This is a genomic window from Faecalicatena sp. (genome assembly GCF_058819085.1).
Window position 1 is genome coordinate 57,672 of the sequence record NZ_JBZUUL010000002.1, and the last position, 57,671, is coordinate 115,342.

A 57,671-nucleotide genomic window follows, 5' to 3' on the forward strand; every position below is an offset into this window, starting at 1 on the left:
TGTTTCCTTAAGATTGAGCGCATGGAGATGAATGATTCGGTTCACCCCCTGAATTCCTGTCATACGCGCAAGATCCTGCAGCTCATCCACGTCGGGCGGATTCACCACCATTGCTCTGGCCCCATATTTATCTGCAAATTCGTGTGCCAGCTGAGAGCCTAAGGCTGCCGGATGGATCACGCCATTCGCACAGGTCCTTGCATGCTCAAGCATCAGATCTGTCACCTCGTAGGTACCGCCCTCCATGGAGACCAGCCCGCCGCCGCGGCCGACGAATACATCTACATCATCCAGCGTGATCCCCGCCTCGTTTAAAAGTCCTAAGATCATATCCCTGCGGTAGGGCAGCTGCTCAGACAGAGTCTCATACTGATCCAGTTCTTTGGCATCATGAGATACATTTTGGGAATACAGACATTCCCCGCCTTGAAACAACGCGATCTTGGTCGAGGTAGAGCCTGGATTTAGAGTCAATATTTTATATGCTTTCATACTGTTCTTCCTACTTTCTATTTCCTGCCGCACGGACTGCACTTATGACGATATTTCCTTTGATCTCAGATACCGGGGCTCCTCTGGAACAGTCACATATAACCTCGTTGAATCCCTGAAGCATCGGCCCGTATGCATCTGCATGCCCAAACTGCTGGATCAGCTTCACACCTACATTGCCCACATTCAGGTCCGGCCAGATGATCACATTTGCCTTTCCGGCGACCCGGCTTTCCCTGTGTACCTTCTTTGCCGCCACCGCCGGGGAGATTGCGGAATCAAACTGGAACTCGCCGTCGATCGCGAGGTCCGGACGTTTCTCATTTGCGATCCGGACTGCTTCTGTCACTTTATCGACCAGCTCCCCCTGTCCGCTCCCAAGCGTAGAGTAGCTTACCATCGCACATCTTGGCTCCCAGTCAAGGAGCGCCTTGACTGTCTCACATGCAGAAACAGCGATCTCCGCCAGCTGACTGGCATCCGGATTCGTGCACACGGCACTGTCGCCCACTGCCAGCAGGCTGCCTTCACTGCCCTCATATCCCGGAATATCACAAAGCCCAATACTGGAAATCGTGGAGATTCCAGGCTTCAATCCGATGATCATCTGCCCAGCCAGCAGAACATCCCCTGTAGTATTGTCGATTCCGGCAAATGTCACATCTGCCTCCTTTACCGCCTGCATCACCATGGCATAATACAGCGGATCTTCCATCCTGCGCCCCAGCGCCCTCTCCTTAAGCCTTGTATCCGGCAGCTGCACATATTCGTCTATCAGTTTTTTCTTATATTCCCCGTCGTTAATATCCACGAACCGAAAGACAGAACTATCATATCCCCGTTCTTCACACAGCTGTCTTAAACCTGTTTCATCCCCCACAAGAACAGGAATGATATATCCATCCTTCCCCGTCTCGTAGGCAGCCTGCATCATTTTTTCATTCTCCGCTTCCGGGAATACAACCCTTTGTGGATCCTGCTTTGCCTTCGCATAAATCTGATCTAATACGTTCATATTTCGATCCTTCCCTTACATCAGTTCTTCTACTTTATCCACCAATTCTCCAATCGTCTGACATGCCGCTGCCACTGGCAGCTGTACCAGAACATCCAGTTCGTTCTCGATCTCTGAGACAAGGCCAACCATAAGAAGGGAGGCTCCTCCCAGCTCTTCCTTAATCTTTGTATCAACACTCAGAGCACTCTCGTCCGTGTTATATGCCATTGCTACCAGCTCGATTACCTTTGCTTCTAATTCTTTTCTATCCATTTTTCCTTCTCCTTATCATCCATAAATCTTTTTTCTATTTCTTACTCTTCATCTAGTGCAAAAACGACCGTCTTGTATCCGTCTCTCTGGAAAATCTCGGCATGAACCGGCACGGGCAGCTGTTCCATCAGCACTTTTCTTTTTTTCTTATTGATCCCTTTTACTACGGCATTGAAGGTGGCACCCTCCTCGATCTCCACTTCGCCGTAAGCGATCGGGCCCAGGGCATTGTATTCCGGCTTGGAAGATAACGCTGCCGGCATTACGATCGACTTCATCACGCCCTTTCCGCTGATCTCGGTCCATTCCAGGTCCATGCATCCGCAGGAATTGCAGGCATATACCGGAGGAAATTCAACCGCGCCGCATTCTGTACATTTACGCCCGAGAAATTTTCCTTCCTCCAGGCCTTCATAAAATCTTTCCACTACTTTTTCTAATTTCACACCCATGTCTTTTCCCTCCTACTCTTTTGTCCTAAGAAGAACAGCCGCAACATTCTGGGCACCGCCATATCCTCTGAGCATGGCTGTCTTTGGCAGCTTCTTCACCTGTCTTTCACCGCATTCCCCACGCATCTGCATGCATGCTTCATATACATCTGCCAGACCGGATGCCGCATGTGCATGACCGAAAGAGGTTCTTCCGCCATTTGTGTTGATCGGCTTGTCCCCGTCATATGCGGTCCGTCCCTCACAGATATACTTCCAGCCTTCTCCATAAGGAAGATATCCTGCGATCTCAGCGGAGATCAGATGAGAAGTAATGATAAAATCATTGGCATAGAACAGATCCAGCTCCTTTGGCTCTACTCCTGTCACTTCATAGACCTGGCGTACTGCTTCTTCGGTTGCCCGGATCTCAAAATGTGGTGTCGTGGACTCACACGCCGCGCTTCCCACACCCAGTACTTCGATAGGCTTGTGACTTAAGTTTTTAGCAATCTCCGGGATCTTGTCTGTGGCACATACAATCACTGCCGCAGCGCCGTCACATTTGCGTTCCACCCCTTCCATACGGAGGAAATCGCCCATTTTCGGATTGTAAGGGGATCTCATATAGGACATGACATCCGGGAATCCTTTTTCTCTTGCGATCTCTGCAAATTCCTTACGCTCAAGCGCCAGCGGATTCTTCGCAGCATTGCGGCGGTTGTTGATGGCCATCCAGTTCAGGGTGTCATCCATCTGCTCACTCGTAATCCCGCGGGTGCGCACGTAATCCTCTGCCGCATCATCGTAGATCAGCTCGATCGGCGCCATCAGACTGCGGGCATAGGTACGGTCATAGAGCCAGGATGTCGTCGCCAGGAATTTATCCATGGTCATCTTTTCCCTTTTATAAGGGTGCTTCGGTGTCTCCACATTGTCCCCGGGATAAGGAACGCTGTCGCCGAATTCCACACAGCCGGACAGCACGCAGTTATACTTGCCGGAAGCGACTGCGTTGACTGCCTGCTCGATGGCAAGATAGCCGGTACAGCAGGCCTCTGAGTGGTGGATGGAGCCTTTTCCCTTCATGCCGAACCAGTTGCCGATCTGAATATTTGGAGTCAGATAATTGGATCCGTTTAACGGACTTGCCTGTCCGTGGAAATAAAAATCCACATCCTGAGGGTTGACCCCTGCATCCTCCATCGCCTTCAATGCCGCGTATCCGAACAGCTCACCTTCTGTCAGTCCATTCGTCTTTGGATGATCCACTGTATACATAAACGGGGTACATCCGACGCCAATAATCGAAACACTTCTGTTGTATTTACCTAACGTATTCATTCTTTTTCTTCCTTTCTTCGTTTTCCCTTTACCTTTGTATATTTAGTATATATAATGTAAACAGCGTATTCATCGTATTTGGGCATGATGTTATCGGTTATAATGCCCACACTTTTGTGCGTCTGCACAATACATATCGGAGGAATTATGGAGTATCATATTTTATTGTCAAAATTAAAAAAGAGAGGCTATTATCCACGGATCTTCGGAAATCAAGAACCAGACTGCGACATGCTCAATATTCGTATTTTTATGGAACATCAGAAGCTTTTTGAGCCGTCCACCCTTTATCTGACCTCCACGGATCATATGCCGGACGAGAATGTCCCGGAATCCTTTATCCTGTTTTGTTATGGGAAGGTCATTGATTTTTCCAGGTATGTAAACAGTGCCTTTACCATCGCTTACTTTGGGGAGAGTATCCTGCAGGCAGAGTTGTTTAACTTTGCCATGGAGAATTTAACAGAGGTCCATCAGATCACTGCCGGCATGCACATCCTGGTCAACGCGCTTTTTTCCGGGAATGGTCTTCAATATCTGGTTGATACCGCCACACGCCTGTTCTCAAACCCCATTTATGTTGTGGATCTTCAGAATAAATACCTTGCCATCTCTGACGGAATCATCCCGGAAGACGATTTTTTCCGCGAAGAGAGTGAATCCGGCTACATCAGCGAGACAGGCATCCGCTCTATCCGGTCCAATAAGCTGGACGAGAAGGTGCGTAAAAGTAAGACAGCCTACTATTATGTCAACGAGCTGGTTCAAAAAGGAATGCTCGTGGATGCGGTACATATCCAGGATATTGAGGTCGGACATGTCATGATGATGGAATCCGAGCAGCCCTTCCGTGAATTTGATGCAGACTTTTTCCACCGTTTCTGCAAGCTGGTATCTATGGAACTTCAAAAGGATTCCGCCTATGTCCGTAATAAAGGGGTCATGTATTCCTACTTCTTAGCAGACCTGATCAAGAATCCGGACCGCAGCATACAGGATATCAAAAACCGTCTCCGGGTGCTTGGGTATAAGTTAAAAGAAACCTTTTACATAGTTGCCATTCCTTCTGCCGGACATAGTACCTCCGACTTAAAACTGGAAGTGATCCTGGAACAGATGCGGCATATTTTTCCGGAAAGCATCTATGTGATCTATGAGGACACCATCGTCTTTCTGATCAGTAAAGATATGGATCAGAATCTAAGTGAATTTGAAATGACAAAACTCTCGGATTACCTGTCGGCAAACCATCTGAAAGCAGGGGTCAGCAATTTTTACCAGGATCTGGAGGACACTGCCCGTTTTTACCAGCAGGCTGTAGATTCGGTATTCTTAGGACTAAAGCTTGGGGATCCTTCCCCAATCTATTCTTTCAGTGACTACTATCTGTACAAAATGCTGGAATGCTTTGAAAAAGAGGATGCCCAGATACGCTTTCTGATCCATCCGGGACTGATGAAGCTCCACCTGTATGATCAGTCAAAAGGGACTGATTTTATGATTACCCTAAAGGAGTACTTAAAGCAGCCCGGGCAGCCTTCTAAAATCGCTGAAAAACTGCATATACATAAAAACACACTGTTATATCGGATGGGAAAAATCAAAGAGATCACAAACTGTGATTTTTGTTATGGAGAGGATTTTATGAATTTTAATCTTTCCATGATGATCATGAAATATCTGGGGATGTTAAGTTAAAATATCAATGATGGAATCTCATTGTCCGCTTATGAGTACTCGTTTCGGGTGCCGGATTATCTGAGAAGTTCTGAATCGTTATGATTTTCCCTCTTTATGACAGCGTAAAAAGAGGGCAGATTTTCCTATCTGCCCTCTGGTCAAATAAACAGGAATCACTCCTATCCCCACACTGCTTACAACCCCAGCTTCTCCATCAGTTCTTTCGTAATCCGGTAAGCGCTGTATTCCATCGGGATCACATAATCATCCCCCGGATCGTGGATCGGCTGCCATACCTGTGCATAGAACGGATTCTTCTTCGCGATCTGTCCGTAAGCCCAGGCATCCTTTAAGCACTCAGGACACCAGTGTCCGCCCTGGAGCACTGCATTGACAGAAAGCATGAACTCATGTCCGTCTGCACATCTCCACTTGACCGGTGTATAGATATCCGGCACCTCTTCTGCCAGACATTCGCCGCCGCGGAATTTTGCAGCCGCTTTCAGCTCATCCAGCGTCAGGTCTTCCAGCTTCTTCGTTTCGTCATATCCATGATCCAGATAGGTGGGTTCCTCGCTTGGATGGTGCAGGTCATATCCTTCCTCAAAGGACGGGATCGCTGCCTGCTGCTCTCTGGAACCGAAGAATGCCTTGATCCAGTCTTCCTCATTATTCTCAAACATCCAGTAAGTCCCCATTCTCTTGTGTCCGACTTCCTCGATATGTTTCCGCATGCCTTCGGCTGTCGGGAAAGCGGCACGGATCATCGGATTTGCAGCCATGCGTCTCATCTCATCCTGCACGCCGCCCCAGTAAGCCTCAGCCGGAATGCAGCGGAAATGGAGAATGTTGTCCAGATCATCGGCGTCTGTATAGTAGTGCCCGTGGAAGTTATATTTTGCCATCATTCTGGAATCCTGTGTATCCTTAAGGGAAATGCCAAATGCACCCAGACTGATATCCATCAGCTCCCATGTAGCCAGACGGTAGCCTGCCCCGCTTGATAAATTATAGGCTTTTCTCCAGAAGCTTTCCGGAACCCAGTCCTCGCAGATATTCGCCATGCAGATGCCGGATTCGATGGAAGTGCTCCATTCCAGTACATTGTTCGGCGGCTGATGTGTCTGGATCGGCAGGTCTCCTGCCGCCTCGTTGCTTGGATGCTGTCCGGTCTGGCGGATGGATACCCAGTGCTTTAAGCCGCTGTCATACAATGCCATCTCTGAAAATACTTTTGAGATTCCATAGTAATCAAAGATGGAAGGATTGATCGGATCTCCCACGCGTCCGAAGTGGATGGGCTCTGAACGCTGTCCGGTCATCGCAACTGTTGCAACATATGCAAAATGTACGGCATCCGGGTCCGGCTGCTCTTTGATCGCCTTGATGATATTTAAGGTGGAACCGATATTGGTATATAAAGTCTTCTCCGGGAAATCATCTGCCATCGGAGATACCATTGCTCCGACATGGAGTACATAGTCTGCTCCGGTCACACACTTCAGGATGGTCTCATAGTCTGCCATATCTCCCCATACAATTTCAAGAGCCGGACACATATACTTTTTCAGCAGTGCCTTATTCTTTTCAGACGGACGTACTAAGATCCTGGTCTTAAATCTGCTGCTCCTGGAAAGCAGCTGCTTCATCGTCTCCTGCCCCATGGTTCCGGTGGCTCCTGTCAAAAATACGACCTTCTTGGGTCTGGAAGCCTCTGCATGAACCTTGGGATCATCAAAAGTCAGCGCCACATCAAATGCCTCCCGCACTGCATCCAGGGCACGTCTTGCCATCCCTGCATCTCCTGCTGTAAAATAAGCGATACCAAGTTCACGGCATGCTGCCTCCAGTGCACTTCCGTCTCTGGAACGGGAACCGATGGCGAGAACGGCATAATCACAAGGATAGGATACGCTCTGTCCGTCTTTTGTTCCGATGACTTCTCCCTCTTTGATCTCGGTTACAGTCACTTCCGTTACCGGGTTGATGCCAAGCTGATAGATACTCTCTGTCACACAGGTCTTACGGGCATCTCCCATATCTGCACAGAATTCCTTGAGCATCTCAAGGTCGGTCACCTTACAGCCCTTTTCCGCCAGATATTCTGCAGCTTCCATGCCGACCATTCCTCCGCCGATCACGACGACATTTCCTTTTGCCTCCGCTTTTCCATCCAGTACATCATGTGAACTTAAGACAAACGGAAGATCTGCACCCGGAATATTCGGGATGATCGGTGCAGAGCCAATGGCATTTATGAAAGTATGCGGCCTGATCTCACCGATCAGCTCCGGTGTCACAGGGGTATTCATACGGATCTCCACACCCAGATCATGGGCACGTTTTGCCATACTCAAAACCGCCTGTTTCATCTCTTCTTTTCTCGGCGCCTCTCCTGCTGTCAGGAACTGGCCGCCCAATCTATCTGTGGCTTCGCAGAGGATCGGCTGATGTCCTCTTTCTTTTAAAATAATGGCTGCTTCGAGTCCGGCAATACCACCTCCGGCGATCAATACTGTCTCCGGCTTTTCTGTTTTGACGATCTGGCATTCCTTTTCTCTTCCCACTGCCGGATTCCTCAGACAGGTGATCTGCGGGCAGTCCAGGTTTGCAAATCCGTCCAGACATCCCTGGTCACATCCGACACAGTAATTAATCTCATCTAAACGCCCCTCTTTTGACTTTTTCACAAAATCAGGATCTGCCAGCTGTGCACGCCCCATGACAACCATGTCCACCTGATCTTCCTCCAGGAACTTCTCTGCCAGCTCAGCCGTGTTGATACGGCCTACACCAACAGTCAGCATTCCTGTTTCCTTGCGGATTCTTGCCGCATTTTCAATATTGAAGCCTCTTGGAAGGTCGATCGGAGGTACTTCAAACTTATTCCCTGCGGAAATGACATTTCCGCGGGAAACGTCCAGTACATCTACACCTTCTGCCTTCGCAAGCTTACAGAATTCGATCACTTCCTCGATCGTCAGACCATTTTCCAGATAATCATCATGCGCATCAATCCTCATAAATACAGGCATCGTCTCCGGAATGCTGGCTCTTACGGCACGGATGATCTCCAGCGGAAATCTCGCACGGTTCTCAAAGCTTCCGCCATACTCGTCCGTTCTGTGGTTGATCCCCCCGGAAAGGAAGGAGTGCGGAAGATAGTTGTGCGCCATATGAATCTCTACACAGTCAAATCCTGCCTGCACGGCACGTGCAGCTGCTTTTCCGTAACACTCTACTACCTCTGCAATCGTCTCTTTGGATATGCCCGGAATCGTCATCTGCGCACTCACCGGCATGTCGCTTGCAACCAGGATCAGGGCCGTTGGATCCATTCCTACACAGATACTTCCCTGCCAGAGCTGCAGCCCTGCTTTTCCGCCATTCTCGTGAATCGCGTCTGTTAATCTTCTCATGCCCGGTATATATGAGTCTTCAGAAATAGAAAGAAATCCTCTCGGTGCACTCGGTGTATGTACGCTGCAGACTTCCACGATGCTAAGCCCTGTACCGCCCTTGACACGTGCAACATGATAATCGATCAGCTTATCTGTGACCTCGCTGCCCTTTCCGGAAAATTTCGTTCCCATTGCCGGAAGGATGATGCGGTTTTTAAGCTCCATGTCCCTGATCTTGATCGGTGTAAATAGTTTCTGATACATAACTTTACCTCCTCGTCTTTCTGATGCAACTAAGGCTTTACTCAAACTTTCATTCAGCCTCAGGGGCGTAGATGTCGCCCTTGCTGTCTTTATTGTATAACGTCTGGTTTCTGTAGAGTCCATTCGCATAACCACCAAAAAACTCTCCCTATTTTTGTGAAGCATTTCCCTGAAAATGAGGATTCATGTTATACTATTTATAAATTGGGGGGCTGCTCATGTCCATTACGGTATCATTTTTCAAAAAAACACCCGTTTACCAGAATAAAAAGTGTTACGCAACGTTCCACTTATGTTCTGGTCAGTATTATTTATCTTGAACTTTAAACTATACCCAAGGGGCATCCCGTAATACATGCCCTTCGGGCAGGTCTGCTGCAAAAGCTGCAGAATAATGTATACGAAAGGGGAAGTCAGCCATGAGACTTGGAGATGTCGTAAAGTTGACAGGATTAACAAAAAGAACGATTTATTTTTATATTGAGGAACATTTTTTATCTCCTGATGTGAATCCTTCCAACGGATACTATGACTTTTCCGTGGAGGACGTGGAGCGTCTGAAAGTGTTGAAACAGCTTAGAAAGGCTGATTTTTCTATTAAGGATATCCATGCCATGCTCAAACACCCTGCAACCGCATACCTCTACGTCCAGAAACAGATCGAGACGCTGAAAAAGGAACGGGAGCTGCTGAACCAGAAAATCATCAGCCTGCAGAATCTTCATGAACGTATGCCGCTGCTAGTCTCAGATGAGACATTTTCCGATGCGGTTTTCCATACAGATTTCCCGGATAATACTGTAACGATCATTCAGGACGGTGAAAGCGATGCACGTTTGATCAGTCTGTATCTGTGGGGCCCTTTTTTAAAGGACATCCCAATGACAGAGTACCGCCAGTTTCTGTGGAGCAAACTGGTGGCTGCAGCATGCAGATCCGACAGCGCGGATCTGAAATTATTGAAGTCCTACCTGTATTCTCTGACTGCCGAAGAACTGGATGAGGAATTCAACCAGCGCACCCGCCATATTCAGCAGATTGCAGGCTTATCAGAGCTCACGATCTCAGAATATATTGAGCGGGCAAAGCGGTTCATAAAGAAGATTTCCTGCGACACCGCTTTTGCATCTGCGTGGAAAAAGAATTATCACAATCTTACTCTGCCCACCACTACCTTATATGATTCTGACTTTAATACACTCGCCGCGGAAATCAGCCCCTGCTTCTCTGTCTATTATGAGAATATCCATAAATGCTGTGACCAGATCTATCATTGGCTGAACTCTGCGGAAGGAGCACAGGTAAAGAAGGATCTGCTGAAAAATCTGGATGGGTATCTTGATCTGTGCAAAGATCACCATGCACAGATCGGGGCATTGTTCGGAGCAGGGGTGATGGAATAAGATGAGGGGGTAACGGTTATCTGTATGAATTCAGATAACTGTTCACGATTCTGAACAGTTATGAATTCAGTATATCTGTCAGCTCTGTACTAATGATTGCTTCTATTTCTCCTGCAATCCTTTTTGCCTTATTTTCTGATATTCCAGCCATTTTCCCCACTTCCAGTAAATCTTTCATATCCCTTGGTATAATATGCCGCAAGCATATTCGCATTAATCGTTTTTCCAAATCTTCTTGGCCTTGTCAGGCACAAATAGCTGCCTTCCGTACCGATATATTCTGAAACCTTCTTTATGAGCAGACTTTTATCAACATACGTCTTATTATTTAATATCTCTTGAAATATCCTGATAGACATGACACTCCTTGATATGATCATTCACCATCCCGACAGCCTGCATGAATGAATAAATGATCGTGGTCCCCAGGAATTGAAATCCCATCTTCTTTAGATCCTTACTGATCTGATCTGAGAGAGGCGTGCTTGCAGGCATCTCATCTACACTTTCCCAATGTCCCACAATAGGAGTATTGTCCACATAACTCCAGATAAACTTATCAAAGCTTCCGTATTCTTCCTCCACCTTCAAAAAATGCTTTGCATTGTTAATAGCCGCTGTTATCTTCCGGCGGTTTCTGATGATCTTCGCGTTATTCATAAGCTCTTCTATCTTATCATCACCGTAAAGAGCCACTTTATTGGGATCAAATCCATCGAAGGCTTCTCTGAATGCCTCCCTCTTTTTCAAAACAGTAAGCCAGGAAAGCCCCGCCTGCATACTTTCTAAGACCAGCATCTCATATAACCGGACTTCATCATGTGTGGGGCGCCCCCATTCATTGTCATGATAATCTATATAGATAGGTGTATCCCCTGCCCAGGGACACCTTGTTTTATGATCCATATTCTCTTGTCTTCTCCTTTTTTCTCTTTATTTTATAAAATCGTTCCTCTTTTACTATAAAGCTGTTCCTCTCTTCGGCATATGATACATCTTTGTATCCACTCCTTCCAATTGCAGAAGAGCTTCCTTTCTCTTGATCCCTCCCGCATATCCGGTGAAGCTCCCATTGCTTCCAACTACACGGTGGCATGGTATGATTACAGAGATCGGATTATGACCAACTGCACCTCCAACTGCCTGGGCAGACATAGTATCAAGTCCTTTTTCCTCTGCGATCTTCTTTGCAATCTCTCCATAAGTCATAACACTACCGTAAGGAATCTCACAAAGAATCTTCCAGACAGCCTGTCTGAATTCACTGCCTGACGGGGCAAGGGGCAGTTCCTCTATGGCCGGCTTCTTCCCCGCAAAATATCGGTCAAGCCACGCCCTGGCAGCTGTAAGAACCGGAATATCATCCTTTTCCACCGGCTCTTCCGACAGACTCCCGCAAAAATACTTCTGTCCTTCAAAATATACCCCTAACAGACTTGTCCCATCGCTGGCTATTGTGATCTCCCCCCAATGGGGAATCGTAGCGTGCTGAATAAATCATAAAAGATCCCCTTTCTCATCTGTGTTCACTCTGCAGCTTTGTCTTACATTCTTCGTCAATCCCATCTTTTAAAACCGCTTTACGGTACTTTGTGCACCATACGAACTGATATTGCAGCGAATACACATATCCGCGTCCATATGGAAGTTTTGATATATCATGTATTTTATCCATACATTATTTTACAGCGAAGCTGTAAACCCGCCCGTAGGGCATGTATTACGGGATGCCCTTTGGGTATATATAAATATTACTATAGGAATCCTTGTATGTCAACGCAGAATCGAATATATGTTCTGTTTTTTTATTGATTAATCGGTTTTAAATAAAAAATTTATTTTTCCATTTTTCAACCATAATATTAATATTTTTAATTTTTATATTAAAATATTTAATTTAATACTTGATTTTTTCAATATTTGTGTTATATTAGTCTCAAGAACACTAATAAAGGATGTGATGATATGAACAAAGTGATCAGCCGCTGCCCCATCTGCAATAATGAGCTGACCGTGGTCAGACTCAAATGTGATTCCTGCGATACGGTGATCGAGAACAACTTCCGGCTCAGCAAATTCGATTATCTCTCTGACGAGGAGCTCTATTTCACCGAGACCTTTATCCGCTGCAGAGGGAATATCAAGGAAGTAGAGAAAGAATTAGGGATTTCCTACCCCACCGTCCGTTCCAAGTTAGATGCCGTGATCAAAAAGCTTGGTTATGAGACAGAGTCCGAGGACCAGAAGTCCAAGAAAAAGGAAGAGATACTAAAAGCCCTGGAAAATGGCGAGATTACAGCCGAACAGGCAATTGCCCAGTTAAAGTAAGTTCAGAAAAGGAGAATGAAAATGGATGAAACATTAAGAATTTTAAAAATGATCGAGGACGGAACTATTACAGCAGAGCAGGGAGCGGAACTCATGTCGGCTTTGAATGCAGACCTCCCGGCCCAGCAGACTGCGATTGTCAAGACTAATTACGATAAGAAGATGTTCCGTATTATTGTGGACAGTACGAACGGCGACAAAGTAAACGTCCAGTTCCCTGTCGGTGCAATCAAGAAGATATTAAAAGTGACCGGGAAACTGCCTATCCCGGAACAAGATTTACAAGGAGTAGACCTGCCTGCAATGATGGATGCGATTTCCGAATGTCTTGATGAAGAGATCGATGGAGACTTCGTGAATGTAAACGCTGCTGATGGCACAACTGTCCGTGTATTTGTTGACAAATAAAAGGAGCATGCTATGAAAGTAAAGATCCGGACAAAAGATTTTCGGTTTTCCATGCCCCTCCCCGTCCATCTGGCCGGATTCGTCCTCCGCTTCATTCCGGAAAAGGCATTTTCTGATATGAGAGCGAATACCCCCGAACCTTATGCAGACCTGATCACAAAGGAAAACCTGAATCTGCTCCTTTGGGAATGTATGGATATTATAAAGGAGAATAAGGGCCTGGAAATTGTACATGTGGAAACTACTGACGGGACATATGTGTCGATCCGGCTGTAGATATAATAAGAAAGGGAGATCTGCTGTTTATCGCATCATCTCCCTTGTTTGTATTTATTTCATCACCTTACAACTCTTTCCACACTGCCTCCACACATTTTCCGCGGTGTCCCAGCCCGATGCCAAGGACACTGCCATACAGTCCAGACATATACTGTTTATCCTCTATTTGATCCAAAGCTTCTTTTGCCAGCTGTCCAAGATCATAAGATGTGTCTTTTGTATATTTAAATTCCATGACCACGTGAGGATATGCTTCATTTCTAGAACGCAGCAGAATATCACTCCGTCCCTTCCCCCATTCCCGATTACTGCTTATTTCATAATCTCCTGAAAGAGAAACACAAATACCGAGCATCATCATATGGTAACTATTTTCATCTTTTAAATCGTAATAGGAAGGCAGTGTCTCTAACAGAACACGGTATTGCACAATAAAATTCTCTATATCTTTAAAAAACAATGCATTATCTATGCCCGATAAACTCCCGGTATTATAATCTAGCAACTCCGCAAGGGTTTGTTCATAGATTGTCTTATCAATATGGGAAAGCTGTACAAAAACATCTGAAAATCTCTGGTATTCTGCCAGCAATGCAAGCTTAATCTGCTTAAGCAGCAAACTTCTGCTGCCTTTTGCATCTTTAAACGACAAGAAAATAAGTATTTGGGTATATGTCTTACTAATGTGCGCAAATACCGCACTAAGTGCGAGCATTATACCACAAATACTAAGCCCACGAAAGTCCCCGCTGTTCATTTGTCCCACAGTAGAAAAATCCCTGCAAAGCTTTCTAAGCCCTGCAGGGATCTTTCTACATACCTTCTTTTCGTATTTCTACATGCCTTCTTTCAATACGTCATGGTCTCTCAGCAATTTTTCTATTACCGTCCCCTTCACCAGCCCGATCAAGGGCTTTTTCAATACATTGAGTGGTCCCGGCAGTTCAATCTCCAGCGGGGATTTTCCATCCATCAGTTTGACGGAGCTGTCAAGCAGTTCACGGACATCATACACGCTGCCCCATACTTCCGGAACTCCCCTGTCTACGCCAAGCAGCCCGTATACAGCCTCCATCGCGGTCCTGACGGAGTATTCTGTTGTAAAAACGGTATCTCTCGGTGTCTCGGCAAACTGTCCGAGGAACGCAAAGTTCACACATCCGTCCGGGATGACATCCGGGCGGTCACCCTTTGTCCTTGGCATGAAAAATGCGGTAATATACGGCATCATGGTCGGCACGCAGACGGCACTGTGTTCTGCCAGTTCCGGAATCAATTCCGTCGGAACACCAATGTGGAACAGCCATTCTTCTGTGATCTCTTTTCCGGTACAGTCTTTCATCGGCTTCTTCACATAATCGCCTTCCACATCCGTAAACAATCCATATACCCAGACGCAGACCTTTTCCGGGTCCTGTCCCTTAAACTGCGGCTGTCTGTTGATCGTCCAGCTCATCAGCCATCTGGAATCCTTACAGCTTACGATACCTCCTGTAACCACCCTGCCGCTTCTTGGGTCGCGTTTGCAGATGTTGGTAATATAAGGAATGATCTTATCATCCAGCATGGTAATCGTTGCAGATTCCCAGTTTGTCTTCGGAATGTCGGAACAGAATTTCTCCGGGTGTCCAAAGGAAGGATCCTGTTTCGCGATATTTTTCCAGAGAGTCCAGCAGCCGCTGGTCCGTACTTCTGCATCCCCGTTCGGTGCATGATCCTGGTCGCCGTAAATGGTACCTTCCGTGCAGCTTCCGTTTGTGACAAATACGAGATCGTTTTCTGTAAGCAGAATGCCTTTTTCCACACCCTTTACCTTGCATTCGATGGCCTTTGCCACTTTTTTGCTGCCCTTGCAGTCAAAGATCACGTTGGTCACTTCCGTGTTGAACTGGAAGTCAACGCCTGCTGCCTCCAGATATTTCTGCATCGGCAGGATCAAGGATTCATACTGGTTGTATTTCGTGAATTTCAGGGCGCTGAAATCCGGCAGTCCTGCGATATGATGAATGAATCGCTGGAAATATAGCTTCATTTCCAATGCGCTGTGCCAGTTTTCGAAGGCAAACATGGTGCGCCAGTACAGCCAGAAGGTAGAATCAAATACTTCCTCATCAAATACATCTTCGATTTTTTTATCATACAGATCCTCATCCTTTGTCATGAAAAGCTTCATGATCTCCATACAGCCTTTCTGGCTCAGATTGAATTTCCCGTCCGTATGCGCGTCTTCTCCCCGGTTCACGGTTGCACGGCACAAAGAATAATTCGGATCATGCTTATTCAGCCAGTAGTATTCATCCAATACAGAGACATCCGGCGTCTCAATGGACGGGATACTGCGGAACAGATCCCATAAGCATTCAAAATGGTTCTCCATCTCACGGCCGCCGCGCATGATATAACCGCGGGTGGAATCGTAAATACCATCACAGGCTCCTCCTGCAATATCCATGGCTTCTAAAATATGGATATGGGAACCTTCCATCTGTCCGTCGCGCACCAGGAAACATGCTGCTGCCAATGATGCCAGACCACTCCCCACGATATAGGCATTCTTATCCTCCACACCCTCCGGCTTTTCCGGACGTGCAAATGCCTCATAATTTCCATTAGTATAATAGATTCCCTTACTGTTCTTCTCATGTTTTCCCAGCTCTGTGTTCCGGTATTCACTTTTCACAGATCCGGTCTCTTTTCCTTTATTTTCTACTTCCTTATTTTCTTTTGCCTTCTTGGCATATAATGCAGCCGCGCCTGCACCTACTGCGATTGCAGAAGCAACACCTAATTTCGTTCCTTTTTTTGACATAACCATGACCGCCTTTCAAAAAATATATTCTTTTAAGTTTGCTACGATCACATCATAGTCTTTTTCGGGCCGCTGCACAATTTACAAAACAGGGAGTTTGATAAAAAACTTATCAAACTCCCTGTTTTGTAAAGTTATGGATAGAATTCGTGATATTCCCCTTCAACGTAGTGCTTAATCTATCCGTAATCTCCTGATAATCTTCCTTCATTCCCTGCCTGATCCAATCCAGCATGATCCCCACGAATCCATACTTGTAGAAATCCGCAATGAATGCCTTTTCTTCTTCTAAAATCCCCAGCCCGGCTGACTTTTCCTCCACAACACCCATAAGCAGGTCATGAGTAAGCTTAAACAGATAATTCTCGATCTGTTCCCTGCTGAGTGCGTGATACACATTCATGATAAAAGGCTTATTCTCGATCACAGCCTCGAAAATCTGTTCCAGCCCCTCCTGCCAGGTGTCATAAGTCTTCTTGCCCTGAAGCGCTTTTGCGGCATCCTCCAGACAGACCCACTCCACCAGATCATAGATATCCTTGAAATGGTAGTAAAATGCCATACGGCTGATGCCGCAGTCATTAGTTAAGTCGCTGATTGTAATCTTATCGATAGGCTTCTTTAAAAGCAGCTTCTTTAATGATGTCTCCAGTGCGTATTTTGTAGTGTTGGACATATGTTCCTCTCCATTTACTCTGCATCTCGTAAAACTTCCATCAATTCTTGATTTGGAATACTGACCTTCCCATTTTCATAGCTCAAAAATCCATAAACAACCATGGCAGAAAAGATTTCATCCTTTGTCTGCAGATTCATAGAAGTGGCTGCATACTCCTGTATTTTTGCAGAAACAGAAGCACCGGAAACCATTAACGCCAGATCATCCCTGACATCATCAACATTATGTTCAATATAGTAAAAGATTTCATCATAAGGACCTGAACTGGTCCAATAGTTTTCCAAATGATTGTACTGCAAAGCCAATACAACGGAACGCGGATTATATACCCGCTCTCCCGCCGCCGTGTGATATCCGTTATACCAAACGCGAAGCCCTTCCTGTGTGATCCCCGGATCTTTACATATTTTCATATATCGTTTAAAAAGACCTGAAACCTCTGCCTCTGTAAAACCAAAATAATCAGAAAACGCTGGTGCTTTTGCCATGGTAAACTCAACGAACATGTTTAACTCCGAACCGCTTGAATACTTTGCAATGGGAAGGATGCCTGTCATATATGCAAATACAACATAAGGCATGTCCTTCAATAGGTCCCGCAGGAAAGACAGGTACTCCTTCTTATCCTCATTTGTCACAAAATCCTGATGGAAAATAAAATCCCACTCATCGAGAATAAAAATAAACTGTGCCGTATCATTTATTGCATAAATCGACATAAGTACATCCCATACAGCCTCTGTCTCATCCACCTCAACTTCTGGGTACGCCTCTTTTAAATCCTTTATCAAAATTCGCTCAATCCGGTTAATATACTCTCTGTATGAATCACATTGTCTCGGCAGTTTATTAAAGGATATATGGATCACTGAATATTGATTTTGATATTGTTCATATTCGTCAATCTTAGATATTTGCAGCTTTCGGAAAATATCACCTGCATCACATCCCTTGGAGAAAAATGAGGAGATCATATTAGCCATGACCGTTTTACCAAGCCGCCTTGGCCTGGTAATACATATTTGGTTGTTTCCCTGCTTTACCAGAGGAAACAATTCCTGTAACATCTGTGTTTTATCCACAAAATAAGGCTGTTCTGTTTCCTTTTTGTACAGAGTATATGCCGTCCTGCTGTTTAAATAAACACCCATCGCTTTCCCCTTTCTTCCTGTCTTATGTCTTATTATAGCAGAAGTCTGTTTCGAATCCTACCATATCTTTTCGACATGGAAAACCACCCTTAAAGCCCTCCCTTTATTGGCCTAAACGGCATTTAGACCACGCCGTGCACTTCACTGCACAGCATGGTCTAAACAATCACGCTTTCAAGAAACACAAGATAAATATTTAATTTTTCCCAGCTTTCTTTCTCTTTTCTATCTCTTCCTTAATTCCAGGCAGCTTTGCCTCCAGATCAAACTTGCATACCATAATGAACATCACTGCAAACATGACAAGCGGTGCATAGATAGCAAAGGTAAAAATCGCATATTTCGTTGCCGTTGTAGCAACTGCCAGAGATGCATCATAATGTGCGATTGCAAGGCACCAGCCGACCAGTGACGCACCGATACCGCTTCCGATCTTGCACCCGAACCCGGATGCGCTGTTTGAGCAGGCTACCATTTTCACTCCGTACTTATACTCATTGAAATCAATCGCCATCGCAGTCATAACGCCAAGCAGGCACATCATCGGGATCGTTGCAAAGGTGTTGACGCAGCTAAGCACTGTATTATAAACAAAATTATATGGATTAAAGATACGAAGTACATTTGCAGCGATTCCCATGATAAATGTAACCTTCAACGTCTTTACAACTCCAAGCTTCTTGATCATCGGACCTACCAGAATAAATCCAAGCAGCGTAGGAATCATTCCCACTGCACCCAGGATTCCCACCAGGTTGTCATTTCCATATATCCATTTACAGTAATAGGTACCAGAAGCACCTGACAATCCATAAATCACCTGGGATAAAAAGTTAACGACCAGGATGATAACCCAGTATTTATTATGGAACAGCTTAACAACAGCTTCCTTGAAAGGCACAGTTGCCTCTTCCTGTACCACATCTTCTGGTTTTACAACAGTTCCTGACTCTGTAGCCGTTTCTCTGCTTGTTACATAGCAGATGAGAAATGCCAAAACCGAAAGTATCCCAAAGACAGCGCCGACCTTGATCCATGCACTCTGTGTGCCGCCCAGCATGTTACTGATTGGTACCACGCCGATTGCAATGACCATACCTGACACATAACCCGCTGCCGCACGCCATGTTCCCATGATACCGCGTTCTTCCTGGCTGTTCGTACGGACAACCAGCAGAGATCCATAAGGAATGCAGACTGCAGTATACAGTACGGCTGTAAGAAGCAGATTTGTGATCAATACATAGGCTAGCTGCAATCCGCTGCCCGTCCTGGGTACTGTAAAGAGAAGGACGATCACTACTCCGGCCGGGATGCCTGCCTTTAGGATCCATGGGCGGTATTTCTCTTTGCCCGGTTTCGTGTGGTCTACGATATTTCCCATAATCAGGTCTGTAAATGCATCGATGATCTTGCAGATCATAAATACTGTCGCCACAGCACCTGCCGCCATCCCGACTTTATCTGTATAAAAATAGGTTAACTGCCCTACGAGCCCTGATATCGCATTCAATGCGAACTGCCCCATCGAATCTCCGAAATAGTCCTTCAGCCTCATCACCTTCTGGACTCCAAATTTGTCTTTTCCTAATGCTTTCCTGCTCATTGCTTTACTCCTTTTTCCTATTGTAAACTTCCTGATACTTATAGACTACCTGCTGCCGGCTGACTGCTTTCCTCTTTTTCCCCGCTGTTTTTAAGCGTGCTGCGCCTGTTCTGGTTCAGGGCATCTATCACAGCCTGATACAAAGGCTTTGCCTCCGGTGCCTGGACAAGCAGCTCTGAAATTGTCATATCATAGGCAAACTGGATCATCGGATTATCCAGCATTCCCGGTACCATCTGCTCAAACATCTGCCGTCCCAGTTTTTCTCCTACAAGTTCGCCTAACGTAGATTCCATCGTATAAAAATCCTGCTCCAGGGAGGTATTTGTCTCATATTCATAACGATAATGCCCCGAGCCAGTTTCGATCTCTTCTGTTTTTTCCGGCAGTCTGACCACTGCGGTGGTATTTGGCGGTATGGTGATATCTACAGTGATTTTCCCATTTCTGCAGGACCATGCGCTTTCAATCGTTCCATAAACAGACTCATACCGCCCTTTCGCCTCTGTCATTCCATGTGTCAGCTGTGGCTGGATCAGTATTTTCTTATACCCTGGCTCCAGCGGCCGGATTCCTGCAATCTTTTCATACATCCAGCTTCCGATTGCACCGTATGCATAATGATTCAGGGAGTTCATCCCCGACTGGTCGAAGCTTCCGTCCGGAAGAATCGAATTCCACCGCTCCCAGATCGTTGTCGCGCCTTTCTTCACTGCATAAAACCATCCCGGGAAATCCTCTTTCAGAAAAACAGCCTCCGCCAGATCATGTTTTCCATTCTCCGTCAGACAATGGCATAAATACGGTGTTCCCACAAATCCGGTGGTCAAATGGTTGTGATGTGCACCGATATTCAACTCCAAGGTTGATAAAATCCTCTGTCTGAATTCCGGTTTTACCAGATCAAAATGCAGCATCAGGACACATGCTGTCTGTGTCTCAGACACCAGACGCCCGGACGCCGTTACAAACTCCCGGTTCACAGCCTCCAAGATCTCTTCATAAAGCCGGGTATATTCCAGCTCCTCATTTCGAAGACCTAAGACATGTGCCGCATCCCTCACGATCCGGGCAGACAGGGCATAATACGCATTTGCCACCAGATGTTTGTCTGTCCCGCCTGTCCGCTCAGTACTGCCGGATTCAATGTCAAGGGCCAGCCAGTCTCCATACTGGAACCCGGTCTGCCACAAACCATTCTCCAAACAGTTTCTTCGTATGTATTCCACCCAGGTCTTCATGCACTCAAACTGTTCCTCTAAAATCCGCTGATCTCCATAGATCTGATACAATGTCCATGGGATGATCACCGCCGCATCGCTCCACGCCGCTGCCCCTGCCTGGTCTCCCAGGATATTGGGGATCACATGTGGTACGCCCCATTCTAATGTTGTCTCAACAGCCATGTCATGCAGCCATTTGCGAAAGAAGAGAAACGTATGGAAATTGTAGGATGCAGTACCGCTAAATACCTGGGCATCTCCTGTCCATCCAAGCCGCTCATTTCTCTGCGGGCAGTCTGTCGGGATATCCAGGAAATTACTTCTCTGTCCCCACTTAATATTGCTCTGGAGCTGATTGATCAAGGCATTATCCGTCTGGAAATCTCCTGTCTCTTCCATATCTGTGTGCAGGGCACATGCGGTAAACCGGCTTATTTCCACATCCGGATCCACACCTTCCAGGCAGATATAACGGAAACCGTGAAATGTAAAACGAGGAAACACGGTCATGCCTTCCTGTTCTTTTCCATAGAGATACGTGTCCGTACATTTTGCCGAACGGAGATTTTCTGTGTAAAAGTTTCCATCCCTGTCCAGGGTCTCCGCATGTCTTACCACCAGCTTATCCCCTTTAAGCGGCGGAAGGACGATTTCCACGATCCCGGCCATATTCTGACCGAAATCCAGGACCAACTCTCCCTTCGGGGTGATGATTTTCTCCTTGGCCGGAAACCGTCTTGTCACCCTGACAGGTTCAGATTCCTGGGCCGTGATCTCTAACGCGGTGTGCGCCGCTTCCTCTGCGCCTTCCTCATTTTTGACCGCTGTCTCATCCCCGAACGCCGTATCAGCTGAAAATAAGAGTGCATTCCCGATGGTTTCTACCGGCTTTGTAAAGTCCTGTGTCTCCCCATGATAGATCTCGGAATACCGGATCTGCCCTGTCTGCACCATCCAGTCAGTGTCTGTGCCAATGTATTCTACTGAACCATCCTCGTATTCCATACGGATCATGGCTAAAAGCGCTGTCTGGCTGCCATAATGATCCGGCTTTTCATCAAATCCAAGGTATCCCTTGTACCATCCATTTCCCAGGGTGATGGCAATCTCGTTTTGATCTTCCAGTATCATCTCCGTGATATCATAGGTCTGATACTGTATCCGGTGGTGATAGGAAGTCCAGCCAGGAGCCAGAAATGCATCTCCCACCCTCTTTCCGTTCAATGCTGCCTCATAAACTCCTCTTGCAGCAGCATAAAGCCTTGCATTTTTTATGGTTCCACGCAGCCCAAACTGCTTTGTAAAAACAGGGGATACCGTTTCATCCTTTGGAAGACTGTGGGTGATCCACTGTGCCCTCCAGTTTTCCTTTGTGAGAAGCCCGGTTTCAAAGTACCCCTCCGCTTTACTTTCCTCTCCGTAATTATCCGATACCATGGCACATACCTGATACTGCGTGAAAGGTGTTAATGTTTCCCCTGTATAAGGAATCAGGATAGACTGACTGCTCTCTACAAATCCAGTATCCCAAATGCACGTGTCCTTACTTTTCACCTGAATGCGGTATTCTTTCTGGACAACGTTCTTTTTATCACTCATAAGTTTCCACGAAAAACGTGGGATACAGTCGATCCCAATCGGATCTTTCCTGTATTCGATCCTTAAATCCTGAATCATATCTGACCTCCTTTGGGTAACCCATTTTGTTCGTCCTAAATTAAAATACCACAGCATGTATGATCAGTATTGTAATTTAGTTATAAATATTATAAAATTGTAACATAGTTCTAAAATTGCTGTTATTTACTGAGCCATTATACATTGAGTTGTTCTCTTAACTGACATTTTAAAGGAAGGTACCGATATGATCAAAGATCTGAAAGAATTCTGCCATTTATTTTATACATCCACCTTCGTCCCAATCTCTGTGTACGAAGTTCCCGCGAAAGAATTATTCGCCTTTCCTACGATTTTCGGCCGTGAAGAAGATGTTACCTCTGCACTTTCTTCAATGATCCGTTTTCACAGGAACCCGGATTATTACACCATGCAGTCCCTCTGCTATTTTGGCATTGTCTCCCTCCTGGATACAGATCAATATGTCATCATCGGTCCTGTATTCAGCGTGCCTGTCACGGAATCTGCCGTCCGGCTGTTCATGAAGGAATGTGCGATTCCTATGAAACATAAAAATGCCATTACAGGCTTTTTGCTGAATACACCGCAGGTATCATTTAACCAGTTTCTACAGATAATTGCCTATATCCACCTCTGTCTGAATGATGAAAAACTGGATATCCCACGCCATTTTGATCTTGCTGACCGTACAGTGCCCAAAGAGATTTCCGTTCTTCATTCAAACAATATTTACGAAGCCAAAGAGGAGCAGAAGTTTCATAATACCTATTTATTCGAGCAGCAGTATTTAGAATGTGTAAGTGACGGCAATATGGACAAATTAACGAAGCTTATGAAAGCGGCGGAGTTCAGCCTGAATGCCGGAATTATCGGCGATACGCCTCTTCGTAATGCGAAAAATCTGCTGGTCACCACTGTGACTCTGACCACAAGGGCCGCAATTTCCGGGGGAATGGATATCGAGCAGGCTTATCAGCTCAGCGATGTCTATATCCAGGAGGGGGAGAAGATGCAGAGCATCGATGCATTGAATCATCTGCAGTATACCATGATCACAGATTTTACAGAACGCGTTGCACAAAGCAAGATCCCCCGGGGAATGTCACGGGAGATCTTCAAATGTGTCCGGTTCATCTCCCAGCATACAAACGAACTGATCCGGGCCGATGATGTTGCAGACTTTATCGGATGGAGCCGGCCATACTTAAGCCGGAAGTTTAAAGAAGAACTGGGATTTGATATCAGCAGCTTTATCATGAGATGTAAATTAGAAGAGGCAAAGAGCCTGCTCACCTATACGGATAAATCCTTGAGTGAGATCAGCAATTATCTATGCTTTTCAAGCCAGGCCTACTTTCAGAATGTATTTAAGAAAAAATATGGCCTGACTCCGACACAATATCGGAATCAGACCACAAAAGCGTGATTTAATAGGGGGAGCTGCGGCTGTTTCTCTTTTTGAAAAAGCAAAGGGGTCTGACCCCTTCGCTCTCCGTATTCAGAATATTCTGATTATTCGATATAAGCCAGCGGACAGATACTCACGCATTCCCCACATGTATCTGCGTTTGGTATTCCTTTTTCCACCAGCTTTTTCTCATTCTCCCGTGTCACTGCCTGACATGCGAACCTGTTGATCTCTCCTGGTTTCAATGCTCCTACCGGACATCGCTTAAAGCACAAGCCGCAGGAACCGTTTTTCAAATACAAACATTTCTCCTCTGGCATCTTTTGTCTGGCTTCCAATGGTGCAGAAGTCAGAACTGTACAGAAACGGCCGCCCGAACCTTTTTCCGTGATCAGCATCCGGTTTGCTCCAAATGTCCCCAGCCCTGCAATCGCTGCTGCACTCCTGTGTGACCACATGGACTTCATATCCGCTTCGTTGTATGTATGAGTAGCCTGTATCATGAATGCCGAATATCCGGCCTTCTCCAGATAATCGCAGATCACCTGGTTAATATGTGTAAAATAATCATTCATAACGATGTAGGATTCTCCCCATCTCGGTGATTCTGCCTCCGTAGTCTTCGGCTCTGCGACCACCTCTTTTGTAAAAGGCACGAAATAACTGATTACACTTTTCGCATCCTCCATCAGTTCCTTTGGGGTCAAATGCCACTCACCAACGATTTCCTTTAACTCCATATACCTGGGATCCTCCGCCGATGAAAATGAAACAAGCGGTTCCCTGAATAGGTCAGGACGGTTCAATGTCCGAACCTCCTGTTTGATGATTCTTTCAATATCCTGTTCTATAGCTCCCAATGCTCTGCTCCTCCTTTAAGCGTTCCATTCTCTGCTCATTATTATAAAGCAATCTTTCCCAAAATGAAACCACCTTGACGATTCTGTCGACAAGATTATCCTACAATTCGCCACATTTTTTCAAAAGGGTCAGACCCCTCTGCGGATAAATCGCAGAGGGGTCTGACCCTTTTGCTCTCCATATTCAGAATATTCTGAATTTATTTAATCAGCTCAACTTCTACCGGGATGGATTTTTCCACGCTTTCTCCCTGGATCATCTTGAGTGCAGTCAGCACTGCAGTCTCTCCCATCAGTTCCGGCTTCTGTGCTACGGTTGCAGCCATCTTGCCTGCTTTCACCGCTGCAACAGCATCATCTGTCGCATCGAATCCGACTACCTTGATGTCTTTTCCTGACGCAGAGATTGCCTCTACAGCACCCAGTGCCATCTCGTCATTGTGGGCGAAAACACCTTTGATCGCACCATCGGACTGAAGGATATTCTCCATAACATTCATGCCCTCTGCACGGTTGAAGTTTGCAGTCTGGCTTGCCACAACATCGAAGTCCTTGTCTGCTACCAGATGGAATCCTTCTCCGCGGTCGATGGTTGCGGATGCCCCCGGAACGCCCTGGATCTCGGCAACCTTAGCACCGTCACCAACCAGCTCTTTCAGGTATTCGGTAGCCATTCTTGCACCTTCCACGTTATCGGATGCGATCTGGCAGTCCACATCTGCACCATTTACCACACGGTCTACGGAAATAACTTTGATTCCCTTGGACAGCGCATCTTTGACAACCGGACCGACTGCATCGGAATCCACCGGGTTCACGATCAGAACGCTTACGTTTCTGGAAATCAGATCCTCGATGTCACTTGTCTGTTTTGCCGCATCGTCTCCCGCGTCAACCACAATCAGATCCGCACCTTCCTCTGAGGCAGCCGCCTTTGCACCGTCTGAGAGGGATACAAAGAATGGGTTATTCAGGGTAGAAACGGAAAATCCGATCGCTCCGCTTCCTTCATTGGAAGCTCCTGTGTTGTCTTCGCCGTCAATCGTGATCGCGTTGCATCCAGTCGCTGTAAAAAGCACTGCACATGCCAATACTGATACTACTAATTTTTTTAATCTCATTGTTTTCACCTTATTCCTTTCCTATCGTTTGCGGTCTGACAATACTGCAACAAGGATTACTAAACCTTTAATAACGTCCTGATAATAGGAGGAAACTCCCAGGATATTCAATCCATTATTTAATACGGCAATGATCAGCACACCAACCAGCGTTCCATATATTTTCCCGCGCCCGCCGCTCATACTTGTGCCACCCAGCGCAACTGCTGCGATGGCATCCAGCTCATAACCGTCACCTAAAGTCGGCTGTGCGGAGCCAAGTCTGGATAAAAGGATCAGACCGGAAAGTGCTGCCATAAAGCCGGAGATCGCATACGCAATAATCTTCGTCTTATGAATGTTGATTCCGGCAAGCTTTGCACATTTTGCATTGCTTCCTGTCGCATAGATCGCGCGTCCGAAGGTTGTCTTCTGTAACAAAATATAGAATCCGATGAAAATGAGCAGAAGCAGGATCACCGGAATCGGAATATGATAAAAGTTTCCTTTTCCTACTACCTTCAAAGTAAAGCTGTCTCCAAGGTTAGAGATCGGCTTTCCGTTTGTGAAGATCATGGTCAGTCCACGGTAAACCGTCATCGTAATCAAAGTTGCGATAAATGGCTGAAGTCTTCCTTTTGTAACAAGCACGCCGCTGACACATCCAAGTAAAACGCCGATCACCAGCGCAAGGATCATTGCCAGGCCCACCGGCACACCATTTGCGATCATGCCAGCGCACAGAGCCGTTGACAGGGCCAGTACAGAACCAACTGACAGATCGATCGCATCGGTCAGGATCACGCAGGTCATACCAAATGCGATCAGCCCGTTAATGGAAGACTGGCGCAGCAGGGATAAAAAGTTGTTCCAGGTTCTAAACTCAGGACTTACGCAGCTGATTCCAATTACAAGCAGAATCAATGCAATCAACGCACCCAGATCCTGGGCATAGTTTAAAATTTTATTTTTCTCTTTCATTAGATCGTTCCTCCCGTTGCTAACGTCATAACATTTTCCTGATTTGCTTCCTCTTTGCTGATAATACCGCGGATCAGTCCCTCACGGACTACCATGATCCGGTCACTCATTCCCAGAACCTCCGGCAGCTCAGAGGAAACCATGATGATCGCCACACCATTAGCTGCCAGTTTATTAATAATGGTATAGATCTCCTTCTTCGCTCCGATATCCACACCTCTGGTCGGCTCATCCAGGATCAGAATTTTCGGATCCGTGTAGATCCACTTTGCAAATACCACCTTCTGCTGGTTACCGCCGCTTAAATTGTTACATTCATGATCCGGTCCAAAACATTTGATATGAAGCTCTTCAATCGATTTCTTTACCAGATCCTCTTCTTTTTTCTTCTTTAAGAAAACATTCTTATCGGAAACCTTATCCAGATTAGCAAGTGCAATATTCTTCTGGATACTCTCCTCCAGCATCAGCCCTTCGGTCTTTCTGTCCTCTGTAATAAATCCGATTCCCTGTTTCATCGCCTGCATCGGAGACTTGATCTGTACTTCCCGGCCCTCGATCTTGATTTTCCCGCTGTCGTAAGGCAGATTTCCAAAAATAGCCTGCATGATCTCCGTACGCCCGGCCCCCATCAGGCCTGACACGCCGAGCACTTCACCTGCCCTGACGGAAAAACTCACGTTTTCAAATACGCCTTTTTTAGTCAGGCCTTCCACACTCAGCATTTCTTCCTTGATCTCACAGTCTCTGGAAGGGTAACGCTCTCCGATCTCACGTCCGATCATCATCTTAACGATCTCGTTCATGTTTGTCTCTGGAATTTTTTTCGTTCCCACATAGGTCCCGTCTCTCAATACAGAAATACGGTCGCATAACTCAAAAATCTCTTCCATACGGTGTGATATGTATACAATAGACACACCGGATTTGCGGAGCCCTTCAATCACTTCAAAAAGAACTGCGGTCTCGCTCTGTGTCAGCGCTGCGGTCGGCTCATCCATGATGATGACCTTGGCATCCACCATCAGGGCCTTGCAGATTTCGATCATCTGCTGCTGGCCTACGGACAGATTGGACATGGTCTCTGACGGAGAAATAGAGACTCCCAGTCTGTTCAACGCCTCTTCTGCCTTTTTCTTCATTGCCCTGGAATCACAGAGTCCGAACTTTCCTTTGATTTCTTTTCCCATGAACAGGTTTTCCTCCACCGTCAAATCGAAAAGCACATTCAGCTCCTGATGGATAAACACGATCCCGTCCTTTTCTGCCTCCTGCGGATTTTTGTAATGCACTTCTTTCCCATCCACAAACACACTTCCGGCATCCTTGGTATATACGCCGGTCAGAATCTTCATCAGCGTGGATTTTCCGGCACCATTTTCACCCATCAGTGCGTGAACCTCTCCGTCACCAAGGACAAATCCTGCGTCTTTCAGAACCTGGTTGGTCCCGAAGGCTTTGTCAATTCCTCTCATTTCTATCTGCATATTACTTCCTCCTGATCTGCAATACAGATTACTTCCTTACTCTTCCTGCTTCCTCCTGCCCGGCATGGTATTTTTAGACTATGTATCATGCCCGGCCTTTTACGGATTCTGTGTTAAAACAGGCAGGCTGACTGCAGGATGATGTTCGCATACGGTGTCGTCTCACCGGATCTGATCACGGCTTTACACGACTTTGTTCTCTGTTTCAATTCTTCATGCGGAACATACTCAATTTTGAAACCGGTTTCAAATCCGGCAGATAAATCCATGATCTCATTCAGGACCGCCGGATTCTTTTCCCTGATCTCCTCCGCAAGTACGATTTTTTCGATCTTCATGTCCGCCGCCACTGCTTTTAGCACTTCCATGAATGAGGGAGTCCCCTTCACAAGTGCCAGATCGATGCGCTCCGTCTCCTCAGGGATCGGCAGACCGCAGTCCCCGACTGCGATCGTATCCGTGTGCCCCATGTAGGAAAGCACCCTGGAAATGTCTGCGTTTAAGATTCCTGATTTTTTCATAACTATCTCCTCCTTCCTTTATTTCTGTATTTTGCTAAGCTCTGCCGTTACTTCTTCAAATGTCGGCATACCGCCCTGTGCTCCGAATTTCTCTGTGGAAAGGCTCGCTGCAACATTGCCGAATCTCAATGCATCTCTTACGCTTTCCCCTTTTGCGATCTGTACCGTGAATGCACCGTTTAATGTATCTCCGGCCCCCGTTGTATCTACCACAGCCGCCTTACGTGCCGGAACTAAAAGAACCTCGCCTCCTGCCAGGCACATGCTCACGCCCTTGGAGCCCTGTGTGATCAGAAGCTTCTCCGGATATTGTTTCAGAAGCTCTTCTGTCCCGGTCTCATCACCAAATATGATCTTTGCCTCGTGCTCGTTTGGTGTCAGGTAAGTCACCAGCTCCACGATCTCCTGCTTTACAGGTCTTGCCGGGCCTGGATTGAGTACCACCTTCACCCCGTTTTCATGGCAGAGACGGATCACATACTCATTCGTCTCCTGCGGGATCTCATGCTGCAGAACAACCACCTCTGATTTGAGCAGCTCCTCTTTGATACTGTCCACATAAGCCTTGTCTACACAATCATTTGCTCCTGCCACCACAATGATCGTATTGTCATTCTCCCCGACAGTGATCAATGCGATCCCTGTCGGAACGCCTTTGACAACCCTGATATTCCCGGTTTTCACACCCATGTCATCCAGATTTTTCAGCAGTTCCTTCCCTGCACTGTCATCCCCGACACATCCGAACATCTCCACATCTGCGCCAAGCTTCGCCATCGCCACCGCCTGGTTTGCCCCCTTGCCGCCAGGTATGTACTTCAGATCTTCCCCCTTAAGCGTCTCCCCCTTAAGCGGAATCCTCTCCGCTTTTACCGTCATATCCATATTGATACTGCCTACCACTGAAATCTTCATCGCTTTCCCTCCTGCTTGCTTATGTTACTTAGGCTTGGTCTTTTCAAGCCTTAGTTACAAAGCACATCCCGTGGACTTGGGCTTGGTCCTTTCAAGCCTTAGTCACGTGGATGTTACCTTGTAGTCTCCCGGTTAATAAGTTTCACTTCGAATATATTTTTCTGAGGTACTTCTTTTCCCTCAATATGATCGATCAATATCTGTGCTGCCTTTGCTCCCATCTCTGCAATCGGCTGTGCCACTGTTGTCAGTTCAGGGGTCATCAGTCTGCTCATAATGATATTGTCAAAGCCAATAAGCTGCACATCCTGGGGCACTCTTTTTCCATGCCTTTTGAGTACCTTATACGCGGAGATCGCTGCCATATCATTTGCAGCAATGATCCCATCCACATCAGGAAAGGTCTCCAAAATCTCTTCTGTCCTTGCTAATCCATCCTCATAATCGTAGGAGCAGTCCACATACTGTATTTTGACATCCCGTTCCCTGCATACATCCAGGTATCCTTTAAACCGTTCCCTGCCGCTGGAAACATTCTGAGGTCCGCGCATAGCTACAATATTCCTGCACCCGCTGTCCAGCATGTGTTCCATACTGATGCGGCCTCCCTCATAATTATCAGAGGTAATGCTTGCCACCTCATTTTTATGCTTCACCGTCCGGTCCAGAACTACGACCGGGATCGAGGCATCCTTTGTCTTTTCTAAAATCTCATCTTCATTTGTCAAAAGGATCATTCCATCCGCGTTCATCCTACCCAGAAGTTCGATACTATTCTTTTCTTTTTCTATATCATCGTTCGAACTGCATAGGGTCAGTCTGTATCCCCTCTCATATGCTTCGCTCTCGATCGACTTTGCCATCTCATTAAAAAATGGGTTCTCAATATTTGGCACGATCACACCGATCAAATGTGCTGACTTTTTGTACAGGGTCCTTGCCGCTTCGTTTGGTTTGAAACCGGTTTCACTAATTACCTGCTGAACTCTCTGTTTCTTGATCTCATCCACCTTTGCTGTGCCATTCATTACTCTGGATACTGTTGCCGGAGATACACCGGCCAGTCTTGCCACTTCTCTGATACTGATCATTTCTGCCACCCCAATCGTTGTCTGCCATACTCTCCACGTTTTCATGTAACCCCATGCTTTTATGTGTATTTTAACTTTTGAAACCCGTTTCAAGCTTGACTTCATTATATGTTTTGTACATATAATTGTCAATTCATTTTATAGTAATTAATTTTTTTTAGGAATTCTGTATATTATTCAAGGAGTTTTCGGGGCAGATCTGCCCGGATATTTAGTTAAAACTGACAAGATAATCTGCCTTCGCTTCTTACTATCAGTGTTCTTCCTCAGAAACCACAAAAGTCAAATAAGCTTATCCGTCTACCACAGTTTCCAGATACTTATCTGACTTTTATTCTTATGACTTTTATACGGCTTATAAAATATTGAATGCATATTACATCAAAACAAATGTAAATCTATTGTCTTTGGCTAACATGATCACCTTAGATCCAGATACCGAACCTCATCTTCGCTCAACTCAATATGCAGCGCATCGATATTCTCCTGCATCCGTTCAGCCCTGGATGTACTGACAACGGCAAAGGTATTCAGCTTCTGCCGATAAATCCACGCCATCGCGATCTGCGGAACACTGACGCCCTTTTTCCCTGCCAATTCTTCACAACGTCTGAGCCGTTCAAAATTCTCAGGGTATGCATATCCTTTCATGGCAGGCCCATCCAGAACCTCCTTGATATGTTCAATGTCACTGCTCTTTACCTGCCCTGAAAACAGCCCATGTGCCAGGCTGGAATAAGCAATCACAGGCATTTGGTTCTCCTGATACCATTTTCTTGCCCCTTTGCCGGCCGGTCCTGAGATAGTCACGCAGCCTCCGCCCCAGGGATCTTCCATCTGATCCGCCAGCCCGAAATGAGGACTTGATACACTAAATGGAATCAGGTTATGTTTGTATGCATACTCATTGGCTTGCTCTATCCGCTCATGGGTCCAGTTCGAACCTCCGAAAGCACCGATCTTCCCCTCCTCATGCATAGCATTAAATACCTCAACTACTGTCCCCGCATCTACCGCCGGATCATCCCTGTGTAAAAGATAGATGTCAATATAATCTGTGCGCAGCTCCTCGGTGGTTTTTTTGAAATCTTTTCGCATCTCTGCTTCATTGACACGCTTCTCTCCGGTCGCAGAAGGATGTCCACACTTAGAGAGAAGAACCAGATCCTCTCTTATCCCACGGGCATCGATCCATCGTCCCACGGATGTTTCCGCCAGCTGGTAGACCCTTGCCAGGTCAAAGGTGTTGACCCCCATGGAATAGACTGCATCCAACAGGTCATCCCCTCCTTCTCCTGTCATGAACGGCGGGATTGCCGTACCATATATGATTCTGGAAACTTTCTTTTTTACATATGGTATTTCCACATATTCAATCTTGCTGCTCATACTTTTCCCCCTTAAGACTTTATTATAGGGAAATTATACTCCTATTTCTATGCTTCCACAACAACGGATACATTAAATGCAGATCATAAATCCTGCCTTTAATTACCGCAGCATATTACTTCGGTTTATCATCCGTCCTGCGCAGAAATTCCACGAAGGCAAACAGAATTGAGATCACGGTTAAGACGGATACGATCAGCTCTGCCATATTATTCGCATACTCCGCCTTTCCTGGCTCTACAACACCTAAAATGAGAAAATAGCTGCACCACAATAAGCCCATGGCAAGCAGTAAAAAGGTGATATACTTAAGAACACCTGCTGCCCTTGAAATTAGTTTTTGAGTGTAAATGATCTCTTCTTCCGTATAGGATGCTTTTCTCATCACACCTTTAACTGTGCCGGCTATAAAGCCAACTATGATTCCGAGCGATATTGCTCTGCAGATCTGAAAAAGTATTCCCATAATCATTCATCTTTCTCGAAGATCAAGTCCATCTTCCTGACACATCCGTTTACACTAATTTCCGTTGGTATCATTCCCGCATACCGATAACCTTCCCCGGCATATTTTTCGATAATTTCCCGGTGTTCCAAAACCGTTGCCATTACGACGTCTTTCATCTGGTAAGTCACATTTACATACTCGTATTTTTTCATTTTGGCACTCTCCCTTCGGATCTTTATAAGAAGATTATACGCCCCTTTTCTCCCTCGTACAAGCAAAATACCAGATAATATATAATACCGCCAGCTTACATCTGTTCCCTATGCCTGTCTCCATAATTTTGCACTATTTTCGCCTTCTTCTGTTTCAATCCGCCTGTCTATCTCCGCCAGAAGTTCCAGTTCACTTAGAAACGGAATCGTCTCCTGATTTGTAATCAATACCCCCTGCCATGTATGATTTTCACGAGATGTGATCTTTATCTTAAAATTCTTCTCCATTCGTGCTTTCCTCCCTATGCTTCCCCGATCGTTTTTTATATTACAGACATTTATACACTTTCACTCTATCGGCAGGAACCTTCGTTTACAATAAACTGGCGTGAAACTGCATCTTTTGGCGCCAAACTTCTTTGTCGGAACTATTTTTATCCGGTAAAATAGTAATAAAGAAATTTTTTAGATGTAACAAGGAGGATTCTTTATGAAAGCCGCGATCATAGATGACATGGCCGCATGCAGAGAGAATATCAAAAATAATCTGTGCCGCTATTTTCAAGAGAATTATGCAGGGGAGGTTCCCCTGATGAAAGAATTTATAAGCGGGGAAGACTTTTTAACTGCTTTCTCCCCGGAGGCTTATGACATAATCTTTATTGATCAGTATATGCCCGGGCTTTCCGGGATAGACACTGCCCGTAAAATTCGCAGAAAGGATCGTCTGGTTCCACTGGTATTTGTCACCACCAGCAGGGAGCATGCCATCGACAGCTATGGCGTACGAGCCGCCGGATATCTGGTCAAACCCTTTGAATACACAGATTTTGAACGGACAATGGCTCTTTGCGGGATAGAAAAGATACGCAATGCAAGATTTATACAGCTTGGAGAGGAAAAGATCCTGCTAAAGGATATTCTCTGGTGTGATCAGGATGACCATTATGTACAGATCCACACGCAGGATCGTGATGTTCTCCGGTTCCGAACCTCTTTTAAGAAATTTATCAGGATACTGGAACCCTATCCTCAGTTTTTGCTTTGCTACAAAGGTTGTATCGTCAATCTGGATAGAGTGGAGCAGATAGACACCTCGGATTTTATTATGGACAATGGGGTGAAGGTCCCGTATTCCCAGCGGAACAAACGTAAAATAAAGACACTGTTCCACACTTATTTATTCCAGCGGGAAAGAGAGGATGAGCTTTTATGAAGACAATAGATACTTTAATGGTGCTTTTATTTCCATTTCTGGATTCCCTGCCCTTTACCCTGCCCCGATACTGGCTCTTTAAAGACAAGCTGCGGCTTCCTTTCCGATATATTGTGGGACTACAGCTTGTGCTGGCATCGGTGTACAGCGCAGCCTTTTTTTATATTAACCTGGGAGGCTACGCAAAAGCAGCACAATGGACCACGATCATGCGCTACTGTTTCCTCCTCATCTATCTGAGCCTTGCATTTCTGCTTATAAGAGACAGTATTCCCAAGCTTTTGTTTACCTGGCTTTTGATCCTGGCATGGCAGTTCTTTGTGCTGGGCAATGCAAACTATATTGAAAGTAAGTTCTTTTGGGACTTTTCTGATATGCACCCTTACCTGATCTACAATATCGCGCGCATCGCGATCTACCTGGCCACCTGCCCGTTTCTGCTCCACTTTTTCTTTCACACGGTGTCCGATGCATTGGAGATCAATGACCGGATGATGTGGCGGTATTTATGGATCATCCCATTGTTTTCGATGTTATTCGGTCTGCTTTACTGTACCACCGATGACGTCTATGCATATGCTTCCTGGCAGTTCCTCATCTCGCGCTATCTCATGCTGTTTGGGACCTGTTATGTTTCCTATGTAGCCCTTAAGATACTTAAGATCTCCCGCCGGCGTACACAGCTGGAGGAAGCACTGCGGTACGCAGACAAAAGCCTGCTGGCTCAGAAGAAACAGTATGACGGTCTCGCCGCCCACATGGATGAAATGAAGAAAGCCCGTCATGACCTGCGCCAGCATCTCGCCGTGGTACAATCCTATCTGGACCGGGATGATAAGACCGGCCTCCGGGAATACATCGACATATATAAAAAGGAACTTCCCCCGGACACCCTGGAGATTTACTGCCGCAATAATGTGGTAAATGCAGTCGTGTGCTATTACGCGTCACAGGCACGTGACCAGAAAATCCGGTTTGACGCAAAAGTGGATTATCCAAAAGACTGTTCTGTATCGGCTACAGATATCACAGTGCTGCTCGGCAACCTTCTGGAAAATGCAGTCGAGGCATGCATCCGTGAAACCAATGGGCAACCGTATGTCCGCCTCCGGGTAACACAGCGGGGGAATGCTGCACTGCTAATCCTGGCAGACAATCCCTGTACCCTGCCGGTCTGCTTCGAAGGCGGGCTTCCACTCTCTTCTAAACGAAAAGGCATTGGAATCGGAGCCTCCTCCATTCAGGAGATCGCAGACCGTTACGATGGAGAGGCGAAATTCGAGCAGAAAGACGGCATATTCTATGCCTCCGTATTTTTAAAAATCACAGGAGAGTGCTGACGTGTAAAGCCAAAAAGGATGGTGGAAAAAATCCACCATCCTTATTCTACGCCTCTTCCGCCAAAGAGACATTTTTTTCCACTCTTCTGTTTTCAGACAGGAACAGCCCAGCCAGTGTCAGGACAATCCCTGCCGCCATGGTCCACGTCAATGTCTCATGCAGGATCAAGGCTGAGGTGACTGCAGTAATAACCGGAACCATATAGATATAGACACTTGTTTTCACAGACCCAAGCACCTTTACGGCAAGATTCCAGGTTACAAAGCACAGAGCCGAAGCTCCAAAGCCCAGGAATAAAAGATTCAGGATATTCTTCATGTCTGCGAACTCAGAAAGCCGCACCTGGAAATCCATCAGCCCAAGTGCCGGGATCATAAAGATCAGCCCGTAGAAAAAGGTACGCCTGGTCGTCTGTATGGTATTGTACCCCAGTCCGCTTATCTTCTTTGTAATGGTAGAGTAAGCTGCCCAGATCACCGCCGCTGCCACTGCCAGAAGATCTCCCAGCGGGTTTAACCTAAGCACACTCTCGCTGCCAAAGCTGATCAGGAAGATTCCCGCCAGTGCGATCAGAAACCCTACAAAAAACCTTGCACCAGGCCGCTCTCCTTTTAGAAACAGACAGGAAAAAATCACTGTAAAAAATGGAGCGATAGAAATAATGACGCCGACATTCGAGGCCAATGTGTAAGTAAGGGCAATATTTTCAAACAGATAATACAATGTCACCCCACAGAGTCCGGCTGCGGCAAAGAGCCATTCCTGCCGTTTTTCCTTAAGTGTAAGCCCGCGCGGACAGACACACCAGAGTGCAAAATATCCGATCATAAAACGGATAAACAGGATTTCAATCGGAGTAAAGGTTTTTAAAAGCACCTTTGTCGATATGAAGGTGGTCCCCCAGATCAGAATTGTGATAAAAGCGGCAATATGCCCGTTCAATGTTTTATTTGTCATCTTTGTGCCGGTCGTTCCCATGCTCGTCATGTCCATACTCCTTTGTAAATATTTTCTGATACTGCTTTGGTGTCAGGCCGATAAACTCCTTGAAAAAATTCGTAAAGTGGCTCTGATCCGAGAACCCGGCTATGCTTGCCGCCTCGATCGGGGCAATGCCCTCCTCCAGGAACTTTTTCGCCTGTTTCAGACGTACATTCTGAAGATATCGGTATGGCGAGACACCGACCTGCTTTGTAAAGGAGCGCAGCAGATAAGACTTGCCGAAATTGGTCATGGAGAGCAGTTCATCCAATGTGATGTTTTGCGAAAAATGCTGTTCCATATAGTCACAGAGCGTTTTGATCTGCTGATTCGGCTTGGACACGTCTGCCTCATCGAAAGGCTCTGCGTACTCCTGCAGCACCTGCTCCAAAAGGAAGAAAAAGGCCTCCTCCTTTTTCAGCTTTGGTGCCTGCGTCAGGATGGCCCCATACAGCTCGCCGATAGACTGCGTAATGTCACTTTGGTAAACCACGTTCTGTGTAAAATGGGGGATAAAATCTTTCCCTGTGATCTCCTGGACCGCCTTCTGCATCACATCCACCTCAATATTAACAGCACGGTAATCCAGGATCTCTCCGTTTATGGGTGCACAATAATGGTTGTCGCGTGGATTAAATAAGATCAAGTCTCCAGAGGCCAGATCATATTCCTTCCCTCTGCACCAGAGATGCCGCTTTCCCCCTTCCACAAAACCAATGACATAGTAGTCATGGAAATGATTCGGAAATTTCTGTACGATCCCGCTTAGATTGTATGCTTCTATTTTCAGATCCCGGTCATAATAAACATGACGCTGCTCCTGTATGCCCTGCATTCGCTGTCTCCTCCTTTAGGTTCATAAATAGTATTCTACCATATCGTAATAGAAAAATCTTGAACGATATGACACTATTTATTTGGGCCGGACCCGGGAGACTGTATCCCCTAAGTAACCGATTCAATTATACCATAAGGCAGTGTATCTGTGCCTTTTAAATTGTTTGTTTTTATTGAGTTTTCAAGGTTCAACACACCACTTTGGTGTAGGAAGTTTTAGTAATTTATTTGTCATCTTCAAATTCATCAAGCGACCACTCATCACGCCATTCGATTTTTACATTTTCACCTTCAAAAACTAACGGAAGCCAAACATAATCTGCAATTGATGTGTTCTGAACCGGCTCCTCACCCATCAAAGAAAAATCAAATGGTTCATTATTGTAAATAGAGACAAACATTTTTTCATAGATTTCATATTTCTTATCCATTGCTTCAGGAAGCCATCTGTCCGCACAAGCAATGTATAAATCTTTTTTCCCTTCTACTTTAAACACAGAAGAAATCTGACTATGGAAAGAAGTATTACTTGGATCATTTACATGTGGATTACCAAGCACCGTAAAAGGTCCATGCCAAGAATCAGCAATTGCTATTTCCGATGGGTTTGGAAGATAGCCTGTTGTTCCTGATGTCAGGAGATAATGTCTGTAATCCTTGACAAAGTGCGCCGTTGCTTCTCTTACATATGGCGGATGCTTTCTCGGAAAGTGCGTACTATAATATCCGGTCACATCCGTATAATCAGCTGTCAAATCCGCACAGATTGTTTCTGAATGCACTCTTTCAAAATAAAAGTAAGCCTTTCCATCTGGTGCAACTGCAAGATCAAAATCTCCTGCATTCATATTCAGCGGATGTAAACCTTCCCGGACTATCGTATAAGGTCCAAGAATGTCATCTGCTGTCAATACCGTCATCGTCTGCACATCAAATGTATTCATGATTTTTAACCAGCAGACGAATTTTTTTGTCTGTTTATTGTAAATAATATGTGGTCGATCCATAGATGCTGTTGGATGCAGTGATGAATGTATATTTTCTGTATCAGGTGGAATAATAAGACCACAATCTTCCCAATTATAGAGATCTTTACTCTTATAGCATCGTACTCCCCAGTGCCAGATATCACTGACACCATCGGTTTTCTCTTTGTTCTCACCATACCAATAATATGTATCATCCACACAGATAACAGAACCACCATGTGCCTGAATCCTGTTTCCAGAAGTGTCTAGCCACACTTTTCCCGGATAAAATGCATCAAGTGTCATGATTGATTTCCTCCTTCTGATGTTCTTCTCTCTTTTAAATCTTCCAGAATTGTTGGATAAGTTTTCTCAAGATTATAGAATCTAAGAATAATTGCCGAGAATACATTTAAAATAATTGGAAGGAATACATAAACCATTGTAATTCCACCTAATGCGGAAGCACTCTGAGCCTGTGCAGCTCCATTATAGCCAGTCCAAGCAAGAATCCATCCGCACAGTGCAGTGCCTAAAGCAGTACCACATTTTGAACCGAAACTATTTGCAGACATAATCATCCCTTCCTGACGATGTCCATTTTTCCATTCTCCATATTCAACCGTATTACATAATAATGGATACTGGCACCACTGCGTACAACATCCTAAAGCGAAAATGAATGATCCCACATAAATAGCTGCAAACGACGAACTTCCACCAAACCCGACAATAACTCTTCCAACTGCCATTACAAGTACACCAAGAATCAAACTATTACGCATTCCAATCTTTGAAACAAGTGGTTTTGACAAAGGAATCAAAACTAACATCGGCATTGATAAAATCATACCTACAGTTGCAACGGCCTGTGGTTTTCCGCATACATATGCTAAATAATAATACATGGAACCCATATTTAATGATATAACTGCACATGAAACAATACCATTAACCGTCAGAATTAACCAATATTTATTCTTTGATACTAATTTAAGACCTTCAAAGAATCCTAATTTCTCTTTTTCAGGTTCATCTTCTAATTTTGAAGCAGTAACTCTCTCTTCTGTATTAAAATAACATATTGAATAAACCACAACAGCAATCAATGCATAGATACCAATTACGATTGTCCAGCTTGTTTTTGTATTTCCTGCAATATTAATGAATGTCATTGTAAAAGAGTTTACGATCGTCGACGCCACAGTTGAGAAAATAGAACGTAATACGCCTGTCATCCCTCTGTCTTTCTCATCTTGTGTTATTAATGCCTGTAATGAATTATAAGGAATTACAATCATCGTGTAGATTGTGCAGAATAAATTATAAGTAATAAACACATAAATTCCCTGTGCAACGGTACTTGTAAAGTTCGGAACTGAAAACATTACAATTGCAGCTAAAGCATAAGGAATGACCATTCTCTTAATCCAAGGTCTTGCCTTTGCTCCTGGTTTTGCTAACTTCTCTTCAACATATCCCATTACCACATCTGAGACTGCATCAATAATTTTCGAAATAAACATAATTGTTCCGACTAAGGCTGCATTGATTTCTGCGTAATTTGTATAGTATACAAGTAAGTACGCACTCATTGCAGCAAATAGTAAATTGGTTCCCATTTCTCCGCCAGAATAAGATAATTTTTCTCTCCAGCTTAACTTGTTATTTGATTGATTATTCATCTTTTCCTCCTCATCTTTCGATTACCTGTTTCGAAAAGAGTATAGCATGTAATTTGAAAATATAACCGTATCATACATAATCCATTCAATAACAAAACCGACATTTTTTAACATTGTAGTTGTCAACATTTCCTCTTTATTGTATACTTTGCAGCAGAAACATAGCTATTTTAATTTTAAAGGGAGCTTCTTATGTATTTATATATATCAATCGGAGAAATTTGGAGTGCAATCAAAGATTACAACGAAACAACCGGACACCGTGCAGAATTCATTGACATATTAAAGACAATCAGTAAAGAAAAGACTGTGTATTCTGAATTACCTTTGCAGCCATCTACAACCGAGCTTATGAAGTTAAATGATCAAACCTTCATACATCAAGTAAAAAATCTATATCATCGTTTTCCTGATTATATGTTGTATGATGTAGAACGATACGATGTTGTACCTACAACAAGATGCCTTTCCGTAATCAACAGTTTCTGGGGCGTGAGAACATTTATACACCGTCATGACTGCTTCGAAATCAATTACATTTTTTCTGGGAGTGCAAAATTACATTTTTTAGATGAAGAAAGAGATTTACGAAGTGGTGATTTATGTATGTTATCGCCATTCACTGAACATGACATTGTTCCCGATACCTCGGATACTTTAATTTTCACCATTCTTGTGAAAGAGAAATATTTTCAAAAAACATTTATGCGTCTATTTGATCATGATGATATTATCTCTCTATTTTTTAAAAAGATATTCTTGAACCCAGAACAACCGAACTATCTGCTTTTTAATACAGAAGCTTCGACCGAAACCAAAGACTATGCCAAACGACTATTTTTAGAAAATTTTCAATATGATCGTTACATGCAACAAAACAGTATTAATTTATTAGAGCTATTATTCACAAGCATTTTAAGAAATGATTCTGCTTATTATCAGTTTTCGAGTTATGAATCTGGCCCTGATTATGCTCCAATTCTGCGCTATATACAGTCACACTATCAAACTATCACACTTAAATTACTAACCGAAAAATTCAATTATGCAATACCTTATTTATCTAAAGTGATAAAAGACTGTACAGGAAAAAACTTCTCTCAATTGGTAAAAGAACAACGCATGAGAGAAGCCATTAAACGTATTACCGAAACTAACGAATCCATCGAGCAGATTGCTTACACGGTCGGATATAACAGCGCTGACCATTTTGCTAGAGTTTTTCGCGAATTTTATAACATATCTCCGCGCCAGTATCGAACAAAATATCGTGTGAATGGTGAGGTTGATTTATTCTGATTAGCACATATTATCCCATTTAAGGTATGGGAAGTTTTAGTTAAAAAGTCATAAAAGGGGCTTATTCACAGCCCCTTTTCTAAAACCGATTTCATTTACTTAAAAGCTAACCGATTGTCATTCTAGTTGTTTTTCTCTTCATATGCAGTCACGCCCGTCGCATATTTTCCTTCTTTTAAATCAGCAGCGATCTTCGGATATATCTTATCCAGATCATACAGCCATGCGGCTATCGCAGATATCGCGGAAAAAATCACAGGCATCCAGATAAACATCACTCGCAGGCCCGTCAGTGCAGACGGTGTCTGCACAGCTGCTCCTGCAACATAGCCGCTGATGCTCATGATCCAGCCAAGTACGATCGTTCCCAGGCTGTTTCCTACTTTGTTGCAGAAGGAATTCGCTGCATTTCCCATTCCGATCATACTGAAGCCGTTTTTCCACTCACCATAGGTAAGCACATCCTGGATCATGGATGCAAATGCGCATCCTGCAATTCCATATCCGATCCCGCCTGCTACTCCTGCTGCCAAAAGAACTACCTTTGAACTTGAAAACAGTGGCAGAAGTGAACCGATCGCGCGAATCGTCAGACCTCCAAGAACCGCATTTCTTTTTCCAAACTTTGCCATGATCCCGAATCCGGCCAGCATAGCAGCCAGCATCGATAACGTGTTGACAGTTGAATAAATCTGGTAAAATGCAGTATCCCCTACTACATAGGTCATATAGTATGCAGTCGTAGATCCTGTTGCCCCCATCAAAAAGTTGATGGAAAGACAGATGATGATGTTGAAGATCCAGTATTTATTTTTGACAAGTGCTTTCATGGTAACCCAGAACGGAACATCTGTCCTTTTTGTTTCTGCTGCCGACTCATCCGCGGCCTGAGCTCCCTCTTTCACACGTTCACGGGTACCGAATACAACGATAAGCTGTGCCACTGCTCCCACCGTCATCCAGATGAGTAAAAGCTTCACCCAGCCGCTGCGGTCTCCATAAGCGGAGTAGGATGGATTGTCACTTAATACATGAAGTAGAGTGATGATTGTCGCATTTCCAACCAGTCCGGCAATGACATTTCCAACCATGTTGATACCGCCATTCAACCCACGGGATGTCTGGTTCCTGGTCATAAGTCCGTTCAGTGTCATATAAGCCACATATGTAAGCGTATAGCATACCGTTGAAGCAAGATTATAAGTGACAAAGATGTAAACCATCTGTGCTGCACCTGTCAGACCGGACGGCATCAGATAGATCAGCAGCAGGGCGATTACCGTAGCGGGAATCATCCGGAGGAGCCATACCCTGGTCTTTCCGAACCGGCTGTGTGTCTTATCAATGATCCAGCCCGCCACAAGGTCTGAAAGACCGTCCAGCAGCTTGGAAATACCGATGATCGATGCCGCTGCTCCCGGATTTACATGCATCACTTCTGTATAAAATACAAGCAGAAAGGCGGAAATAAAAAGGTTGACCGCATTGGTCGCAAACCCGCCCCCGATTCCATAGGCAAGATGTTCCAAAATTCCTACTTTTGCATCTGGTGATAAATCTACATTCCTTTTACTCATGATTTTCCTCCGTATTTATCCTGATTTATGACTGTTCAGAACCATGAACAGTTACCTGATTTTTTCTAATTCAATTATTGCTTTTGAAAATTGTTCCGCAGGCGCTCCAATCATCGCCGCCTGTGCCTGCATCTCATTTAATGTCTTCGAAAGTTCTTCTATATTCCCTGATTTGACCGCGGGTATGACCTGAGGTACATACGTCTCAAGAACTTTTTTTGCCTCCGGATGCTCTGCCAGAAGCTCCAGCCTTGTGTCTCCCCCATAAAGCACCCGGTAGTCCCGCTCCGGCATATAGGTAAAATCATACTGGCCTGCCGTCACTTCTATCGGTTCATGCTTACTATCCGGCAGCACAATGAGTGCGGCTGCCCCGAACGGAACTTCAAAGTGGATGTTCAGGCTCCCGTCTTGCCTGATCTCCCATCCAGATACATACCTTCCTGATGCAGATTCATAAGAGCACTTCATCCGGCCAAGCCTGATATCCGGCTTAGGTTCGAACCTGACCTTTCGAAATCCCGGCTCTGTGGGGATGATTCCCGCCGCATGACGGTACAAAAACTCTGCAACGGATCCATAAGCATAATGATTGAGGGAATTCATACCAGTCCCACTGATTTTACCATCCGGCAGAACAGAATTCCAGCGTTCCCAGATAGTGGTTGCACCCAGATTCACCTCATACAGCCATCCCGGAAACTTTTCAAAAAACAGAAAATCATATGCCAGGTCAGACATTCCATTTTCCGCCAGGACCGTATTCATCATGGTCGCACCTACGAAACCGCCTTTGATGCGGTAGCAGTCATTTTTGATCCTGCTTTTTAATCCACTTATCATCTTGTCTTTGTCTCTGTAGATTCCAAACCTCAATGCCAGGATATACCCGGTCTGCGTATCCACTGTAAGTCTTCCGCCCGGACTGTAAAATTCATCCAGAAGCGCCTGGTAAATCTTCCCGGCCAGTGTCCTGTATGTCCCTTCCTCTTTCCGTCCCAGGATCTTCGCCGCCTCCGCCACATATCGCGTGGATGCATAATAGTAGACCGATGCGATATATGTAGAATCTGTCCTTCCTCTGTTACTCTGCTCGGTTGCCCCGTCTAACGCAAGCCAGTCACCAAAGTGGAACCCAAAATCCCACAAATGACGTGCCCCTCTTTTTTCATCCTCTCTGGTAATACTGTCGACCCAGTCCTTCATCATCGGATAATTGCGTTCCAGTGCGTGCTTGTCACCATAATACTCATAAAGCATATATGGCATAAAGGCTGCCACATCACTCCACACACTGGAGGTGGCTCCCGGAAGATTGTTCGGCAGATAGATCGGGACTTTACCATCATTTTTTACCTGATCCAGCCGCAGGTCATGCAGAAACTTCTGATAAAAAGCCCTGGTATCCATGTGATATCCTGCCGTCCGGCAGAATACCTGCGCATCTCCCGTCCAGCCCAGCCTTTCATCCCGCTGCGGACAGTCAGTGGGCATATCAAGGAAATTGGATTTTAATCCCCACATGGTATTTTCAAACAGCCGGTTGATCTTCCGGTTCCCGGTGATGATCTCTCCTGTCTGCTCCATTTCCGAATAAACTGCCCTGCCTGTAAAGTCTTCCGGTGTTACCTTTCCGATTCCCGATACCTTCACATAACGGAAACCATAGAATGTAAAGTGGGGCTTAATGACCCTGTCGGTCCCATCCGAAATATATTCAAAAACAGACTTTGCTGTCCTGTAATTGTCATGATAGAAATTCCCGTCCTGAAGAATCTCACCAAATTCCAGCTTCATGTGTGTCTTTTTCGGAAGCCTGAGATGGCACTCGATGAAACCTGCAAAATTCTGACCAAAATCTAAAACAGTCTCCCCAGCCGGGGTATGGATGATTTCTTTCACTGTCAGCTTTTCCATTTCATGCAGAGGAGGTGAATATCTGGCTGACAGAGGGATCTCTATCTCATCTACAACCGCAGGTTTCCAGGGGTTCTCTTCCTCCGACAGATAATTTTGTCTCTCACCGTCATAAATATCTGTCAGTTCAAAACAACTCCTCTGATATCTCCAGGACTCATCCGTTCCTATGACCTCCACCCTGCCGTCCTCGTACTCAAGGCGGATCTCTGCAATACAGATAAACTTCTTCTCAGGGTCCGGCCTGCCAAACCCGAAACGCCCTTTATACCAGCCGTTCCCCAGATAAATCTGGATCTTGTTCTTTTCATCGATCAGGTCTAAGATATCATAGGTACAATACTGGACATACTCCTTATAATCACTGATAAAAGGCGCCAGCACATCATTTCCTGCCTTTTTCCCATTCACAAATGCCTCAAATAATCCTAAGCCGCTCACATACAATCTTGCCTTTTTGATCTTCCCCGAAACAGGGAATTCCTTCTGGAAGACCGGGTGGAATCTATCATCATTCTGCATTCCAATCCAGTGTCCCTTCCAAGGTTCCTCTAATTTCGCTGTTTCAAAATAGCAGACCTCACTGACCGCAGTTTCACACGTATCTGTTTCATCTATATCTGTCTCAACCATAATGCGGAAATAATATCTTGTATAAGGCTTAAGCTTCAACTCTAAGGGCTCCGCCAGGCTGTTTCGCTGCATTCCCTCTTTGACTATTACAATTGTGTGGAAATCCCGTTCCTCTGCAACCTCGATCCTCACATATTTCTGTTTTTTGCCGGAAGTTCCTCTAACCTTCCATGAACAGATGACCGACTCAAATTCATATCCCACCGGGTTTTTCAATCCATTCACTTTCACATCATAAATCTCCAACTGCTTCATCCCTCCTTGTTTATCCCTTCCTAAATCCGGATCATTCCCTGATCTCTTCTTGAAACTTCTTATTTATCATATCCTGCCGGCGGCTGTTTGAAATCATGTTTTTTTGGCAAAATATCATATAATCTTGTTTTTTCTATTTTATTTGTTTATAATAATCAGTGATAGAATTCAGTACATGGGGGAAACGATGATGTTTGAAAATATAGAGCTCACAACAACTGTAGCAAAGACAAGCCTTACTTCCCGGACACTCACGGAAAGTGCCTACAAGAATCCGAAGTATAACAAGGAAAACCTTGAAAACTCCCGTTTCTGCATCACAGGAAGTGCTGATTCCTTTGCCCGTCCTCCGATCACAGACTTTGCTATGGAAAAACTATATTACATGCAGGATTTCAATATTTTCCACTATGGTTTCGGCTCCTATACAGAACGTAAGAATTTCCATTCCTTCATGATCCTGTATACCTATTCCGGACAGGGCTCTATGGTATATCATGATAAGACATATCAGCTCAGAGAAGGGGACGGCGTCTTTATCAACTGTATGGATCCTCATTTTTATAAGGTGGAAGGCAAATCATGGGATACGGCAGTCCTTCATCTATACGGTTCCCTCCTGCCCGAGCTTCATGCCCAGTACATGCAGAGCGGCACCGCTATGTTTCATGAGAATATAACAGGGAAATACCAGCATTATCTGGAACGGCTTTTAACCATTTACAGTTACCCCCACTTATACCGTGACTGGCAGGCATCTGCCTGCATCGATAACATGCTGAACTACCTTCTGATCCTTAGTTCCACGGAGGCTGGCAGGCGTAATGATACCCCGCAGGATATCCGGTACCTGATGAAATATATGGAAAATAATTACACAGAGCATCTGACCTTAGATTATCTTGCTTCTTTTGCCAGCATGAACAAATACTATCTGTCTAAAGAATTTAAAAAATATACAGGGTTCTCGCCCAATGATTATCTGATCTCCCTGCGGATCAATCAGGCGAAAACCCTGTTGAAAAGTACCACCCTCCCAGCCTCGAAAATCGCGCATGAAGTGGGGATACACGATATGAATAATTTTACCAATCTTTTCAAAAAGAAAACAGGCATGACTCCAATCCAATACCGGAGTTCAACCGATGTTTTTTATTAAAATGAGACCGGAAGCCCTGCCTCTGTCAGTGATCAGCCGTAACAAATCAGGAACAGAGACGATCCCTGCCTGATCTCAATATCACACGCAGTATGTTTTGTGCACACCACTGAAGATCAGCGATTCCAAGCTCTGCGCTCTTTACTGCTGCCAGCAGTCTGTCAAAATCTGCCTGGGAACCGGGCATGATCAGGTCATTTCCGGCTGTAATGCATGCCGCAGATGAGGAACATTGATACTTGTGTGTGCCTGTATCTGCCCCGAAATCTGAAGTGGTTCCCCAGTCCGTCATAACCATTCCTGTAAATCCCCATTCGCCTCGCATAGCTGCCGACAGGATGTCATAATGATTCGCTGCATGTATCCCGTTCACTAGATTGACTGAAGTCATCGCCGCATAGGGCTGTGCCCTCTTGATACAGATCTCAAACGGTTTTAAATAAAGCTCCCTCAAGGTGCGTTCTGTCACATGGCTGTTATTATAATTACGGTTGGTTTCCTGGTTGTTCGCTGCAATATGCTTGATCGTGGTTCCTCTTCCGGGGTGTGACGAAACCCCCAGCGTCACTTCCGCTGCACAGATCCCGGACAGAAGCGGGTCTTCCGAATAATATTCAAAATTCCTCCCGCCCAGCGGATTCCTCTGGAGATTCATTCCGGGGGCAAGCCACAGGTCGATCCCCATCTCTTCCATTTCACCGCCTGCCAGATCACCGGCGGTTCTCCACACGTCCTTATTCCAGGACTGCGCCAGCATGACGGCTGTCGGAATGGCCGTGCAGTACTGATAATAGACTTTCGCCCCAGTAAGATCCATTTTTAACGCTTCCCTGGGCAGTATATTCTTAAAAATATGGTCTTTGGCCAGATCTTTCAGAAGAACTCCATCCTTTACATAGTATTCCGGATTTACCCGAAGTCCAGCCGGACCGTCTGCCATCGCAAGAGACGGGATCTTTCTTTTTTCCCACAGCCTTTTCGTCGTCTCCCCCGCCGCTCCCGGGATCGTATCCGCAGCATTGCCGATGACACTGAAATCCTGCATATTCATCCTGGCACCGCCCACACAAAGCTCTGCCAGTTCCTCCGTTGAAAGCTGGCTGACCAGCTCCTTAAGACTTACGCGCCCCTCCCTTACATCCTCCAGAGTCGCATTCTTAAGAGAGGACGTGCTTTCCAGTAATGGTCTGTTTCCCGGATACTCGTGGACGATCTTCTGTATCATGCCGGCAGGAACCACAAGATAGGGAACCTGGCTGATCTCCGGCTCTTTTCTTGATTCCCACCTATTCTCACATGTTAAAAGAGAAATCTTTTCTTTTCCAAACAGATTCCTGCACTGCTGTGTTACAACCGTCTGAGGTAATGTAAGCACCGCAGCTACATGGGTATGTTTCGAGCTGTTTCCCAGCCGCAGAACATAATCCCCTTTTTCCAGGATATAAGAGGCCGTCGATTCCTGATAAGAAGCCAGCTGTGTAAACGGAAATGTAAGCACACCCGTCCGGCTCTCCCCGGGTGCAAGACAGTCCGTCTTCCAGAATGCACACAGTTGCTGATATGGCTGATCCAGCACACCATCCGGCGCTGTACAGTATAACTGGAGAACCTCTTTCCCCGCATAAGTCTCCCCCACATTACATACCTCTGCTTCTATTTCCACCATTTCATGATTCAGCCGGACCTGCTTTGCCGTGATCCTGAATTCTGTATAGGAAAGCCCATATCCAAATTCATAAGCCGGTTCTACATGGAAGCTGTCAAAATACCGGTAGCCTACATAAATTCCTTCCTCATACCACGAATCATCCTGATCCTGGCCGGCAAAGCTTCCTGCACAGGGATAATCCTCATAACGCTGTGCCCAGGTGGCAGTTAATTTCCCGGACGGGGTCACCTTCCCTGTCAGGACATCAGCCACAGCGTCTCCAAATGCACTTCCCCCCTGGCTGATATTGACCACCGCATCGATTCCGGGAACCGCTTTTATCGATCTCATATCAATGACTCCCCCAACGTTCAGCAGCAGAATAAAATGGACAAACTTCTCTGCCAGGAGCCTGATATCATGAAGCTCCGCCTCCGTCAGAAAATAATCCCCCGCCTCCAGTTTCCGGTCCGCCCCTTCTCCTGAATTCCTGGACAGCACATAAACTGCTGTATCTGTGATGCTTTGATCCAGTTCTTCCTCCATAAGTTCCCTGAAAGCCGGCTCCTGAAACGGGCTGCCCATGGATGCAAGGAGCGCTGCCTGGGGTCCTTTTTCTTCCGCAATCCTTTGAATTCCATTCTCATACTGCTCTCTGGCTGTCTGGGAAAACTTTTCCTCCTCATCAAGCCATGCCGTTGAAGTAATGTGAAATCCGGCCCGGATCAGTCCCTGCTCGATACTGGTATACTCCCTCACATTCACGTCCCCGGAGCCGGTACCGCCCTTTACCGTTCTTCTCGCTCCGTTTCCATACAGTGCGAGCTTATCTAACTTTTCAGGGAGCGGGAGCACCCCGTTGTTCTCAAGAAGAACGATGCCTTCTGCCGCCAGGTGCCTTGCAATTTCTTTATTTGTACGCTCTCTTTCAGTTATTTCAGGAGTTGATATCATCTTTCTCATAACTTTTTTCGTTCCTTTCTACACATTTTTCCATATACAACAGTGAAACAATCACACCTTTCTTTTTATAAGTATACCGGACTTACTATGAGTGGAAATCATGTTTTATTGTCTATTTATCATATAATCTTGTTAAATTATCATCATTGTAACAAAGTCAAAATCTCATAAAAACTGTAAAGATCAAGATATACAAATTTCCTCTGTGCTCCTAACATTATTAGAAAGAAACAAAGAGGAGGATTACTATGAAGAAAGAAATATCCACAAAACCACCAAAACATCCTGATTGGCGGATGAGCAGAAAAGAAAAGTTCTGGTACTATTTTTCAGAGGTATGCAGATTTAATGAATGCATGCTCATCCCCAATTATATGAACCTGTTTTTAATCTTTCAGAAAGTCGACTTAACAGTCGTAGCTCTCATTACGCTCATTGTAAAAGTCGTTGACGCTCTGGATGACGTTGCCTTCGGATTTATTGTCGACCGGTTCAGCCCCACGCGTTCCAGACTGCTGTCTAAGATCGCAGGTCAGGGAAAGTATCTCCCCTGGATCCGCTGTACACTGCTGCTTTTTCCACTCTGTACAGCCCTATTCTTTATGATGCCGGGTTCCCTGAGCCAGACAGCCAAATTAGTTTGGTTTACGGTCTTCTACCTGCTTTATGACCTTACATATACCATTGTCGATGTTCCGGTGCAGGGTATGATTGTAACCTTGACCGAAATTCCAGAGGAACGTAATTCCATTCTGACTACTAAAATCATATTAGGTACTGTTTCTACTTTTGGTCTTGGAGCATTATGGACATATCTGATCAGTGAACATGTCGGCATGAGTCTGACAACAATGGCTCTTTTATTCACCGGAATATTTACCGTAGGAATGCTGCCGATTGCATTCAAGGTAAAAGAACACAATGTCCAGATGAAAAATACCGAAGAGACAAACGAAGAAAAATATACACTTAAGGATATGTTCCACGCATTAAAAATAAACAAATATTACAATGTTATGATCCTCTCATCCGCAGTTTCCGGCTGCCTTGCCACTGGGAGCGCCATCTCCCTGTTTGTCTCCTTTTACTTATATGGAGACTCTACAATCATGGTTCTTCCTGCAATGCTTGCCCTGATACCGACACTGCTGATTCAGTCATTTGCTCCTAAACTATGCGGAAAGTATGGCAACCGCAAAACTGCCATTATAGGAGCTTTTCTGGCCGGAGCATTAAATTTGATAATCTTTTTCCTTGGATACAGCAGAATTGGCGCTATCATCGCAGTCACAATAGCAACCGCAGCCCCCACTGCCCTCAATACCATGGCGAAAACATATATGATTCCTGACTGTGTGGAATACGCGAAGTATAAAACAGGAAAAGATACCGCCGGGATCTTCGTCTCGATTAGTTCTTTTCTCAATAAGATTTCATCCAGCATCGCCAGTTCTTTAGGTTTACTGCTGCTTGGACTCTTCGGATGGGTCAGTGTAAATGCGGAAAGCTTTGCAGATCTGGCCGCACAGAATGTCATTCAGCCACAAAGTGCCTTAAATGGTCTCTGGATCTTAAATGCCGGTATCCCTGCCCTTGGCGTGATTCTGGCAGGCATCTTTCTTCTCTTCTATAGACTGGATGACAAAGATGCGAAACTGATGGCCAGATATAATGCCGGTGAATTAACACGTGAAGAATGTGAACGGCAGATGTCCAGAAAATATTAATACATACTAGAAATTCAGTTTTTTGTTTTTATTACGATATTGTGTGGGGGTCATCATCACCCATTTCTTAAATAGCGCCGAAAAGTTACTCTGAGACTGAAAGCCCATATATTGTGCTATTTCTGCTATGGAACTATTCGAAAACCGAAGCAGATTGCATGCAATATTCATCTTCTCCTTTTGAATATATTCCTGAATGGTGAGTCCTTCTTTCACTGAAAAAAGACGGGATAAATAAGAAGGATTCATCCCCACATATTCTGCCAGTCTGCTTAAATATATCTTCTTGAAAATATTGCGGTTGATATATATCTTGCATTGCTCCAGAATATAAGAACTTTTCTCTTTTCTGCACTTCTGCACCTGAAACGCAAGCGCTGATGCTGTATATTCCAATATATCATGCATTTCTTCAATAGATTCTGTCTGCTCCAGCTTCTGCAGCATGGTTTCACTGAAATCATATGCATCGTCGGGCCTTACCCCGCCTGCAATTGCTGCCCTAACTGCCAGCGTAATCCCTGCGACAGTTGTATATTCAAACTTTTTTAATCTGCTCTTTGTGCTCTCTCCCATATAAGGTTCAATCTCTTTGTAATCCCCAAATGATACTTCTTTATATTTTCCCTGGCGGATTCTATCGAGAAAAAGGGATTCCCTTTCCATTGGAACCCTCTTCAACCCGTTTTCACTGTTTATAAATTTGTTTTTATTAAGAAGCGCTTCAATCTCTGTCTCTGTTATTTTGTGTTTCATGTTCTGCATCCCACTTTTCATTCGCCTTTTCGACTTTCAAGGCCTTCACAAGCAGTTTCATCCCAATCACTACTACAAATGGAACAACCGCATAAGAAACCTTAATCATAGTCACTGCGCTTGCAGCCTGGACTGCGGCCTGTCCGTCATATCCGCCGGCCGCCAGAAGCCATCCTGCCAGAGCTGTTCCGACTCCGCTTCCCACCTTGATCCCGAAGGAAGAGCAGCTGTACATCATGCCATCCAGACGAACTCCCTTCGTATGGGTCGTGTAATCACTGGATGATGCGATCAGTGCATTCAGACTTCCTACCAGCGGTCCTGTGCAGATTCCGTTGAGGAACAGAGTAAGAAGCATCAGTGGCATATTTCCCATGAAAGCAAAGATCAGGAATAATCCACGGAAAATGATTGCTCCGTCGTAGCCCACATTAATCACTTTATAAATTCCTTTAAATTTCTTAACTAAAACCGGAGTAATACTCAGCACAATGATCATCGGAAATAACGTTGCCAGTGTAAAAGTACCCAGCAGGCTTGCATTTCCTAATACATACGTCATGTAATAAATTCCAACCGTCTGTGTCACTCCCATCATTCCATAATACAGAACGTAGATTGCAAGGATAATGAGATAGTATTTATTCGCGATAAGAATCTTCACACCATCGACCAGCTTTGTTTTCTGCTGCGGCTTCACCTCGCCGGTTTCTGTTCTTTCCACCAGTTCGCTTTCCGGAAGTTCCTTCACGCTGAGTACACTGATCGTATTGACTACAAGCGCGATCACCGCATAAATAATGGCAACGGCCTTCCATCCGGCTGCGCCTCCCCCAAGTGCAGTTGTCAGATTGACAGTGACAGACGCTACGACAAGATTGGTAAGCAGTGAAAAAATAAACCGGATAGATCCAAGCTGTACACGCTCATTCGAATTCTTCGTTGTCAGCGACACCAGTGAGGAATACGCGATATTACTTGCTGTATAAAAGACGGCATTCATCAATGTATATGTAATAAAAAAGTATACATACTGCATGTTCTGCCCCATATCCGGGATGGTAAACAAGAGTACCATCATAATGGACACACCGATCTGTGAAAACAGCATCCACGGTCTTGCCTTACCCATTTTGCTTTTCGTCCGGTCAATGATCGTTCCGAAAAACACATCTGTCACACCGTCCAGCAGTTTGGATACCATCATCAGTGTTCCGATGATGCCTGCGTTTAAGCCGACCGTATTGGTCAGGTATATCAGTACGAAACTGGACACCAGCCCGTATGAACAGTTTGATGCAAGATCACCTGCTCCATATCCAAGTTTGTTATACCACTTTAAATATTTCTTCTCCTCTGTCATTTTCTCTTTCCTCTCTTTACTCTTATTCTTATTTTGCCATGATCCTTGCGGATACACTTTCCCTTCCGTCCGCCGAGGCAGTTACCCGGATTTCCCCGGCCTCTTTCGTACTGCGTATGATCGCAATCACCCGTCCGTGCCAGGATGTATAAGCTCCGTCTGAAAATTTTTCTTCGGTCTCAGGATTACCGCTTCCCACAGCTAAAAGCACACCCGGACCTTCCACGGATACTGAAATCTTCTGATCTTTCATCATGTTCAGCCTGCCCTTTTCATCCGTAATGTGGACTGCCACATAGGCCAGGTCTTCACCATCCGCTTTTATCTCATCCTCTTCCGGAAGGATCGTGAGCCTTAACTCTTCCCCTGCCGTCTCAAGCCTTGTTCTTTCTATCTCCTTCCCGTCACCGTCGAAACTGACAGCCTCCAGACTTCCCGGTCTATACTCGGTATGGAAACGACATCTGCATGATTTCAGCTTCTCTCTGCCCAGAGAAACACCGTCCTGAAAGAGTTCCACGGATTCTCCGATACTATAGACTTCGATCTGGGCAGGTCTTCCCTCCTGCCCCGGCCAGGTCCATGTGTTCAGGGAATCCGTCAGTCTCCAGCGTCCAAGCGTGTACTCCTCTCCACTGTGGTCTACCGGCCTGACACCGATATAAGGTTTCTGATACACTCCCCATAGTACCGCCGAATAGTACGCCTGGCTTTCCGGGAATCCCGTCAGATCCACGGAACCGCAGGCAGCCGTCAGACAGGGGTATGCCTTGGAAAATGGTGCCTGTGTGGTGCCGTAGACGGGCTGCCCGACTCCCGCTTCCCCCAGGTAATCCCAGGCCGTCCACATGAAGTCACCGATCACGTAGTCCTTGTGTTCCACAACTGCCCAGTTTTTATCCATCCCGCTTGGAAATGTCTCAGAGCTTAAGATCACACGTTCCGGAGCCAGCTTATGGATCCCTTCATACAGATTCTGTCCGTAATTATAGCCTACGATATCCACATAGCTTACGCACTCCCCGATCAGTGCCTCCAGACTTTCCGGTGTGATAGATGCCATGATCTTCGGAAGAAGGGTTACGATGTCATTGACATCCGCACTACCGACTGCCTTTTCCCGGGGTGCCTTCCCATCCTTCGCATCTTCCGCCTCCATCGCTTTTCGCTCTGCCTGTCTTGCCGCCAGAACGGACAGCATACTGTTGATTGCGATTGTCGTCGGCCGGGTCGTATCCGCCTGATGAAAAACATCGTTCAGCATCCTGGAGATGGCTGCCCCGAACGGAAGTCCCGTATCTGTGATCTCATTTCCGATGCAGTACATGATCACACACGGATGGTTATAATCTTTGGAGATCAGCGCATCCACATCCTTTTTCCACTCTGCATCAAAATACTTAGCATAATCATGGGGAGACTGAGAAATCTTCCACTGATCAAAAGTTTCGTCTAATACATACATCCCAAGCTGGTCACAGACATCCAGGAAATTCTTCCCTGCCGGGTTATGGGAATAACGGAGGGCATTGTAGCCCAGCTCTTTTAACTTCTTCACCCTTCGGTATTCCGCCTTGTCATAGGAACATGCTCCCAGAGGACCATGGTCGTGGTGGATACATCCCCCCTTTAGCTTCACTGTATTTCCATTGATCTGCAGTCCTTTTTCAGCGCCCCAGGTGACCATGCGTATTCCAAATCTGCTCTCTGCCTCATCAACGATTTTCTCTCCCCGCTTTAAGGCCGCTCTTAAGGTATAGAGTTCCGGATGCTCCGCGTCCCAAAGCTTTCCGTCAGGAATGGTGATCGTCACGTTCTCCCCTGCTGCCGCCGCGACTGTCTTCCCGCCGCTTAACACTTCGCACTCAATGTTCATCTCTCCTGCTTTTATAGACTCGATGCTGACCTCGATGACTGCCGGACTTAAGGAGATTGTCTTCACCTTGATTCCTTCTGGTGTGATATGATACTTTTCCCCGGTCCACAGATTCACGCTCCGGTAGATCCCGCTTCCGGAATACCATCTGGAATTCGGAGTCTCGGAGTTATCCACAACCACCTTTAATTCATTTTCTTCTCCCATCAGAAGCCTGTCTGTAAGATCCACATAAAAATTCGTATAGCCGTAGATCCAGCCGCCGACTTCTTCTTCGTTGAGAAAGACCCTGGAATTCATGTACACACCTTCAAATTCCACAAGCACTGTCTTGTTACAAAGTGACTCCTCTCCAAACAAGCTCTTTGTATAGACATATTTCCCGCCAGGATAGAAACCTGTTGCATTTCCATTTGAAAGATCCGGTACCCGCTCTTCTGTCAGCATGGCATCATGGGGAAGGTCAACCCTTAGCTTCTCTCCCTCACGACCATCCTTCCAAAACATCCAGTCATTGTTGATCCGTTCTTTTCTCATTACCTGCACGACCTTTCTTTCTCTAATAGAATTGATTCTATCTCTCTCGTTTATTTTCTTAAATTGTATCGTTTGAATATCTCTGTAACAATGTCGGCATTCGTTCTCCAAACAGTAGATTTGTAACATATTACGTCTAACTCTTTCTTCCTTTTTAGATCTCTTCATATATATTTTTTGAAATGTATCACATCCAGTGAATCTTTCCTGAACCCTGTATCATTTTACGGTATTTGGCATTTCCTTATGTCCCCGAATATGTTACACTCATCTTAGCAACGATATACTAGTGCCTCACGGCGTAAATGCGCCTTGTATTGTGCCTGATATCTGCGTCAGAAGTTTTTCTGCAAAGCGACGGCGTAGTGGACCCTGCGGTTAGCTTTGCAGAAAAACTTCTGGCGTAGAGAGCTGGTGCAATACAAGGGGTATTTGCGCCGGGAGACACTAGAAAGGGAGGTCCTGCTTTGATGTCTATTTCAGTTAACCCTGCTTTAAAAAAGGGAAAGAATGACCTGGATAAAATCATTTCCTTCCACGATACAGAGGGTTCAAACGCATTTTATCAGGGAATGAACGCACCGTTTACGATCGTGATCATGGCGATCCACCCGGATGCCCTGTCCGAAAGCGCTGTCTCGATCTTTACGCCGGAATCCCAGTTCAACGTCCCCGTGAATTCCATCAAAGGGCGCAGCCGGGATCGTATGCACCAGCATAACTGCTTCGAATTCACCTATGTCCTGCGTGGAAATATGTATCAGAATGTAGAAGGCAGACGCTACCTCTACACTCCCGGAAGCTGCTGTCTGATGAACCGAAATACACTCCATACCGAAGAAACTACTACTGATTTCACGTGTATCTTCTTTTCTGTCTCCTCTGAATTTGTGGAAAGACTTAAGAACTATGGAAACAACATGCTTTTTCCACTGGAACAAAAACGGTTTGACAATCTGATTTTTCATTTTCTGGAGCAAAATATGGAAGAGGACCATCCTGATTCCAAGGACTTTTTAGACTTTGTCCCGCGCATTACAGAAACCCAGCAGAAAGTCATGGTACATGATATTTTTGAAAAAATGCTGAATACGATTCTGACTCCCTATTATGGGGCTACTTACCGTCTTTTGGATCTGTTCTTCCAGCTGATCGATATTCTGTGCGACCCACAGTATTATCATGCGGTACATGTGACGGCAAGAAGCAAAATGGACTCCCTTCTGTTTTCCCGTATTGACCAGATATTAGAGGAACGCCATGGACGCGTCACCAATAAGGAGCTCGCACAGATTTTAAATTACGACGGGTCTTATCTTGGGAAAATCGTAAAAAAGTATACCGGACAGAGCCTGTTCGACTACAGCATGAATTTTACGATGCAGTATGCCGCCACGCTGCTTCGGGATACAAAAAAAAGTGTGTCCGGAATTGCAGCTGACCTACAGTTTCACAACCGGACACACTTTTATAAAATTTTCGAAAAATACTATCATATGACCCCGAAGGAGTACCGTAGCAGCCATTTTATGAATTTAGAACCGTGACAGGATCTGATCCAGAGCCTCAAACGCCGCCTCCGGAATCTCACTATTTAGAACTGTCATAATCTCCCGCAGTGTGTTTTTATACAATGCATATCCTGCCATCTCAATCGGCACATATGGTTTGAGCGCCTCGCATACCTTGGAATTTTCCAGAAGCTCCTGAATCGTGCTCTGCGTGCTGTACTTATTTTTCAGTTTGACTGTGGTATGGTAAGTCACTTCATAGGTACCTGCCTGTAAATGGCACACACCATCCGCAGCATCTGTAAACATCGGATTGTCACTCTCCCCATAAATCTCCGGCCCGGCATATGGCAGGATCAGGTCTGCCTCACAGTTGAACGGTACTTTGACCTTCACTGTCACGTGCTCCGCGTCCTCGATCTTCCAGCTGCTAACGTACCTTCCTGCCGCCGATTCATGCACAGCCTCCAAGTATCCAACATACCAGTTGATTTCCGGCTCGATCCTTGCGAACCTTCCACCCGTATACGCAGCCATGTCCATCACATCAGAAGCATTCGTATCTGCAAATCTGGTCCCTTTTGTATGGGCCTGCATATCGCCG

At 45.4% G+C, this 57,671-nt stretch carries 48 protein-coding genes and 2 pseudogenes (2 of these 50 cut by a window edge); 12 read left to right on the forward strand and 38 right to left on the reverse strand.

Going from position 1 to position 57,671, the window contains the following annotated elements:
* The 5 genes in view from buk to AC4OGX_RS00475 are tightly spaced (at most 41 nt apart) and all read right to left on the reverse strand, a layout consistent with a single transcriptional unit that may run on beyond the window.
* A protein-coding gene (buk, locus tag AC4OGX_RS00455; RefSeq protein ID WP_493327825.1) for a butyrate kinase crosses the window boundary here: on the reverse strand, positions 1 to 492 show its beginning. It extends 621 nt beyond the left edge of the window; 492 of the gene's 1,113 nt are visible here — the first part of the coding sequence; the start codon lies at positions 490 to 492; its stop codon lies off the left edge, out of view.
* 10 nt (positions 493 to 502) lie between these two features.
* Positions 503 to 1,507, reverse strand: a complete 1,005-nt coding sequence (locus AC4OGX_RS00460) for a phosphate acyltransferase (RefSeq protein WP_493327826.1) — start codon at positions 1,505 to 1,507, stop codon at positions 503 to 505.
* Positions 1,508 to 1,522: 15 nt separating this feature from the next.
* The gene (locus tag AC4OGX_RS00465; protein ID WP_493327827.1) at positions 1,523 to 1,762 is read right to left on the reverse strand and encodes an acyl carrier protein; all 240 of its coding nucleotides are present in this window, start codon (positions 1,760 to 1,762) and stop codon (positions 1,523 to 1,525) included.
* Between the two features lie 41 nt (positions 1,763 to 1,803).
* On the reverse strand, positions 1,804 to 2,214 hold the full coding sequence (locus AC4OGX_RS00470) for a Zn-ribbon domain-containing OB-fold protein (RefSeq protein WP_493327828.1): 411 nt from the start codon (positions 2,212 to 2,214) through the stop codon (positions 1,804 to 1,806).
* Positions 2,215 to 2,226: 12 nt separating this feature from the next.
* Positions 2,227 to 3,537 (reverse strand): thiolase family protein, encoded by a 1,311-nt coding sequence (locus AC4OGX_RS00475; RefSeq protein WP_493327829.1) that lies wholly within the window; start codon positions 3,535 to 3,537, stop codon positions 2,227 to 2,229.
* A gap of 147 nt (positions 3,538 to 3,684) precedes the next feature.
* On the opposite strand from AC4OGX_RS00475, the gene AC4OGX_RS00480 reads away from it, so the two are divergent.
* Positions 3,685 to 5,235 (forward strand): PucR family transcriptional regulator, encoded by a 1,551-nt coding sequence (locus tag AC4OGX_RS00480; protein ID WP_493327830.1) that lies wholly within the window; start codon positions 3,685 to 3,687, stop codon positions 5,233 to 5,235.
* A gap of 176 nt (positions 5,236 to 5,411) precedes the next feature.
* On the opposite strand, the gene baiCD is transcribed toward AC4OGX_RS00480, so the two are convergent.
* Positions 5,412 to 8,882 carry a bile acid Fe-S flavoenzyme BaiCD gene (baiCD, locus tag AC4OGX_RS00485; protein ID WP_493327831.1) on the reverse strand — a complete coding sequence of 1,157 codons (3,471 nt, stop codon included), beginning with the start codon at positions 8,880 to 8,882 and terminating at the stop codon, positions 5,412 to 5,414.
* A gap of 419 nt (positions 8,883 to 9,301) precedes the next feature.
* Here baiCD and AC4OGX_RS00490 point away from each other — a divergent pair, with 419 nt between their 5' ends.
* A complete protein-coding gene (locus AC4OGX_RS00490) occupies positions 9,302 to 10,285 on the forward strand; it encodes a MerR family transcriptional regulator (protein WP_493327832.1) in 984 nt (327 codons plus the stop codon).
* A 128-nt stretch (positions 10,286 to 10,413) separates the two neighbouring features.
* On the opposite strand, the gene AC4OGX_RS00495 is transcribed toward AC4OGX_RS00490, so the two are convergent.
* The 4 genes and pseudogenes from AC4OGX_RS00495 to AC4OGX_RS00510 all read right to left on the reverse strand — a co-directional run.
* The gene (locus AC4OGX_RS00495) at positions 10,414 to 10,665 is read right to left on the reverse strand and encodes an AAA family ATPase (protein WP_493327833.1); all 252 of its coding nucleotides are present in this window, start codon (positions 10,663 to 10,665) and stop codon (positions 10,414 to 10,416) included.
* The gene (locus tag AC4OGX_RS00500) at positions 10,610 to 11,191 is read right to left on the reverse strand and encodes a DNA-3-methyladenine glycosylase I (protein ID WP_493327834.1); all 582 of its coding nucleotides are present in this window, start codon (positions 11,189 to 11,191) and stop codon (positions 10,610 to 10,612) included. The genes AC4OGX_RS00495 and AC4OGX_RS00500 overlap by 56 nt, the downstream gene beginning before the upstream one ends.
* Positions 11,192 to 11,245: 54 nt before the next feature.
* Positions 11,246 to 11,786, reverse strand: a pseudogene (locus tag AC4OGX_RS00505) (methylated-DNA--[protein]-cysteine S-methyltransferase).
* 33 nt (positions 11,787 to 11,819) lie between these two features.
* Positions 11,820 to 11,960 (reverse strand): annotated as a pseudogene (locus tag AC4OGX_RS00510) (transposase); the annotation flags it as partial.
* A 290-nt stretch (positions 11,961 to 12,250) separates the two neighbouring features.
* Here AC4OGX_RS00510 and AC4OGX_RS00515 point away from each other — a divergent pair.
* Genes AC4OGX_RS00515 through AC4OGX_RS00525 form a run of 3 tightly spaced genes read left to right on the forward strand, consistent with a single transcriptional unit; the run spans position 12,251 to position 13,297 of the window.
* Positions 12,251 to 12,613 carry a DUF2089 domain-containing protein gene (locus AC4OGX_RS00515; protein WP_493327835.1) on the forward strand — a complete coding sequence of 121 codons (363 nt, stop codon included), beginning with the start codon at positions 12,251 to 12,253 and terminating at the stop codon, positions 12,611 to 12,613.
* A 21-nt stretch (positions 12,614 to 12,634) separates the two neighbouring features.
* The gene (locus AC4OGX_RS00520; RefSeq protein ID WP_493327836.1) at positions 12,635 to 13,021 is read left to right on the forward strand and encodes an SHOCT-like domain-containing protein; all 387 of its coding nucleotides are present in this window, start codon (positions 12,635 to 12,637) and stop codon (positions 13,019 to 13,021) included.
* Positions 13,022 to 13,033: 12 nt separating this feature from the next.
* A complete protein-coding gene (locus tag AC4OGX_RS00525) occupies positions 13,034 to 13,297 on the forward strand; it encodes a hypothetical protein (RefSeq protein ID WP_493327837.1) in 264 nt (87 codons plus the stop codon).
* Positions 13,298 to 13,364: 67 nt separating this feature from the next.
* Here the strand turns inward: AC4OGX_RS00525 and AC4OGX_RS00530 are convergent, their stop codons facing one another.
* The 6 genes from AC4OGX_RS00530 to AC4OGX_RS00555 form a co-directional block, all read right to left on the reverse strand.
* Positions 13,365 to 13,919, reverse strand: a complete 555-nt coding sequence (locus AC4OGX_RS00530) for a PD-(D/E)XK nuclease domain-containing protein (protein WP_493327838.1) — start codon at positions 13,917 to 13,919, stop codon at positions 13,365 to 13,367.
* A gap of 216 nt (positions 13,920 to 14,135) precedes the next feature.
* A complete protein-coding gene (locus AC4OGX_RS00535; protein WP_493327839.1) occupies positions 14,136 to 16,109 on the reverse strand; it encodes an oleate hydratase in 1,974 nt (657 codons plus the stop codon).
* A 112-nt stretch (positions 16,110 to 16,221) separates the two neighbouring features.
* Positions 16,222 to 16,785 (reverse strand): TetR/AcrR family transcriptional regulator, encoded by a 564-nt coding sequence (locus tag AC4OGX_RS00540; protein WP_493327840.1) that lies wholly within the window; start codon positions 16,783 to 16,785, stop codon positions 16,222 to 16,224.
* Between the two features lie 14 nt (positions 16,786 to 16,799).
* On the reverse strand, positions 16,800 to 17,939 hold the full coding sequence (locus tag AC4OGX_RS00545; protein ID WP_493327841.1) for an AAA family ATPase: 1,140 nt from the start codon (positions 17,937 to 17,939) through the stop codon (positions 16,800 to 16,802).
* 196 nt (positions 17,940 to 18,135) lie between these two features.
* Positions 18,136 to 19,545, reverse strand: a complete 1,410-nt coding sequence (locus AC4OGX_RS00550; protein WP_493327842.1) for an MFS transporter — start codon at positions 19,543 to 19,545, stop codon at positions 18,136 to 18,138.
* A gap of 38 nt (positions 19,546 to 19,583) precedes the next feature.
* Entirely contained in the window at positions 19,584 to 22,445 is a 2,862-nt protein-coding gene (locus AC4OGX_RS00555; protein ID WP_493327843.1) for a family 78 glycoside hydrolase catalytic domain, read from the reverse strand.
* A gap of 187 nt (positions 22,446 to 22,632) precedes the next feature.
* Here AC4OGX_RS00555 and AC4OGX_RS00560 point away from each other — a divergent pair, with 187 nt between their 5' ends.
* Positions 22,633 to 23,832, forward strand: a complete 1,200-nt coding sequence (locus tag AC4OGX_RS00560) for a helix-turn-helix domain-containing protein (RefSeq protein ID WP_493327844.1) — start codon at positions 22,633 to 22,635, stop codon at positions 23,830 to 23,832.
* A gap of 86 nt (positions 23,833 to 23,918) precedes the next feature.
* On the opposite strand, the gene AC4OGX_RS00565 is transcribed toward AC4OGX_RS00560, so the two are convergent.
* The 11 genes from AC4OGX_RS00565 to AC4OGX_RS00615 all read right to left on the reverse strand — a co-directional run bounded on the left by AC4OGX_RS00565 (position 23,919) and on the right by AC4OGX_RS00615 (position 33,106).
* The gene (locus AC4OGX_RS00565) at positions 23,919 to 24,674 is read right to left on the reverse strand and encodes a hypothetical protein (protein ID WP_493327845.1); all 756 of its coding nucleotides are present in this window, start codon (positions 24,672 to 24,674) and stop codon (positions 23,919 to 23,921) included.
* Positions 24,675 to 24,874: 200 nt separating this feature from the next.
* Complete coding sequence (locus AC4OGX_RS00570) at positions 24,875 to 25,795, reverse strand: D-ribose ABC transporter substrate-binding protein (RefSeq protein ID WP_493327846.1); 921 nt, start codon at positions 25,793 to 25,795, stop codon at positions 24,875 to 24,877.
* A 21-nt stretch (positions 25,796 to 25,816) separates the two neighbouring features.
* A complete protein-coding gene (locus AC4OGX_RS00575) occupies positions 25,817 to 26,755 on the reverse strand; it encodes an ABC transporter permease (RefSeq protein ID WP_493327847.1) in 939 nt (312 codons plus the stop codon).
* Positions 26,755 to 28,242: a sugar ABC transporter ATP-binding protein gene (locus AC4OGX_RS00580; protein ID WP_493327848.1), complete on the reverse strand. Its 1,488-nt coding sequence runs from the start codon at positions 28,240 to 28,242 to the stop codon at positions 26,755 to 26,757. The genes AC4OGX_RS00575 and AC4OGX_RS00580 overlap by 1 nt, the downstream gene beginning before the upstream one ends.
* Positions 28,243 to 28,355: 113 nt before the next feature.
* The gene (gene rbsD / locus AC4OGX_RS00585; RefSeq protein WP_493327849.1) at positions 28,356 to 28,763 is read right to left on the reverse strand and encodes a D-ribose pyranase; all 408 of its coding nucleotides are present in this window, start codon (positions 28,761 to 28,763) and stop codon (positions 28,356 to 28,358) included.
* An 18-nt stretch (positions 28,764 to 28,781) separates the two neighbouring features.
* Positions 28,782 to 29,678, reverse strand: coding sequence for a ribokinase (rbsK, locus tag AC4OGX_RS00590; RefSeq protein WP_493327850.1), 897 nt, complete (start codon positions 29,676 to 29,678; stop codon positions 28,782 to 28,784).
* 113 nt (positions 29,679 to 29,791) lie between these two features.
* The gene (locus tag AC4OGX_RS00595; RefSeq protein ID WP_493328091.1) at positions 29,792 to 30,769 is read right to left on the reverse strand and encodes a LacI family DNA-binding transcriptional regulator; all 978 of its coding nucleotides are present in this window, start codon (positions 30,767 to 30,769) and stop codon (positions 29,792 to 29,794) included.
* Positions 30,770 to 31,189: 420 nt separating this feature from the next.
* Entirely contained in the window at positions 31,190 to 32,158 is a 969-nt protein-coding gene (locus tag AC4OGX_RS00600; RefSeq protein ID WP_493327851.1) for an aldo/keto reductase, read from the reverse strand.
* 115 nt (positions 32,159 to 32,273) lie between these two features.
* Positions 32,274 to 32,624: a transporter gene (locus tag AC4OGX_RS00605; RefSeq protein ID WP_493327852.1), complete on the reverse strand. Its 351-nt coding sequence runs from the start codon at positions 32,622 to 32,624 to the stop codon at positions 32,274 to 32,276.
* A gap of 2 nt (positions 32,625 to 32,626) precedes the next feature.
* Positions 32,627 to 32,818: a DUF4177 domain-containing protein gene (locus AC4OGX_RS00610; protein ID WP_493327853.1), complete on the reverse strand. Its 192-nt coding sequence runs from the start codon at positions 32,816 to 32,818 to the stop codon at positions 32,627 to 32,629.
* A gap of 108 nt (positions 32,819 to 32,926) precedes the next feature.
* Positions 32,927 to 33,106 (reverse strand): hypothetical protein, encoded by a 180-nt coding sequence (locus tag AC4OGX_RS00615; protein WP_493327854.1) that lies wholly within the window; start codon positions 33,104 to 33,106, stop codon positions 32,927 to 32,929.
* 202 nt (positions 33,107 to 33,308) lie between these two features.
* Between AC4OGX_RS00615 and AC4OGX_RS00620 the strand changes: the two genes are divergently transcribed.
* Positions 33,309 to 34,034: a LytR/AlgR family response regulator transcription factor gene (locus tag AC4OGX_RS00620; protein ID WP_493327855.1), complete on the forward strand. Its 726-nt coding sequence runs from the start codon at positions 33,309 to 33,311 to the stop codon at positions 34,032 to 34,034.
* Positions 34,031 to 35,374, forward strand: a complete 1,344-nt coding sequence (locus tag AC4OGX_RS00625) for a GHKL domain-containing protein (protein ID WP_493327856.1) — start codon at positions 34,031 to 34,033, stop codon at positions 35,372 to 35,374. Before AC4OGX_RS00620 ends, AC4OGX_RS00625 begins: the two co-directional genes overlap by 4 nt.
* Positions 35,375 to 35,420: 46 nt before the next feature.
* Here AC4OGX_RS00625 and AC4OGX_RS00630 read toward each other — a convergent pair whose 3' ends face one another.
* The 4 genes from AC4OGX_RS00630 to AC4OGX_RS00645 all read right to left on the reverse strand — a co-directional run bounded on the left by AC4OGX_RS00630 (position 35,421) and on the right by AC4OGX_RS00645 (position 39,846).
* The gene (locus AC4OGX_RS00630; RefSeq protein WP_493328093.1) at positions 35,421 to 36,332 is read right to left on the reverse strand and encodes a DMT family transporter; all 912 of its coding nucleotides are present in this window, start codon (positions 36,330 to 36,332) and stop codon (positions 35,421 to 35,423) included.
* The gene (locus AC4OGX_RS00635) at positions 36,322 to 37,191 is read right to left on the reverse strand and encodes an AraC family ligand binding domain-containing protein (RefSeq protein ID WP_493327857.1); all 870 of its coding nucleotides are present in this window, start codon (positions 37,189 to 37,191) and stop codon (positions 36,322 to 36,324) included. Before AC4OGX_RS00635 ends, AC4OGX_RS00630 begins: the two co-directional genes overlap by 11 nt.
* 226 nt (positions 37,192 to 37,417) lie before the next feature.
* Entirely contained in the window at positions 37,418 to 38,467 is a 1,050-nt protein-coding gene (locus AC4OGX_RS00640) for a family 43 glycosylhydrolase (protein WP_493327858.1), read from the reverse strand.
* Positions 38,464 to 39,846, reverse strand: a complete 1,383-nt coding sequence (locus AC4OGX_RS00645) for an MFS transporter (RefSeq protein ID WP_493327859.1) — start codon at positions 39,844 to 39,846, stop codon at positions 38,464 to 38,466. Before AC4OGX_RS00645 ends, AC4OGX_RS00640 begins: the two co-directional genes overlap by 4 nt.
* 192 nt (positions 39,847 to 40,038) lie before the next feature.
* Between AC4OGX_RS00645 and AC4OGX_RS00650 the strand changes: the two genes are divergently transcribed.
* Positions 40,039 to 41,145, forward strand: coding sequence for an AraC family transcriptional regulator (locus AC4OGX_RS00650; protein ID WP_493327860.1), 1,107 nt, complete (start codon positions 40,039 to 40,041; stop codon positions 41,143 to 41,145).
* Positions 41,146 to 41,267: 122 nt separating this feature from the next.
* On the opposite strand, the gene AC4OGX_RS00655 is transcribed toward AC4OGX_RS00650, so the two are convergent.
* Positions 41,268 to 42,722: an MFS transporter gene (locus AC4OGX_RS00655; RefSeq protein ID WP_493327861.1), complete on the reverse strand. Its 1,455-nt coding sequence runs from the start codon at positions 42,720 to 42,722 to the stop codon at positions 41,268 to 41,270.
* A 51-nt stretch (positions 42,723 to 42,773) separates the two neighbouring features.
* On the reverse strand, positions 42,774 to 45,527 hold the full coding sequence (locus tag AC4OGX_RS00660) for an alpha-L-rhamnosidase (protein ID WP_493327862.1): 2,754 nt from the start codon (positions 45,525 to 45,527) through the stop codon (positions 42,774 to 42,776).
* Between the two features lie 187 nt (positions 45,528 to 45,714).
* Between AC4OGX_RS00660 and AC4OGX_RS00665 the strand changes: the two genes are divergently transcribed.
* Positions 45,715 to 46,686, forward strand: coding sequence for a helix-turn-helix domain-containing protein (locus AC4OGX_RS00665; RefSeq protein WP_493327863.1), 972 nt, complete (start codon positions 45,715 to 45,717; stop codon positions 46,684 to 46,686).
* Positions 46,687 to 46,732: 46 nt separating this feature from the next.
* On the opposite strand, the gene AC4OGX_RS00670 is transcribed toward AC4OGX_RS00665, so the two are convergent.
* Complete coding sequence (locus AC4OGX_RS00670; RefSeq protein ID WP_493327864.1) at positions 46,733 to 49,297, reverse strand: glycoside hydrolase family 3 C-terminal domain-containing protein; 2,565 nt, start codon at positions 49,295 to 49,297, stop codon at positions 46,733 to 46,735.
* A 248-nt stretch (positions 49,298 to 49,545) separates the two neighbouring features.
* On the opposite strand from AC4OGX_RS00670, the gene AC4OGX_RS00675 reads away from it, so the two are divergent.
* Entirely contained in the window at positions 49,546 to 51,024 is a 1,479-nt protein-coding gene (locus AC4OGX_RS00675; RefSeq protein WP_493327865.1) for an MFS transporter, read from the forward strand.
* A gap of 6 nt (positions 51,025 to 51,030) precedes the next feature.
* Here AC4OGX_RS00675 and AC4OGX_RS00680 read toward each other — a convergent pair whose 3' ends face one another.
* Genes AC4OGX_RS00680 through AC4OGX_RS00690 form a run of 3 tightly spaced genes read right to left on the reverse strand, consistent with a single transcriptional unit; the run spans position 51,031 to position 55,556 of the window.
* Positions 51,031 to 51,690, reverse strand: a complete 660-nt coding sequence (locus AC4OGX_RS00680; protein WP_493327866.1) for a helix-turn-helix domain-containing protein — start codon at positions 51,688 to 51,690, stop codon at positions 51,031 to 51,033.
* 58 nt (positions 51,691 to 51,748) lie between these two features.
* On the reverse strand, positions 51,749 to 53,143 hold the full coding sequence (locus AC4OGX_RS00685; RefSeq protein ID WP_493327867.1) for an MFS transporter: 1,395 nt from the start codon (positions 53,141 to 53,143) through the stop codon (positions 51,749 to 51,751).
* 28 nt (positions 53,144 to 53,171) lie between these two features.
* Positions 53,172 to 55,556, reverse strand: a complete 2,385-nt coding sequence (locus AC4OGX_RS00690) for a glycoside hydrolase family 2 TIM barrel-domain containing protein (RefSeq protein WP_493327868.1) — start codon at positions 55,554 to 55,556, stop codon at positions 53,172 to 53,174.
* Positions 55,557 to 56,026: 470 nt separating this feature from the next.
* On the opposite strand from AC4OGX_RS00690, the gene AC4OGX_RS00695 reads away from it, so the two are divergent.
* Positions 56,027 to 57,103 carry an AraC family transcriptional regulator gene (locus AC4OGX_RS00695; RefSeq protein WP_493327869.1) on the forward strand — a complete coding sequence of 359 codons (1,077 nt, stop codon included), beginning with the start codon at positions 56,027 to 56,029 and terminating at the stop codon, positions 57,101 to 57,103.
* On the opposite strand, the gene AC4OGX_RS00700 is transcribed toward AC4OGX_RS00695, so the two are convergent.
* On the reverse strand, positions 57,092 to 57,671 hold the final stretch of the coding sequence (locus AC4OGX_RS00700; RefSeq protein ID WP_493327870.1) for an alpha-L-rhamnosidase. It continues 2,270 nt past the right edge of the window; 580 of the gene's 2,850 nt are visible here — the last part of the coding sequence; its start codon lies beyond the right edge, outside the window; it ends in the stop codon at positions 57,092 to 57,094. The two genes, AC4OGX_RS00695 and AC4OGX_RS00700, sit on opposite strands and share 12 nt — an antisense overlap.

Excerpts from the sequence above, each read along its gene's own strand:
- AC4OGX_RS00555 (WP_493327843.1), bottom strand. The coding sequence starts at position 22,445 with ATGATTCAGGATTTAAGGATCGAATACAGGAAAGATCCGATTGGGATC.
- AC4OGX_RS00545 (WP_493327841.1), bottom strand. The coding sequence starts at position 17,939 with ATGGGTGTTTATTTAAACAGCAGGACGGCATATACTCTGTACAAAAAG.
- AC4OGX_RS00660 (WP_493327862.1), bottom strand. The coding sequence starts at position 45,527 with ATGAAGCAGTTGGAGATTTATGATGTGAAAGTGAATGGATTGAAAAAC.
- AC4OGX_RS00675 (WP_493327865.1), top strand. The coding sequence starts at position 49,546 with ATGAAGAAAGAAATATCCACAAAACCACCAAAACATCCTGATTGGCGG.
- AC4OGX_RS00640 (WP_493327858.1), bottom strand. The coding sequence starts at position 38,467 with ATGACACTTGATGCATTTTATCCGGGAAAAGTGTGGCTAGACACTTCT.
- AC4OGX_RS00690 (WP_493327868.1), bottom strand. The coding sequence starts at position 55,556 with ATGAGAAAAGAACGGATCAACAATGACTGGATGTTTTGGAAGGATGGT.
- AC4OGX_RS00670 (WP_493327864.1), bottom strand. The coding sequence starts at position 49,297 with ATGAGAAAGATGATATCAACTCCTGAAATAACTGAAAGAGAGCGTACA.
- AC4OGX_RS00595 (WP_493328091.1), bottom strand. The coding sequence starts at position 30,769 with ATGATCAGTATCAGAGAAGTGGCAAGACTGGCCGGTGTATCTCCGGCA.
- AC4OGX_RS00460 (WP_493327826.1), bottom strand. The coding sequence starts at position 1,507 with ATGAACGTATTAGATCAGATTTATGCGAAGGCAAAGCAGGATCCACAA.
- AC4OGX_RS00615 (WP_493327854.1), bottom strand. The coding sequence starts at position 33,106 with ATGGAGAAGAATTTTAAGATAAAGATCACATCTCGTGAAAATCATACA.
- AC4OGX_RS00665 (WP_493327863.1), top strand. The coding sequence starts at position 45,715 with ATGATGTTTGAAAATATAGAGCTCACAACAACTGTAGCAAAGACAAGC.
- AC4OGX_RS00550 (WP_493327842.1), bottom strand. The coding sequence starts at position 19,545 with ATGAGCAGGAAAGCATTAGGAAAAGACAAATTTGGAGTCCAGAAGGTG.
- AC4OGX_RS00525 (WP_493327837.1), top strand. The coding sequence starts at position 13,034 with ATGAAAGTAAAGATCCGGACAAAAGATTTTCGGTTTTCCATGCCCCTC.
- AC4OGX_RS00680 (WP_493327866.1), bottom strand. The coding sequence starts at position 51,690 with ATGGAAAGGGAATCCCTTTTTCTCGATAGAATCCGCCAGGGAAAATAT.
- AC4OGX_RS00475 (WP_493327829.1), bottom strand. The coding sequence starts at position 3,537 with ATGAATACGTTAGGTAAATACAACAGAAGTGTTTCGATTATTGGCGTC.
- AC4OGX_RS00570 (WP_493327846.1), bottom strand. The coding sequence starts at position 25,795 with ATGAGATTAAAAAAATTAGTAGTATCAGTATTGGCATGTGCAGTGCTT.
- AC4OGX_RS00540 (WP_493327840.1), bottom strand. The coding sequence starts at position 16,785 with ATGTCCAACACTACAAAATACGCACTGGAGACATCATTAAAGAAGCTG.
- rbsK (WP_493327850.1), bottom strand. The coding sequence starts at position 29,678 with ATGAAGATTTCAGTGGTAGGCAGTATCAATATGGATATGACGGTAAAA.
- AC4OGX_RS00620 (WP_493327855.1), top strand. The coding sequence starts at position 33,309 with ATGAAAGCCGCGATCATAGATGACATGGCCGCATGCAGAGAGAATATC.
- AC4OGX_RS00480 (WP_493327830.1), top strand. The coding sequence starts at position 3,685 with ATGGAGTATCATATTTTATTGTCAAAATTAAAAAAGAGAGGCTATTAT.
- AC4OGX_RS00490 (WP_493327832.1), top strand. The coding sequence starts at position 9,302 with ATGAGACTTGGAGATGTCGTAAAGTTGACAGGATTAACAAAAAGAACG.
- AC4OGX_RS00685 (WP_493327867.1), bottom strand. The coding sequence starts at position 53,143 with ATGACAGAGGAGAAGAAATATTTAAAGTGGTATAACAAACTTGGATAT.
- rbsD (WP_493327849.1), bottom strand. The coding sequence starts at position 28,763 with ATGAAAAAATCAGGAATCTTAAACGCAGACATTTCCAGGGTGCTTTCC.
- AC4OGX_RS00625 (WP_493327856.1), top strand. The coding sequence starts at position 34,031 with ATGAAGACAATAGATACTTTAATGGTGCTTTTATTTCCATTTCTGGAT.
- AC4OGX_RS00515 (WP_493327835.1), top strand. The coding sequence starts at position 12,251 with ATGAACAAAGTGATCAGCCGCTGCCCCATCTGCAATAATGAGCTGACC.
- AC4OGX_RS00630 (WP_493328093.1), bottom strand. The coding sequence starts at position 36,332 with ATGACAAATAAAACATTGAACGGGCATATTGCCGCTTTTATCACAATT.
- AC4OGX_RS00520 (WP_493327836.1), top strand. The coding sequence starts at position 12,635 with ATGGATGAAACATTAAGAATTTTAAAAATGATCGAGGACGGAACTATT.
- AC4OGX_RS00465 (WP_493327827.1), bottom strand. The coding sequence starts at position 1,762 with ATGGATAGAAAAGAATTAGAAGCAAAGGTAATCGAGCTGGTAGCAATG.
- AC4OGX_RS00580 (WP_493327848.1), bottom strand. The coding sequence starts at position 28,242 with ATGCAGATAGAAATGAGAGGAATTGACAAAGCCTTCGGGACCAACCAG.
- AC4OGX_RS00650 (WP_493327860.1), top strand. The coding sequence starts at position 40,039 with ATGTATTTATATATATCAATCGGAGAAATTTGGAGTGCAATCAAAGAT.
- AC4OGX_RS00500 (WP_493327834.1), bottom strand. The coding sequence starts at position 11,191 with ATGGATCATAAAACAAGGTGTCCCTGGGCAGGGGATACACCTATCTAT.
- AC4OGX_RS00470 (WP_493327828.1), bottom strand. The coding sequence starts at position 2,214 with ATGGGTGTGAAATTAGAAAAAGTAGTGGAAAGATTTTATGAAGGCCTG.
- AC4OGX_RS00695 (WP_493327869.1), top strand. The coding sequence starts at position 56,027 with ATGTCTATTTCAGTTAACCCTGCTTTAAAAAAGGGAAAGAATGACCTG.
- AC4OGX_RS00600 (WP_493327851.1), bottom strand. The coding sequence starts at position 32,158 with ATGAGCAGCAAGATTGAATATGTGGAAATACCATATGTAAAAAAGAAA.
- AC4OGX_RS00575 (WP_493327847.1), bottom strand. The coding sequence starts at position 26,755 with ATGAAAGAGAAAAATAAAATTTTAAACTATGCCCAGGATCTGGGTGCG.
- AC4OGX_RS00610 (WP_493327853.1), bottom strand. The coding sequence starts at position 32,818 with ATGAAAAAATACGAGTATGTAAATGTGACTTACCAGATGAAAGACGTC.
- baiCD (WP_493327831.1), bottom strand. The coding sequence starts at position 8,882 with ATGTATCAGAAACTATTTACACCGATCAAGATCAGGGACATGGAGCTT.
- AC4OGX_RS00605 (WP_493327852.1), bottom strand. The coding sequence starts at position 32,624 with ATGGGAATACTTTTTCAGATCTGCAGAGCAATATCGCTCGGAATCATA.
- AC4OGX_RS00635 (WP_493327857.1), bottom strand. The coding sequence starts at position 37,191 with ATGCAGGGCATACAGGAGCAGCGTCATGTTTATTATGACCGGGATCTG.
- AC4OGX_RS00560 (WP_493327844.1), top strand. The coding sequence starts at position 22,633 with ATGATCAAAGATCTGAAAGAATTCTGCCATTTATTTTATACATCCACC.
- AC4OGX_RS00495 (WP_493327833.1), bottom strand. The coding sequence starts at position 10,665 with ATGATCATATCAAGGAGTGTCATGTCTATCAGGATATTTCAAGAGATA.
- AC4OGX_RS00655 (WP_493327861.1), bottom strand. The coding sequence starts at position 42,722 with ATGAGTAAAAGGAATGTAGATTTATCACCAGATGCAAAAGTAGGAATT.
- AC4OGX_RS00645 (WP_493327859.1), bottom strand. The coding sequence starts at position 39,846 with ATGAATAATCAATCAAATAACAAGTTAAGCTGGAGAGAAAAATTATCT.
- AC4OGX_RS00535 (WP_493327839.1), bottom strand. The coding sequence starts at position 16,109 with ATGTCAAAAAAAGGAACGAAATTAGGTGTTGCTTCTGCAATCGCAGTA.